The following is a 55,343-nucleotide window of genomic DNA, read 5'->3' on the forward strand; positions in this document are numbered from 1 at the left end:
CCTCGGCTCATCGGCCGCGGTGCGGCGCCTGGGCACGGTGCGGCGGCGGTCGGCGGACAGCGCCTCGCACGCGCGCGTGGGACCGGCCAGCAGGTCGAGCACGTCGATGCCGTAGTGCGCGGCGATCGCGTCGCAGTCGTCCAGACTCCAGGCCGCGGTACCGGACTGACGGCGCGACACCTGTGTCTGGTCGACGCCGAGCACGGCGGCGAGGCTCGCCTGCGTGTCGCCGGTGAGCTGCATCAGCGCGGCCACTGCCGCACGCAGCCGCTCGGTGGAGGACATTCCCATGGCGCCAGCCTATCCAAGGGGGCGGCGACTTCTGCATGCACCACGCGGATTACGCATGTAACCCGGTCAGCACGCATCTTCCAGGAGGGCGGTGCGCCAGACGAAAACCTCCGTGCTCGGGGTGCGTTCGGAGAACCGGCCCGACGCGGACGCCTCCCGCAGCAGTCGCCGCAGGTCCGCCTCGAAGCTGCCGCGGCGGGTCCCGAACAGGTGCGGCGCGGAGCTCGACATCGAGAACACGCCCGCGACCACGTCGTCGACCGAGCGTTCCAAACGCTGCCCGCCCGGGACGACGAGGCGCTGCGGTCCGGCGAATCCGGCACGGGCGAGCACGACCCGCTCGCCGCCGGGGGTGCCTTGCGGCAGCACGCCGCGGCCCGCCCGGCGTACCGGGCCCAGATAGCTTCTGATGAGGTCGCCCACCGCATCGTGGGGCGGCGCCGGATGCGGCAGGTCCTCGTCGGCCTGCGCGTCCCGTTCCGCCTCCTCCGCCTCCGGCTTCAGGTCCGAGACGTGCACCAGCGCCCCGCCGGGACGGAGCATGCTCTTGACCGTCGCCGCCACCAGGTCCTGGTCCATCCAGTGGAAGGACTGGCCGAAGGTGGCGACGGTGAACGTGCCCAGCCCGGCGGGCAGGTCCTCCGCCCGGGCCCGCACCCATCGCGTCCGCTCGGCCACTCCCCGCCCGGCGGCATCGCGCTCCGCTTCGGCGATCATCCCGTCGTCCGGGTCCACGCCCACGACCTCGCTGAACAGCGGGGCCAGAGTCAGCGCGAGAGTCCCCGGTCCGCATCCCACGTCGATGAGGCGCCCGCGCCCGTCCAGGTGCAGGGCCTCGGCCAGTGCGGCAGCCAGCCCGGGCGCGTAGGGAAGCCGTCCGCGCGCGTAGTAGGCGGCAGCCCCTTCGAACAGCGTGTCGTCCCACTCCCAACCGGCCACCATGCCAGCTCGCCGCCTCTCGTACTCCCCCGTCGCTCGGGGTCCGCACCCGGACCGTACTCTTCGCACATCTGGATCTTTGCCCGCAAGAGGAGTTGCATCAGTGGAGTTTCGGCTGCTCGGAGCGGTTTCCGTCGCCACTGAGGTCGGCGTGCTGCCTCTCGGCCCCGCAAAGCGGCGCAGCCTGCTCGCCGCCCTGCTGCTCAGGCCGAACCACCCGGTCCCGGTGGATCAGCTGACGTACGCGCTGTGGGACGACGAACCGCCCCCGCGGGCGCGCGGCGTCATCCAGGGCCACGTGTCGCGACTGCGGGTCCTGCTCAACACTGCGGACGCCGACATGTACGGCGTCGAACTGCTCACCCAGGGCACCGCGTACGTCCTGCGGATGCCGGAGTCCCTGCTCGACGCCCACCGCTTCGAGGAACTGGTGACGCTGGCCCGCAGTCAGCGGACGCCGGACGACGCCGTGGCGATGTACCAGGAGGCGCTGTCTCTCTGGCAGGGTCCCGCGCTGACCGGCGCGTTTCCGAGTCAGCCCTTGCAGGCCGCCGCCCAGGCCCTCGAGGAACTCCGCCTCGCCTCGGTGGAGTCGCTGGCGACGGCCTATTCGCGGATGGGCGAGCACGCCCGGGCCGCCGCGGTGCTGCGCGCGGAGGCGGGCGTCCACCCGCTCCGGGAGTCCTTGTCCGCCGCGCTCGTGCGGGAGCTGCAGCGTGCGGGGCGCCGTTCGGAGGCCCTCGACTGGTTCCACCGCACCCGGCGGCTGCTCGCCGACGAGTTGGGGGTCGATCCGGGCCGGGAGCTGGCCGACGCGTACACGGACGTGCTGCGCGGGGACGACGAGGTGGGTGCGACTTCGGCCCGGCGGCCCGCCGCAGTCTCGACCCCGACCCCGAACCCGACCTCGGCCCCGGTCTCAACCTCAGGCTCGACCACAGCTTCACCCTCACCCTCGACCGTAGCTCCAGCCCCAGCACCAGCCCTCCAGCAGGCGCCCCCGGCGCCGAGCCCGCCCTCGCCCCCGTCCCCCACCGTCGACCTCCTGCCCCGCATGCCGCGCGGCTTCCACGGTCGTGCCGCCGAGCTCACCGCCCTGTCCCGGGCCGCCGCGGGCGAAGCACCCGTCTGTCTGGTCACCGGGCCCGCGGGCGTCGGCAAGACGGCGCTCGTGGCGCACTGGGCGCACCGCAACCGCGAGCAGTTCCCCGGCGGCCTGCTCTACGCCGATCTGCGCGGCTTCAGCGACACGGGTGAGCCCGCCCTCCTCGAAGTGCTGCGGGAGTTCCTGCTCGCGCTGGGTGTCGCGCCGCGGCGGATACCGGAGTCGGCCGGTGGCGCGTCCGCGCTGTTCCGGTCCCTGTGCGCCGACCGCCGACTCCTCGTCGTACTCGACAACGCCCGAGCGTCCGCGCAGGTCAGAGAGCTGCTGCCGGGAGGGGCCGAGTGCGTCACCGTGGTGACGAGCCGGTACCGGCTGCGCGGTCTCATCGCCTCCGACGCGGCCAGGCCCGTCCCCCTCGACGTACTCGAACCGGAGGACAGCACCGCGCTGCTCGCCGCAGTGCTCGGCCAGGAACGGGTGCTCGCGGAAGAGGTGGCCGCCCGGCACCTCGCGGAGCTGTGCGGCGGGCTGCCGCTCGCGCTGCGGGTCGCGGCCGCCAGGCTGGCGGACCAGCCCGACTGGCCGCTGAGCGCGATGAGCGCCGAACTCTCCGACGAGTCGCGGCGGTTGAACCTCCTGGACGTGGAGGACACCGGCGTCCGGGCGGCGTTGCGGCTGACGGTGCGGCGGCTGCCGGATGACGCCGCGCACCACTTCGCCCATCTCGGGCAGCACCCGGGCACGCATGTCGACCGGTACGCGGCCGCGGCTCTCGCGGGGACGGACCCGGACGCGGCGGGCGCCGCACTGGACAAGCTCACGGCCGCGCATCTCGTGATCCGGACCGCGCCGGACCGCTGGACGCTGCACGATCTCGTACGGCTGTACGCGCGCGGTCTGGAGGCAGGGCCCGACGCCCTGGTGCGCGGGCTCGACCACAGTGTGGCCACGGCGCTCGCCGCCGCCGACGCGGCCGAGCCCGGTGACGAGTCGTGCTTCACGCTGCCGACGGACTTCCGTACGCCGCAGGCCACGAGGGAGTTCACCGACCGCGAGCAGGCCATGGCCTGGTACGCGGCCGAGCGCGACGACCTGACGTCGGCGGCGTCGGCCGCGCGGGCGGCGGGGCTGCACGGCAGGACGTGGCGGATCGTCCTCGCGCTGTGGCCGCAGATCGTGTGGCGGGTGCGGGACGACTGGGCTCCCTTGTTGCGCACCGCACTTGAGGCGGCGCGGGCCGACGGGGACGCGCGGGCCGAGTCGCGGGTGCGCGCCCTGCTCGGCTGGGTCCTGACGGAGGAGGGCCGCACCTCCGAGGCGCTGGCCCATCTGGAGGCCGCGCCCGTGCTCGCCGCCCAGGTCGGCGACCGGCGCGGCGAGGCGACCGCGCTGATCAACCTGTCGCTCGCGCAGTCCGAACTCGGCAGCCCCGAGGAGGCCGCCGAGGGGTGCGCACTGGCAGCGGAGCTCGCCCACAGCGTCGGCGACCGGAACACCGAGCGCCTCGCGCTGTACCACCTCGCCCGGCACCGCCTCGACGCCAGGGAGTGGCGGCCCGCCTTCGAGACGGCGGTCGCCGCGCTCGACCTCGACAGCCCCTCGGAGGCGTCGGCGGCGGCACGGGTGCTGCTGCGGACCGTGATCGGGGAGGCGCTGCTCGGTATGGGCGACGAGGCCGAGGGGATCCGGCGGCTGGAGAGCGCGGCCCGCGAGGCGGAGTCGTCCGGCTACGACGACGGCGCGGTCCGCGCGCTCGGGGCGCTGCTGCGGGTGTCGGCGGACGCGGGGCTGCAGGCGCGGTACGACACGGCGATGGTGCGGCTGATGGCTCGGGCGTGACCCTTGCGCGAGGCGGGTGCGGGTGCGCCCGAGGTCACACCCGGTCGGAGCTTCCGTCAGGCCGGGCGACCCCGGCCGTACGCCTCACTCCGTGGCTCTCCCCGGTGCAGGCTCCTCCGCACCGCGGGTCGCGTGCTCGGTGAGCTGCTGGTTCACCTCGCGGGTCTGCTCGGTCAGCTGGCGGGCCCGCGCCTCGGCCTGGTCCGCCCGCGCGTTGATGCGGGCGATGTCGTCCTCGATGACCTTGAGGGCCATCTCCGTCGCGGCATCCGCGTCCTGCGGCGGAAGGTCGCCGGGAAGAGCCTCCAGCGCGCTCTTCACCGCCGGGATGCCGCCGCGTTCGTGAATTTCTTTCCAGAACTCGTAGTCCATTGCGCCATCTTGGCCGATCGGGCGGCGTCGACGCGAACGGCGGCCGGGGCGCCCTCACGGCGCCCGTGCCGCACCGTCGTCCCGTCGTCTCTAGGACGTGGGCGCGGCAGGCGTACGGGCGCGGGCGGGCGTGCTGAAGTCCAACAGGTCCTCGGCCGTCTGCTGGGTCTCCTCCGCGGCCTTGCGGGCCGTGGCGACGACGTCGCCGTGTTCCTGGATGAGCGTGTGGTAGATCGGCGCCTGGGTGGCGTCATTGGCCGGCATGACCTGCGGCTCCTTGTTCGGTGACGGTGTGGCTCGGGTCGGCCGTGGATGGCCGACCCGCGACCTTACGCGAACTCGGTACGTCCGTGGCACCCGACCCCGATCATGAGACGGCCGCTTGTGACCACCTTCACACGCAGGGGCCGCAGGGCCCGAAAGGACCCCGGGCGACCTAGGGTGACTCCGTGCGCGAGAAGAGCCGCGACGGCAGCCGCGAGAAGAGCATCGAGGTGGCGCCCGTCGTACGCCGCCGGGCCGAGCGGCTCGGGCCGGTCGGTGAGAAGTGGCTGGCGGAGCTGCCCGCGCTGATCGCCGACCTCGAACGTCAGTGGTCCGTCGTCGTCGGACCGCCGCTCCGGGCGGGCGCGGGCGGCTACGTGGCCCGGGCCCGCACCGACAGCGGAGCTGCCGTGGTCCTCAAGCTGGCCCTGCCCGAGGCCGGTAGCGCGGGGCAGATCGCGACCCTCCTGCGCGCCGGAGGCCACGGCTACGTGCGGGTGCTGAACCACGACACCGACCGGTTCGCCCTGCTCATGGAGCACCTCGGCGAACCCCTGTCCGAGCTCACCCTCGCGCCCGAACAGCAGATCGCCGCCCTGTGCGCGACGCTGCGCCGGGCCTGGCAAGTTCCGCGCTCGCCCGGGCCCGCGGAGCCTGCCGGAGAGGACAAGGCCACCGCGCTGGCCGTGCTCGTCGAGCAGCTGTGGAAAGAACTGGGGCGCCCCTGCTCCGTGGCCGCGTACGACAGGGCCATGGCGTACGCCGAGCGCCGCGCCGCCGCGCACTGCCCGTCCCGAGCGGTGGTCGTCCACGGCGATCCCCACCCGGACAACCTGCTGCGCGTGCCGACGCCACGTGCGGGGGCGGAGAGCGGATTCGTCTTCGTCGACCCCGACGGCTTCCTCGCCGACCCTTCGTACGATCTCGGCGTGGTGCTGCGCGACTGGTGTACCGAGCTGCTGGCAGGCGATGCGCCACGGCTGGCCCGTCGCTACTGTGCGCTGCTGGCCGAGGAGTGCGGTGCCGATGCCACCGCGGTGTGGGAGTGGGGCTACCTCGAACGCGTCTCGACTGCGCTCTACCTGCTCGCCCACGGGGCGGAGGCAGCGAGCCGCCCGTACTTCGAGACGGCGGAGATCCTCGCGGACAAATCACGTGCCGTGCCGGACTCCGCTCTGTTACGGTCCCCGACATGAACAAGCGCGCTGCGATGACGACGACGCCGGAGAGTGTCCCGGCGCGCTGACCGATGTCTGAGTCCGAAGCCCCGGGGCGAGTGCCCCGGGGCTTCTGCTTGCGGTCACTCGCCTCACGTCCGCGAGGAGACCGCCATGAGCAATGCGACCCACGACCACGACCAGCCCCGCGCTCACGACCACGACCACCGCAAGCTCGGGCGCGAGCTCGGCCTGTTCGGCACCGACCCGCTGTTCGGTGCGGGACTTCCGTACTGGCTGCCGGACGGCGCGGCCGTGCGGCACGCCTTGGAGGAGTACATCCGCGACGCCGAGCGGCGTGCGGGCTACCGGCACGTGTACTCGCCGGTGCTCGGCAAGCGGGAGTTGTACGAGATCTCGGGGCACTGGTCGCACTACAGCGACGACATGTTCCCGCCGATGGACGTGGGCGGCGAGCAGATGGTGCTGCGGCCGAGCCTGTGTCCGCACCACGCGGTGATGTACCGCTCCCGCTCCCACAGCTACCGCGAGCTGCCGCTGCGCATGGCCGAGACCGGCGGCATGTACCGCGCCGAACTCTCCGGCGTACTGGGCGGGTTGAACCGGGTCCGCGCCATCCACCTCAACGACGCGCACATCTTCTGCACCTTGGACCAGGTCGCCGACGAGGCGCGTGCCGCCCTGGAGATGATCCGCTCCGCGTACGACGCGCTCGGCATCCGTCCGGCCCGCTTCCGGCTCTCCCTGCCGGGCCCCGGCGGCAAGTACGTCGCCGACCCCGAGAAGTGGCGCCGGTCCACCGCCCTGCTCACCGAGGTGCTCGACAGCTCCGGACTGCCCTATGAGGCCGCCGAGGGAGAGGCCGCGTTCTACGGGCCGAAGATCGATGTCCAGGTCGTGGACGGGGCGGGTCGCGAGTCCACCCTCTCCACCGTCCAGGTCGACTTCCACCAGCCCGAGCGTTTCGATCTGCACTACATCGGCGCGGACGGTGCCAAGCACCGCCCGGTGATGGTCCACCGCAGCATCATCGGCAGCGTGGAGAGAGCGGTCGCCCATCTCATCGAGCGGCACGGCGGCGCGTTCCCGGCCTGGCTCGCCCCCGTCCAAGTGGCGGTCCTGCCGGTCTCCGAGGCCCAGCTGTCGGGCGCCGAGCGGCTGCTGCAGCGGTGCGCGGAGCTCGGGCTGCGGGCCGAGCTCGCCGGTCCCGAGCTCGGGAGTCTGGGCGCGCGCGTCCGAGCGGCCCGTCTCGTGCCCTACCAGGCCGTGATCGGCGCCAAGGAGGACGCCGACGACCTGGTCGCGCTGCGGCTGCGCGACGGCCGACGCGTCGATCCGCTGCCCGCCGCCGAGACCCTGGCCCGCATCAGCTCCCTGATCGGGGCGCACCGCGCCGAGCTGTGGGACTGAGCGCGGCGAGGCGCGGGGCCGGGGGCAGGGGTCAGAGCGCGCCGATGACCAGCGTCAGGCCCATGACCGTCATCGTCGCGGCGATCAGGAAGTCCAGCGCCCGCCAGGACGCGGGCCGCGCGAAGAAGCCGCTGAGCAGCCGCGCGCCGTAGCCGAGCGCGGCGAACCAGCACACGCTGCCCAGCATCGCGCCCGCCCCGAAGGCCCAGCGCAGCGTGTCGTGACCGGCGGCGACCGAACCGAGGAGGAGGACGGTGTCGAGGTAGACGTGCGGGTTGAGCCAGGTCATGGCGAGGCAGGCGAGCAGGGCGCCGCGCCGTGACCCGGCCGTCGCGCCCGTGGCCGTCATGGCGCTGGGGCGCAGGGCCCGGCGTGCGGCGAGCACGGCGTACGAAAGGAGGAAGCCTCCGCCTATCAGGCCGACGAGGGTCAGCGCGGGCGGCCAGGCCGTGACCACGGTGCCGACTCCGGCCACGCCCGCCGCGATGAGCACCATGTCGGACACGGCGCAGATGGCCACCACGCTGAGCACCGACTGACGTCGGATGCCCTGGCGCAGCACGAAGGCGTTCTGCGAGCCGATGGCGACGATGAGCGAGAGTCCGGTGCCGAATCCGGCAGCCGCGGCGGTAAGTGCTGTTCCCATGGCATCGACGTTAAGGATCATTGATGCCTTAAGTACAGGTAAGGATTCTGATGTAGCTTAAGCAATCGTGATGTCATCTTCTGGAGGCGCGACATTCAAGTCGGGGGCGCTGTCGGAACTGCCGCTGGAGCATGTGCGCACACTTCTCGCCGTCGTCGACGAGGGCACCTTCGACGCCGCCGCTGCCGCCCTGCACGTCACGCCACCGGCGGTCAGTCAGCGCGTGAAGGCGTTGGAGCGCCGGACCGGCCGTGTCCTGCTGATGCGTACGAAGCCGGTGCGGCCCACCGAGTCGGGGCAGGTCGTCGTGCGGTTCGCCCGGCAGCTGGCCCGCCTCGAACGGGACGCGCGCGCCGAGCTCGGGATCAGTGACACGGGCGAGCCCGCCGTGCTGCCGGTCGCGGTGAACGCCGACTCGCTCGCCACGTGGTTCATGTCCGCGCTGGCCCGGATCCCGGACGAGCTGCGGATCTGTTTCGAGCTGCGCCGCGAGGACGAGGACCACACGACGTCGCTGCTGCGCGAGGGTTCGGTGATGGCGGCGGTGACGTCGTCGCCGGACGCGGTGTCGGGCTGTACGGTGCGGCGCCTTGGACGGATGCGGTATCTGCCGGTCGCCTCGCCCGAGTTCGCGGCGCGGCGGCTCGGCGACTGGCCGCGCGTGCCGCTCGGGGAGGTCATCGCGGACGCTCCCGTGATGTTCTTCGACCGCCGCGACTGTCTGCAGGACGACTTCGCACGCAAGGTGACGGGCGGGCGCGGCGCCAGCCCGCTGCGGCACTACGTCCCCTCGTCGCGCGGCTTCGTCGAGGCGATCGAGGCGGGCCTCGGCTGGGGCGTGGTGCCGCAGGCGCAGGCCGAGCCGCTGCTTCGCGCAGGCACGCTGGTCCTGCTCGATGCCGAGCGCGTGGTGGACGTACCCCTGTTCTGGCAGCAGTGGAAGCTCGACTCCCCCGCGCTCGCCGCGATGGCGGACGCGGTGGTCGCCGCGGCCGCGGCCGCACTGGACCGGTGACATGCGACTGGACCGGTGCCACGGGGCGAACAGAACGTGCGGTGCGCGCGAGTCCTGTCTAGCGTCACTGGCATGAACACTGATCCGCAGAGTTACGAGCTGCTGCTGGTGCCCGAGTTCACCGCGGGCGACGGGGCGGGGGCGGGCGGCTCCGCCGGGGCGCTGCGTTCCGCGGTGGTGGTGGCCACCGGGAAGACCGGCGCCTCCGGCTATCCGCGGTACGTGGGGGACGGCATGGAGGCCGACATCGACCCCGAGACCCGGTCGGTCGAGGCCGTACTCGTCGACGGGTCCGAACTGGACTACGGATTGTCGGTGCGGGTCGCCCCTGCGGAGTGACCGGACTGACAAAAAGAATCGGCGTGTCAAGAATTCCGCTGCACTGTTTATACGGATGTATGCAATACGAATCATTCACGCTGGCTTGAACAGATCGCTTTCCGTGGGGCTCACAGGTCGACCGGGTAGGCTTCGGTCCGCCAAAAGACAACATGAGTAAACCTCCTGCCGACCATGTGGGGAGCTGGTCATGCGACCGGGCGAGCGGATCGGGGGCCTCGTTCAGTCCCTCTCGGAACACCTCGTCAACAATGTCGAGGAACGAATGCTGGAGGGCGCGCGCCGCGATTTCCTCCAGAACGGATTCACCAAATTACCCTTCTTGGTGCCCGACCTCGTGAAGTCGTCGGTCGCGGCCGAAATAGAAGATCTCATCGCCGAACACGGCGTGCGTCGCGGAATGAGCTTCAAGGAGACCGGCGACACGCCCCGGCTGATGCGCAATGTCCGCCATCGCGAAATCAGCGAGCACGGGGACGTCATTCCACAGGTGTACGCGGCCACCGACCTGCTCGGCGCCCTGGGAAGGGTCGCCGGAGAGCCGGTGCTCACGTGCCCCTACGAGCCGGAGCGGTATGTGATCACCGAGCTGGAGCAGTCCGGTGACACGCACGGGTGGCACTGGGACGACTACAGCTTCGCGCTCGTCTGGGTCGTCACCTGTCCGCCCGCCGAGCACGGCGGGTTCGTCCAGTGCGTGCCCCGCACGTACTGGAACAAGGAGGACCCGCAGCTGCACCAGCAGTTCATCGCACAGCCCATCCACTCCTTCGAACTGCAGCCGGGCGACCTCTACTTGATGCGCACCGACACCACCCTGCACCGCGTCTACCCGCTCACCCGCGGCCGCCGCCTCATCATCAACATGGGCTACGCGTCCCGTGCCGACCTGCACAAACCGATCAGCCACGAAACCATGGACGCGCTCTGGAACGGCTCACGCAAAGACCAAGCCGGGCAGACCGTATGACCCCAGTGGAGGGGGCCGCGCCGGAAGCGTCCGAGCCCCCTCGGCTGGTCCGCCAGCTGGACACCTCGGGGCTCGTGGCGCACTACGTCACCTCCGTGATGGGCGCGGGCGTGCTGCTGATTCCCGCTCTCGCCTGGGCCGAGGCGGGGCCGCTTTCCCTGGTCGCGTGGGGGGTACTGATCCTCTACAGCTATCCCTTCGCCCTCGTCTTCGCGAAACTGTCCGTACGGCATCCCACGAGCAAGGGCGTCGCCCAGTTCGTGGAAGCGGCATTCGGCGCCCGGGCGGGCCGGATCGCCGCCGTCTTCCTCCTCCTCACGCTGCTCGCGGGCAATCCGGTACTGGGGCTCGCGGCCGGGCGCTATCTGCTCGCGGCTGTCGATCCCGCGGCTTCGAACCGCGCTTCCCTCCTCGCGGGCGCCGCCGTCATCGTGTTCTGCGTCGCGCTCAACCTCTGGGGAATCAAGGTGAGTACGCGCGTCCAGATGACGGTTCTCGGCTGCGTGGTGCTGTTGCTGGCCGTCGTCATCTGCCTGGCTCTCCCCAAGGGGGACTACGGACGTCTCGCGCCGTTCGCCCCGCACGGCTGGAGTTCCCTCGGCAGTACGTTGCTCATCTGCTTCTTCGGGTTCATCGGCTGGGAGAACGCGGCCCCGGTGGCCGAGGAGGTGCGCAATCCCGGACGCACCTTTCCCAAAGGGATTCTCTATGCCGTCAGTTGTGTGGGTCTCCTGTACTTCGCCATGGCGTTCACCGTCTCCGTGGCACTGCCCGAGACGTCCGCGGGCCAGTCCGATCTGACGGCGTTCGTGCGGCTCCTCCAGGTCGCCACGGGGTCGGGTCTTGAGAGCACGGGCTATCTCATCGCGGGAGTCCTGCTGCTGCTCACCACCAACGCCTGGTGCCTGGGCACTTCCCGCGTCGTCTTCGCGCTCGCCAGGGACGGCATCCTGCCGACCGGGCTCAGCCGCCTCTCCCGACAGGGCAAGGTCCCGGCGCGCGCCGTTCTCGCGCTCCTGCCCGGCTACGCCGTACCGGTCCTGCTCCTCCTGGCCACCGACTCCGGCGAGACGACGCTCATCAAGGCGTCGTCGGCCACCTACCTGCTCATCTTCCTCATGGCCTTCCTCTCCGCCGCCCGTCTCCTCCCCCGGGGCCGCACCGCCCGCCTGAACCTCGCACTCATCGCCTCCACCGCCGTCATGCTGCCGTTCCTCGGCGTCAGCGTCGCCGTGGCGCTGGCGATGCTGCTCGTCTCCGTCGTCGCCGAGCACTGGCTGCGGAGGCGCGTCCCTCCTTCCACCGAGACAGGAGTACTCACGTGACCGCGCGACACATCCTGCGCATACAGGACCTCTCCGCCAAGGAAGTGTGCTCCCTGCTCGACCTCGCCGAAGCGATGAAGCGCGGCGACGACTCGCGCGCCCACCTGGCGGGCCGCTGCATCGGCCTGCTCTTCAACGTGCCCTCCACGAGAACCCGGGTCTCCTTCCAGGTCGCCGCTTCCCAACTCGGCGGCGACAGCTACCCGTACGGGGTGGAGGAGCTGCGGCTCGCCAACCGCGAGTCGATCGAGGACACCATCGGCGTACTCAACCGCTATCTCGACGCCCTCGTGGTGCGCTGGTACGACATGAACGAGTACGGCGCGGGACACCGCCGGCTGCGCGCGATGGCCGAGCAGGCCACGATCCCCGTCATCAACGCGCTGGACGACGAGGAGCACCCGTGCCAGGTCCTCGCCGACCTGATGACGCTGCGGGAGCTGTTCGGTGCGCAGGTTCCGGCCAAACGGATCGTGTACGCCTGGTCCTATTCGCCGCGGCAGAAGACCCCCGGCGTCCTGCACTCCTCGATGATGGCCGCGGCCCTGCTCGGGCACCGCATCACCATCGCGCATCCGCCCGGCTTCGCCCCCGAGGAGCGCGTGACCCGAGCCGCCAGGGAGGTCGCCGCCGGTACCGGCGCGAGCGTCGAACTCACTCACGACCTGGAGGCGGCCGTCCGCGGCAGCGCCGCCGTGTACACCCTGAGCTGGAAGTCCCCCACGCTCGTCGGCCAGGAAGAGATCCAGTCGCGGACGCGGCTCGCGGACCGGTGGCGGATCACCGCGCCGCTGATGCAACTGGCCGACGACGAGGCGGTGTTCCTCGACTGCATGCCCACCAACCGGGGCGAGGAGGTCGACGCCGAGGTCAAGGACGGGCCGCGGTCGAAGATCTTCCAGCAGGCGGAGAACCGTCTGCACACCCAGAAGGCCCTGCTCACCCAGCTGTTCGACGGAACGCTCACGGGAGACCGGCGATGAGGGCGGGACGGTCGGGCGCACGGGTGGCGCTGGTCACCGGGGGCGGCGGAGGCATCGGCGGCGCCGTCGCGCGGCGACTCGCGGACGAGGGCGCGGCCGTCGCGGTCGTCGACCGGGACCGCGAGGCGGCGGCCGTGGCAGACCGCATCCGTGCCGACGGCGGGGTCGCCGAGTCGTTCCTGTGCGACGTCTCCGACGAGGACGACGTCCTGGCGCTCGTGAAGGAGGTCGTCGGCAGGCTCGGCGGCATCACGGACGTGTGCTGCGTCGCGGGGAGCATCCGGCGGGGAACGGTGCAGGACCTGTCCCTGGAGGACTGGCACAGGTCGTTCGCGGACAACGTGGACTCGGTCTTCCTGGTGTGCCGGGCGGTGCTTCCGCTCATGGAGCGGGCCGGACGCGGCAGCATCGTCACCGTCGCCTCCGGCTGGGGGCTGCGCGCCGGGGAGAAGGCCGCCGCGTACTGCACGGCCAAGGCGGGTGTGGTGATGCTGACCCAGGCAATGGCGCTGGACCACAGCCCCGCGGGCATCAGGGTCAACTGCGTAGCACCGGGCGACACCCGGACCCCCATGTTGGCCCGTGAAGCGCGCCAACTGGGCCAGTCCGACGCCGAGTTCCTCGCCGAGGCCGCCGAACGGCCGCTGGGCCGGATCGGGACGCCCGAGGACATCGCCGCCGCGGTCGCCTTCCTCGCCGGGCCCGACGCCGACTTCGTCACGGGCAGCGTGCTCACGGTCGACGGCGGAGGCAGCGTCTGAGACACCGCAGCAGGGCGGGCGGGGTCGGCCGGGACAGGCTCAGCCGGGCAGCGGCGAGACGGGGCGTTCGAAGAACGTCTCCAGGGAGACCGTGGCCTGGGTGCCGCTGACCCCTTCGATCGCGTACAACCGGCGCAGCACGTCCTGCAGCTGCACGGTCGTCGCCGTGCGGATCTTCACCAGCACCGAGGCGCTGCCCGCGATGACGTGCGCCTCCTGTATTTCGGCGATCGCCGCGAACGCTTCGGCGGACTCCCCCATCCACGCCGTCGATTCGACCATCACGAAGGCGAGCACCCCGCGGTCGAGCGCCGCGGGGTCCACCTCGACGGTCGTGCGCCGGATGACTCCGCGCTCACGGAGCTTGCGCACCCGCTCGTGGGCGGCGCCCGCGGAGAGACCTGCCCCCTTGCCGAGCGCGGCGTACGAGATGGTCGCGTCCTCCTGGAGGAGAGCGATCAGCCGACGGTCGATGTCATCCACGGTCACCATGGCGCAACCATACAGCGTTCTGACATAGTCATGACCGACCGAACATCATTCAGCTTCAGGCCACCTAGGGGTATCCATGTCCGGCAATGACAGCACCTCCCTGTACGAGATCCTGGACGAGCGGTTCCGTACCGGACGGTGTGCGAACGGGGACGACCGGCTCGAGCGGCTCCACGGGGGCTGCCGGTGGGCCGAAGGGCCGCTCTACCTCCCCGCCTGGCGCCAGGTCGTCTGGAGCGACATCCCGAACGACCGGCTGCTGCGCTGGGACGAGACGACCGGCGCGGTCTCCGTCTTCCGCTCGCCCGCCGGGCACATCAACGGCAACACCCTCGACCGCGAGGGCCGACTCATCAGCTGCGAGCAGGGCAATCGCCGGGTCACCCGCACCGAGCCCGACGGCCGGATCACGGTGCTCGCCGAGCGGTACGAGGGCAAGCGGCTGAACAGCCCGAACGACGCGGTCGTCCGCTCGGACGGATCGGTGTGGTTCTCCGACCCGGACTTCGGCATCACCAGCGACTACGAGGGATACCGCGCCGAGCCCGAGCTCGACGGCCTGAACGTGTACCGGATCGACCCGTCGACGGGCGAGGTGCGCCTGGTCGCGGACGGTTTCGGGGCGCCGAACGGGCTCGTCTTCTCGCCCGACGAACGGCAGTTGTACGTCTCCGACACCCGCGGCGGCTGCATCCGGGTCTTCGACGTGCGCGAGGACGGCACGCTCTCCGACGGCAAGGTGTTCGCCGAGGCCAAGGACGGCGTCAGCCGGTTCGACAACATCCGCTTCGACGACGGCGGCCGCTTGTGGGCCGCCGCCATCGAGGGTGGGGTGCACTGCTACGACCCCGACGGCACCCTCATCGGGCGGCTTCGGGTGCCGGAGCCGGTGTCGAACATCGCGTTCGGCGGCCCGAAGAACAACCGCCTGTTCATCACCGCGACCAGCTCGCTGTACTCACTGGTCATGGCCGTCACCGGGCTGCCGCGCGTGCGTCGCTGAGCGGTACTTCAGAAGCGGACGTCGGAGCAGGCGTAGAAGGCGTTGCCGGTGTCCGCGATGGTCCATACGCCGAGGATGATGTGCTGACCGGTCTTCTGGGGCAGGACACCGTCATGGGTGACCGTGGAGCCGGGCTGACGGCCACCGAAGGGCACCGCGAGGAACGGCTGCAGTTCCAGGTCGGCCCTGGTCAGCGGCTTGGTCGGGTCCCAGCCGTCCTTGGTGATGTAGTAGCGGAAGTCGGTCGTGGCGTGACGGGCGGTGATGCGCCAGAGGAAGGTGTGGTTCTGGCCCGCGGTCAGCTTGGTGGTCGGCCACTTCCCGCCTCGCGGGTCGTCCAGTTCGGAGAAGCGTCCGATGCCGCCCGAGCAGATGTGGCCGTCGCCGGGCCCGCGCGCGGGGAACCCCTTGGGCCCCTCCACGCTCGGCGGCTCCCACTGGATCTGCCCGCAGTTCCGGACGGTGCCGTTGCCGCACAGCTGCTGGCGGCTGACGGGCGAGTCGGTGTAGCCATGGGCCTGGGCACTGCCGCTGGTGGCCAGCATGGCCGAACCGGCGAGGCCGAGGCCCAGGAGTAACGAGGTGAGCTTGTTTCTCACGAGGGGCTCCCGTGGTCCGAGGATGCGGTTGGGACGGACGCACACCTCTGGAACACCACCGGTCGAACCCTGAGGAGCGGGGCGGCGGTGCGGGGACAACCGGAGGGCACACGTCCGACGCGGTCTAGACCAAGTCCGAGAGTAGCCCCATGAGTTGGGCATGTCCATACCAATGAAGATCCCACGGCCAATGGCCGTGGGACTCCATTCACTGGTGCCGCCGCACCGCTCACTCCGTGGCTTCCGCCTCCACCGGCTTGGGGATGAGGAAGGACGTCACGAAGGCCGCCGCGATGAGGGCGACTCCGGCGATCATGCCTGCCGTGTATCCGGCGGGAGAGGTCTTGTCGGCCGGTTCCGCCGCGGTCTGCACGGCGTACAGGACGGCGAAGCTGAGGCCCGCGCCGAGGTTGAAGGCGCCCGCGTTCAGGCCGGGCAGGAAGCCCGGGTTCTCCTTCGGGGAGAGCACGATGCCGAGGCCGTTGAGGACGATGTTGCCCACGCCCGCGTAGGTGACGCCGATGAGGATCGACGCGGCGAGGAGCAGCAGCCGCGAGTCGGCGTGCAGCGTGAACAGCATCAGGGTGACCGTCACGGCCGATCCGATGAGGCCGAAGCGCAGGATGCGCCCGTAGCCGTACGTGGCGGCGAGGCGTCCCGCGATGGGGCCCATGGCGAGGCCCGCGAGGGCATACGGCGTCAGGGTCCACCAGGCGGACTGCTCGGCGCTCATGCCGAACCCTGCCTGGGCGTCCTGGGCGAAGGCCGGGATCATGCCGTTCATGACGGCGAACACGCCGGTCATGGTGAGGACCGTGGTGAGCAGCAGGGCCCAGGTGGAGCGCTGGCGCAGATGGCGGGTGGCGACCAGGGGGTGGCTGCTGCGGTCCTCGACGCGCCAGAACAGAGCGAAGGCGATGGCGGTGACGACGAAGAGGCCGACGACGAGCGGCCAGTTCGCGTTGCCGAGCTTGCCCGCCTCGTTCAGGGCGATCAGGGCCGCGCCGACCGAGATGACCAGGAGGGTGACTCCGGGCCAGTCCATGCGGCTGTCCGCACTGTCGGCGGAGAGGGCCGCCTTCGACTCGGGGGTGAGGGTCGCGACGAGGAGCGTGGCGATCGCGGCGACACCGGCCATGGCCCAGAACACCGACTGGAAGCCGTGGTGGTCGGCGAGGTAGCCGCCGGCCAGGGAGTCGACGCCCGCGATGCCGCCGTTGACGGCGGTGATGACGCCGAGGAGCGTGCCGTACTTCTTCGGCTCGTGGACCTCGTTGCGCAGCATGATGAGGCAGAGCGGCACGGTGGGGCCGGAGACGCCCTGGATGACGCGGCCAGCGAAGAGCATCGGCACGCTCTCGGCGAGGGCGGCGACGACGCAGCCGACGACCATGAGCGCGAGCATTCCGGCGAGCACCTTGCGCCGCCCGACGAGGTCGCCGAGGCGGGGCAGGAAGAGCGAGAAGAGCGCGGCCGAGGTGAAGAACGCGGTCTGGGTCAGCCCGATCTCCGCGGAGGTCGCCCCGAGGGAGTCCTCGATGTTCTTCAGGGCGGGGCTGAGCATGCTCGCGTTGAGCTGGAAGGCGAAGCAGGCCGCGAGGAGCGCGGTGACCAGGACCCCGATGCGCACCGGCCGGGAGCCGCGGGCGCCGCCCGGAGCGGCGGCGGGTTCGGTGAGGGCGTTCATGCGCTGACGTCGCCGATCCGCTCGAGGGCGTCCACGATCAGGTCCCAGAAGCGCTTGTGGTCCAGGTCGACGGCGACCTGGGTGGTGCAGTCGTCGGGGGCGGGCGCGCGGAAGTCCGTCACGGTCATGCCGAGGGTGAGGGTGCCGGTGAGCTCGATGTCCACGGGGGCCTTGCGGACGGTCATGACGCTCGGGTCGATGACGTAGGCGACGGCGCACGGGTCGTGGACCGGCGGGGCGTCGAAGCCCTGGGCCTCCAGGTACATGGCGCCGAAGAAGTCGAGGAGCTCGTTGACGAAGAGGGCGGGCTTGGTGCCGACCTGCGCGATGCGCTCGACGACCTCGGGGGTGGCGAGGGCCTGGTGGGTCAGGTCGAGGCCGACCATGGTGACCGGCCAGCTCTCGTTGAAGACGATGTGCGCGGCCTCGGGGTCGATCTTGATGTTGAACTCGGCAACCGGGCTCCAGTTGCCCACGTGGTAGCCGCCGCCCATCAGGACGACCTCGCGGACGCGCTCGACGATGCGGGGCTCCTTGCGGGCGGCCAGGGCGATGTTGGTGAGGCCCGCGGTGGGGACGATGGTGATCTCGCCGGGCTCGTGGGCCATGACCGTGTCGATGATGAGGTCGACGGCGTGGCGCTCGTCCAGGGCCACGGTCGGCTCGGGCATCACCGGGCCGTCGATGCCGCTCTCGCCGTGGATGTCGGGGGCGGTCTCGACGTCGCGGACGAGGGGGCGGGGGCAGCCCGCGGCGAAGGGGACGCCGGTGATGTTCGCGATGCGGGCCACCGAGAGTGCGTTGCGGGTGACCTTCTCCAGGGTCTGGTTGCCCACGACGGTGGTGACGGCTACCAGGTCGACATCCGGGTTTCCGTGCGCCAGGAGCATGGCGATCGCGTCGTCATGTCCGGGGTCGCAGTCCAGGATGATCTTTCGGGGCATCGCGGAACCTCTTTGTTCGGCTGAGCTGACGCTGCGTGGCGGACGCTGCGCGGCGACGGCTCGGGAAAACGTTCTCCCAAGACTGTGTGCACCGGTGCGAATTATGTCAATGGTCAACGACACACCCCGGCAAACTCGCCCGGAACGGACATGGTTCCAGGGGGCACCAGCGCGTACAGAATTGGTTCAACAGGGAGAATACGCCCGGAAAATCGGGCCTGGTGACGCCGATGACCCGCTGATAACGTTTGCCGAAACGCATCGAAGGGTGGGCGCGGCGTGGCCGACGTAACGCTGAGAGACGTGGCCCGGGCCTCCGGCTGCTCCGTCGCGACGGTCTCCCGGGTCCTTGCGGGCACCCGCCCCGTCGGCGCCGAGACCGCCCGCCGGGTCCGTGAGGCCGCCGAGGCGCTCGGCTACCGGCCGAACCACGCGGCCCGCGCCCTGCGCAGCCGCACCACGGGCACGGTCGGGCTCGTCCTGCCGCAGATCACGAACCCCTTCTACCCCACGCTGGTACGGGAGTTGACGCACGCCCTGCACGCCGAGGGGCGTGCCGTGCTGCTCGCCGACTGCGACGACGACCCGGTGGCGGAGGCGGAGTACGTCGCCGACCTGCTGGGTCGGCAGGTCGACGCGCTCCTGGTGATCCCGGCGCACGAGGAGCGCAGCAGGGCGGCGGTGACCGCGGCGGCCGCCCGGGTGCCGCTCGTCCTGATGGACCGGGGCTGCGGGCCCGCCGTCGCCGACTCCGTGGCGGTGGACAACACCGCGGGCATGGCTCTCGTACTCGATCATCTGGCCGCCACGGGCCGCCGCCGCGTCTGCTTCCTCGGCGCGGCGGGCACGGCCTCGACCGCCGCGGAGCGACGCGGTGCCTACGCGGCAGGTGCCGCCGCGCTCGACCCCGGGGCGCCGGACCGGGTGGCCCTCGGCGACTTCTCCGTGGAGTGGGGCCGGGCCGCGGTCGACGAGGTGTGGCCCGCCCGGCCCGACGCCCTCGTCTGTGCGAACGACCTGATCGCCGTCGGCGCGCTGCAGCGCCTGCAGCAGCTCGGCGTCGACGTACCCGGCGAGGTCGCCGTCACCGGCTTCGACGACATCCCGATGGCGGCGCTCTCCGCACCCGGCATCACCACGGTCCGCCAGCCGGTGGCCGAGCTGGCCGCGGAGGCGGCCCGCCTGCTGGCCCGGCGCCTCGCCGGGGGCGAGGAGGGCCCGCGTCAGGCGATACGGCTGGCGCCCGAGCTGGTGGTGCGCGAGTCGAGCGCACCGATCCGTGATCGCGCTGAGCCCTACACCGCGTAACTGCGCACCCAAGGCTGTTACTTGCGTCATACCGGCTTGAACCTGCTTAGCCAGCGAGTCGTCGCACCACGCGATGGCCGAGGTGGACGATTGCCGACTGTCTTTCCGCCCCGGCTACCCTGACCCAGCCGGTGTGCCGGGAAAGTTCTCCCGCCTTGAGAGAGGGCCGAGCGTGACGGAAGAGCGGTCGTACCCACGCGTCACGAAGGGCTGGCGCAATGCACCGGTCGCGTGTGCGGACGACGAGTGGGTCTCCCAGCGGGAGGCGGCCCGGCTGCTCGGGGTGTCCACGGCACGGGTGGTCTGGCGCCTCATGAGCGAGCATCTCGTACCGGCCCACGACAGCAGGCGCAGACCCGGAGTGACCCGTGCCAGCGTCGAACGTGACCTTCAGTGGCTCGCGCAAGCCTCGCGGCCCGCAAAGGCACTGCGCATCGTGAAGGGTCTGGTGCGCTGGATCTGACGGAGGATGCCCGGTGGCCGTCCGAGGCCGTCTCACCGCCGGGCGGCGAGACGGCCGTGGCCGAGCCTCAGCGCCTCACCCGCCAGCTGAGCGAGTCCGTGAGGAGGGACCGCAGTTCGGGCGCGCGGACCGCGTCCGTCGGGTCGGTGGCGCGGACCGACAGCGTGTGGGTACGGCCGTCGGCCGGGACCCCGAGGGAGCGGGGCGTCACGGTGGTGTCGCCCCTGGCGCGGCGGACCTCGCGGCCGTCGACGCTCCAGCGCAGCCGGATGCCGTCCGCGACGCGCACGCCCACCTTGTCGTCGCGACGCACCGCACGGTCCGTGGACGTCTCGGCGGTGACGACGGACGCGTGCCGGTGGAAGCCCGCGATCATCGCCTCGCGTCCGGGCAGGTTGAACTCACGGCCGAGCGTGCGCATGATCGAGTCCGCGGTGGGGCGGTAGAGGCCGCGCGGGTAGTAGCCGCCGCCCTCGTACGCGCCGACGGTGCCGCCGTCGGGCGAGGTCTGCCCGATCCACCGGTACCACTTCTTCTTCTGCGCGGTGAGCTGGGCGGCCGTCAGCTTGCTGGTGTTGCTCTCCCAGGGCTCGGCGCCCGTGTAGGTGCCGTAGTCGTCGTACCAGTACTCGTCCGCCAGTTTGCCCAGCGAGTGGCCGGTCTCGTGGACGACGACCTGGTCGGACTGGGCGTTGTCCGAGGAGGCCGTGGCGATGCCGTCGTAGCCGGACGGCGAGGTGATGTCGTTGTAGCCCGCGCCGCCGTACTTGGTGGAGTTGGCGAGGACGATGACGAGGTCGGGGTCGGCGGCCTTCTTCGCGTACGTCTCGACCTTGTTCGTGTCGACGCACAGCAGACGCTCGATGCCGTCGCAGAAGAAGGCCGAGCCGAGCGCGGTGTCCTTCACGGTGCCGTTCGCCGGGTCGTTGGAGACGCCGGACTGCCGGGACACCGCGTCGACCGCCCAGACGTTGAAGAGGCCCTTGTACGAGGCGTAGGGCTCGACGGCGGAGACCTTCGCCCACTTGGCGCGCACGTCAGCGTGGAAGTCCTCCTGCTGGGAGGCGGTGTAGCCGTCGCCGATGAAGACGACGTCGAGCTTGGCGTCGGTCGGCCCCGCCTTCACGATCGGGACGACGTCGCCGTCGCCCTTGATCTTGCCGCGCTCCTTCGCGGAGAGCGTCGGGGAGGCGGGGACGTCGGTGTGCCGGGGGTGGGCGTCGGGGCCGGTGAAGTACTCGACGCGCTGGTGCTGCGTGCTGGCCGACTCGGCGACCGCAGCCGGGTCCGCCGCGGCGGCCGTGCCCGCGGTGCCGGTGGCGGCGGCCGCGGCCGCGAGGGCGATGCCCGTGGCGAGGGCGAGGCGCAGAGGGGTGCGTCTGGCACGAACGGGTATTCGTTGCGTGGGGGGCATGGGCGTCCTTCCGAAGTCCGCGATATAAATGGCGGGTTAAGCAGAGTTAAGGCGCGGCTCAACGTAGAGGCTCCCGGGGCTCCAGGCAATGGGCGGGCGTCAAGTCGCAGGTGGGGCAGCTCAGTTCACGCCGCCCCTGAGCGGATGCGCGCGGCGGTGCGTACCGAGTGACTGACGGGCGTACGAAGAGGCAGGCGTCCGGCAGGACGGTGGAGAGGCAGCGGTGACGCAGAAGAGTTCCGAGGGCGTGCGATCCGACGACCCCGCCGAGATCGGGCGGCGCGTCCTGCGCCTGCGCGGCGAACGAGGCCTCACCCAGAGACAGTTGGCCGAGCCCGCCTACACCGCCGCGTACGTCTCCACCCTGGAGTCCGGCAAGGTGCGCCCCTCCGAGGCCGCCCTGCGACACCTCGCCGAGCGTCTCGGCGTCAGCTACGAAGAGCTGGCCACCGGCCGCCCCGCCCACCTCGCCGCGGAGCTGCGCCTGCGGCTCACCGACGCCCGGCGCGCGCTGGCCACCGGCGCGCCCGACGACGCGGCCGAGCTCTTTCGCGCCGCCCACGAGGAGGCCGTCGCACACGCCCTGACCGAGGAGCAGGCCGATGCGCTCCTCGGCCTCGGCGACTGCCTGCTGGAGGCCGGTGAACTCAGCGGCGCCCGCGACCGTTTCGCCGCCGCCGAACGGCTCCTCGCCGACCAGCCGCTGCCGCGCCGCGTACCGGCCGTCCGGGGACGCGCCACCGTCCACCTGCTCACCGGTGAACTGCGCTACGCCTGCTACCTCCTGGAGAGCACCCTCGACGAGCTCGACGCCGCGGGCCTGCACGACCCCGACGCCCTCCTTCTCCTGTACACGGCGTCGATCGCGCCCTACATGGACATGGGCGCGCACGCCCGGGCCGCGCACGCCGCCGAGCTGGCACTCGCCCTCGCCCCGCGCGTCGACGACCCGGCGCTCGTGGCGGGGATGCACCGCGGGGTGGCCCGTACGCTCATCGCGGAGGGGCGCATCGCCGAGGCCGACGCGTCCCTCGCCAAGGCGCAGGAGCTCTACCGCCAGCTGCACATCCGCACCGAACTGGCGCACTGCCACTGGATGCGCGGCTACGTACACGCCCAGGACGGTGACCTGGAGCAGGCAGAAAGCGAGCTGCGCACGGCCCGCGACATCCTCGCCTCCAAGCGGGCCGCGCTCTTCACCGAGCAGGTCGAGGTCGAGCTGGCGGACGTGCTGCGGCGGCGCGGCAAGACCGGCGAGGCGGAGGCACTGCTGCGCCCGCTGCTCACCACGGGCGACGAGGGCTCCGCCGGATCAGAGGGCACCGCCGGGCCGCTCGGGGCCGGGCGCGGCGCGGTGCACGCGGGCGGCGCGCACCGGCTGCTCGGGCTCATCGCCGAGGAGCGGGGCGACACCGAGGCGGCCGAGGAGCACTACTGCGCCGCGCTCTCCCTGCTCGAACGCTCCAGCGCGGTGGGCGATCTGGCCGACCTCTGCCGTCTCCTCGGCGATCTGCTGCGCCGCGCCGGGCGGGTGGAGGCCGCGATGGACGCGTACCGCACGGGCCTCGGCCACCGCGCCGCCCCCGGCACCACCACGCTGGGCCCCGCGCCCGCCACTCCCCCCATGTGATCCGTCCCGCAAGCATCACCTCCACACGTCCACACCTCCACCGGTCACCACCGCTGCATCGAAAGATGTACGGCCATCTCGTCCACGGCTACGACTCTCATGATCGCGGGGGCGCCGAGGATGGGACGTACCCCCTTGCCGCGGCGACATCGAGCAGCGGCGACCGGTATCGAGGAGAGACAGTGACGACCGGCATCCAGACGGGACGCACGACAGGCAACCGGCCCTGCCCACCCGCCCCTTCGCTCGTCGGAGCCCTGGGTCGGGCGCTGGGCGGCGGCCTCGTCATGGCCGTGGCACTGGGCGCGGGCACGGCGATCGGCCCCGAGCTCGCCGACGCCCTCGGGCTGACCGGGTTCCTGGCCAGGCTCGTCCCCGCCGCGCTGGTCAGCGCGGTGGCGGTGCCGCTCGTCGTGCTCGCGCTGCGCCGCCGCGGCAACTCCCTGCGGGACATCGGCTTCGGCGGTGGTCCGGGAACAAACCTGCGAGCCCTGCTCGTCGGCGCGGGGGTGACGGCCGGTGCCGCGGCGCTCGTGCTGGGCGCGGGGACGGCCGCCGGGCTGCTGAGCTGGTCCCGCCCCGACCTGCCCCAGCTGGCCGGATTCTTGGTGACGAACGGCGTGGTCGCGCTGCTCCTTGAGGCGCTGCCCGAGGAGACGACGCTGCGCGGACACACGTGGACCGCGCTGCGCGGTCGGTTCGGCGGCGCGGTCGCCGCGCTCGGCACGACGGCCGTGTTCCTGGTGGTGCCGGGCCTGTCGACGGTGGTGGAGGCCGGGATCGCGCCCCTCGTCGGCGGGGACGCCGGTCCTGTCGGCCTCGCGCCGGGCGGCCAGAACCCCGTCGACTACCTGATCCTGCTGACGGTGTTCGGCCTGATGCTCGTCAGCGCCCGCACCGCGGTCCGACACGCCCCGCTGTGCACGAGCATCGGGGCGCATCTGGCCTTTCTGACCGTCAACCGGGTCGTGTTCGAGGGAGACGAGCGCGACGCGGGCTGGTCCGTGCACCTGTCGTCCCCGGACGTGGAACTCCTCGTACCCGTGTATCTGCTGGTCGCCATCGCCGGGTTCGCGGTGTGGCGGCGGGTGGGGAGTCGGTCGCCGGGGCAGGACTCGCCCCGAGCGAAGGCGCAGTAGGCGTTCGGAGCCCCCACGGCCCCACGCACACGCCTCATGGACGCCACCAGGCAGCGTGCTGCACCATGGCGGGCAGACAGCTGTTCCGCGTTCCCCGTCACGCCATGACAGCCCAGGCCGTTGCCTGGAAGGGAGCGGCCTCTTGGCCTCCTCAGCGTCGCTGCCCACGTCGTCCCTGTCCGCCCACCGTGCCGTGCCTGCCGCCGCCGAAGTCGTGATCGTCGGCGGCGGGGTGATGGGTGCGAGCATCGCGTTCCACCTCGCCGAAGCGGGCGTACGTGACATCGTCGTCGTCGAGCGTGGTGAGCTGGCAGGCGGGAGCTCGGGGAAGCCGATCGGGGGCGTGCGGGCGCAGTTCTCCGATCCGCTCAACATCGAGCTGGGCCACCGCAGCCTGCGCGCCTTCCGGGACTTCCCGCACCGGCCCGGCGCGGACATCGGGCTCGACACCGTCGGCTACCTCTTTCTGCTGACCGATCCGGTGCAGGCGGCCGACTTCGAGGTCACGGTGCGGACGCAGAACGCCCTCGGCGTGCCCAGCCGCATGATCGGGCCGCTGGAGGCGCGGGCGCTCTGTCCCTACCTCAGTACCGACGGTCTGGTGGCGGCCGCCCACTCCCCCGCCGACGGGCACGCGCGGCCCGCGCTCGTCGTCCGTGGGTACGCGCGTGCCGCGGCGCGGGTCGGCACCGTGTTCGCGAACCGTACCGCGGTCACGGGCATGGATGTGGTGGGCGACCGCGTGACGGCCGTCCACACCGATCGCGGCCGGGTGTCCTGCTCCACGGTCGTCTGCGCCGCCGGGGCCTGGTCCGCGCGGATCGGTGCCATGGCCGGTGTCGACCTGCCGGTGCGGCCCCTGCGTCGCCAACTCGCCTTCACCACGCCGCTGGTGCCCGCCGCGCCGCGCATCCCCTTCACGATCGACTTCGCGTCGTCGGCGTACTTCCACAACAGTGACGACGGGCTGCTCCTCGGCCTCGCCGACCCCGGCCAGGCCGAAGGCTTCGACACCACGTGGACGCCCGGCTGGCTTGAGCTCTTCCGCGACGTGGTGCGGCAACGGGCGCCCGCCCTCGCGGAGATGGAGACGTCGGGCGGCTGGGCTGGCCTTTACGAGGTCACGCCCGACCACAACGCGCTGATCGGCCGGTCCGGCGCACCGGTCAACTTCCTTTACGCCACCGGGTTCTCCGGCCACGGCTTCCTGCAGGCCCCCGCGGTGGGCGAGATCGTCCGCGACCTGTATCTGGAGCGGCGGCCGTGCGTCGACGTCGGGCCGCTCGGTGCGGAACGTTTCCGTGCGGGGGCCGCGAGCCGCCCGGAAGCCCATGTCGTATGACGCCGAAAGGACGACAGGCCGATGATGGAGCAGTGGCGGCTGCGCGCCGCGTTCGCCGAGCGGCTCTCGCGGATGTACGGGCGGGAGGTGCCCGCGTACACGACGCTGGTGGACGTCTCCCGTGAGGTCAACGAGGACGTGCTGCGTACGCGCGGTCCCGATGCCGAGCGTCTCGGGTCCATCGGCCGCGTCACCGCCGAGCGGCACGGCGCCATCCGGGTCGGCACGCCGGAGGAACTGCGGCAGGTCGCGCGCGTGTTCGGCGCACTCGGCATGCACCCGGTCGGCTTCTACGACCTGCGCGACACCGCCGCGAGCGCGCTGCCCATCGTGTCGACGGCGTTCCGGCCGGTGGACGAGGACGAGCTGGCCCGCAACCCCTTCCGGGTCTTCACGTCCATGCTCACCGTCTCCGATCCCCGCTTCTTCGACGACGACCTGCGCTCGCGCCTCGCCGAGTTCCTCGCGGGGCGCGAACTGTTCCCGCCTGAGCTGCTCGCGCTGGCCGACCGGTGCGAGGCGGAGCGGGAGCTGTCCGACGCGGACGCCGGGCGGTTCCTCGAACTCGCCGTGCGGGCCTTCGAGCTGTCCGCCGAACCCATCGACGAGGACTGGTACGCGGCCCTGGAGCGCGTCTCCGCCGTCGCCGCGGACATCGGCGGCGTGCGCAGCACCCACATCAACCATCTCACCCCGCGCGTCCTGGACATCGACGAGCTCTACCGGCGCATGACCGAGCGCGGCATCGAGATGATCGACGCCGTTCAGGGGCCGCCGCGCTGGGCGGGACCGGACGTGCTGCTGCGCCAGACCTCCTTCCGCGCGCTCGCCGAACCGCGCGCGCTGCGGGCGGCGGACGGCAGCGTGCGACGCGGCGCGCTGCGGGTGCGGTTCGGCGAGGTCGAGGCCCGTGGCATCGCACTGACCCGCGACGGCCGCGTCCTGTACGACCGGCTCCTCGGCCTCGTCGACAAGCGGGCCGCGAACCTCCCGGCCGCCGGGCGGGACGCCGTGGCCCGTGCCGTGTGGGCCGAGCACCTGCCCCCGACCGAGCACGAACTGGCCGCGCGGGGGCTCGGGTTCTTCACCTACCACGCCGTCCCCGACCGGCCCGCGGACGGCGGCCACCCGTCCTCCGACCTCGGCGGGCTCCTGGACGGGGGCTGGCTGCGGTCCGAGCCGATCGTGTACGAGGACTTCCTGCCCCGGTCCGCCGCGGGCATCTTCCAGTCCAACCTCAGTGACACGGGGTCGAGGAACAGCGGCCGGGAAGGCAGTGCGTACGACTCCGACACGCTCGCCGAAGCCATGGGCCGGGACGTCCTCGACCCGTTCGCGCTGTACGAGCGGCAGCGGGACCGCTCCCTCGCCCTGGTTCCCCGCGCACTGCGTCCCACCCGCGCACCACTGTCCAAGGGAGCGTCATGACCGGCATCGCCCTGCCCGCCACCGACGAGCTGCGCGCCCGCGCCCGCGCCGCGCTCGACCGCGTCGGCGTCACCGTCCCCGAAGGACCCGGTCTGCGGGCCCGCACCCCCGTCACCGGCGAGGACCTCTTCGGCCTGGCCGCGACGGGCCAGGCCGGGACCGAGGAAGCGCTCGCCGCGGCCTCCGCTGCCTTCCTGGAGTGGCGCACCACCCCCGCCCCGCGCCGGGGCGAACTGGTCCGGCGCCTCGGCGAACTGCTGCGCGACCACAAGGAGGACCTGGCGGACCTGATCACCATCGAGGCGGGGAAGATCCGCACCGAGGCGCTCGGCGAGGTCCAGGAGATGATCGACATCTGCGACTTCGCCGTCGGCCTGTCCCGGCAGCTCTACGGACGCACCATCGCCTCCGAGCGTCCGGGGCACCGCCTGGCGGAGACATGGCATCCGCTCGGTGTCGTCGGCGTCATCTCCGCGTTCAACTTCCCGGCGGCCGTGTGGTCGTGGAACACCGCCGTCGCCCTGGCCTGCGGCGACACCGTGGTGTGGAAGCCCTCCGAACTGACCCCGCTGATCTCCCTGGCCTGCGACCGGCTGCTCGCCAGGGCCGCCGACGACGTGGGCGCGCCCCGCGACGTGCACCGGCTGCTGCTCGGCGACCACGCCGTCGGCGAGCGGCTCGTGGACGATCCCCGGGTCGCGCTGGTCAGCGCCACCGGATCGACCCGCATGGGCCGCGAGGTCGGCCCGCGCGTCGCCGCCCGCTTCGGCCGCTCCCTGCTCGAACTCGGCGGCAACAACGCGGCGGTCGTCGCGCCGTCGGCCGACCTCGACCTCGCCGTGCAGGGCATCGTGTTCGCGGCGGTCGGCACCGCGGGGCAGCGCTGCACGACGCTGCGGCGCCTCATCGTGCACCACGACATCGCGGACACGCTCGTCGGGCGCCTCACAGCCGCGTACCAGAAGCTCCCCGTAGGCGACCCCTTCGACCCGGCGACGCTGGTCGGCCCGCTGATCTCCGCCCGGGCGCTGGAGGACATGCACGGCGCGCTGGAACGGGTGCGCGGCGAGGGCGGCGAGGTACTCGCGGGCGGCGCCCGCCGCCCTGCCCCGTCCGCGCCGCACGCCGCGTACGTGGAACCGGCGGTGGTCCGCGTCGGCCGACAGACGGACGTCGTCCGCGAGGAGACGTTCGCGCCGCTCCTGTACGTCATGACGTACGACACCTTCGACGAGGCGATCGCCCTGCACAACGACGTGCCGCAGGGGCTCTCGTCGAGCATCTTCACCCGCGACCAGCAGGAGGCCGAGCGGTTCGTGTCCGCGGAGGGCTCCGACTGCGGCATCGCCAACGTGAACATCGGGACGTCCGGGGCGGAGATCGGCGGCGCGTTCGGCGGCGAGAAGGAGACCGGCGGCGGCCGCGAGTCGGGCTCCGACGCGTGGCGCGCCTACATGAGGTCGGCCACGAACACGATCAACTACTCGAGTCGGCTCTCCCTCGCCCAGAACGTCAGCTTCCTCTGAACCTGGCGCCTCAGGAGTTCTCGCGAGCCAGGAATGGTGCGGGGACGCCAGTCAGCTCACAGCTCGCGTCCCACAACCGCGCCGCCACGGAGGCGTCGGCGAGGTGGTCCCACACCGGCTCGTTCCGCGGCTCGCCCCGCAGACCAAAGACGCGCGGCCCCCACAGCTGGCCGCCCCGCACGGCCGGGTCGAGCACCGCCCGGACCGCTGGCCACGCGCCCGCGTCCTTGCCCTGGACGAGGAGGGCCGCGGGTGCCGCGCTCAGCCGTGCGCCGGTCGTCCGCACGTGGACCGGCGGCCGTGAAGGGGTGAGGGAGTCCAGGGCGCCGCCGGGATGGGCCACCACGCTCGCCACCGTGCTGTCGGCGGCACGCAGGCGGCGGTCCAGTTCCATGCCGAAGTACATCTGGGCCAACTTGGAGCGTCCGTAGGTGCGCTTGGGCCGGTAGTCCTTCTGGGACTGCAGGTCGTCCAGCTCGAGCCGCTCGGACTTCGCCGCGAAGCTGCCCATGGTCACGACGCGGGCCGCGGGCGCCGCCGAGAGGAGCGGCATCAGCCACCGGGTCAGCGCGAAGTGCCCGAGGTGGTTCGTGCCGAACATGATCTCGTGACCGTCCGCGGTCTCCTCGCGGGGCGGATCGTCGAGCGCGACGCCCGCGTTGTGCACCACCGCGTCGAGCCGTGCCAACTCCAGGGACTCCACGGCCGACGGCAGCGACGCGAGGTCGGCGAGGTCCAGCCGCACGGCCCGCACCCGTGCGCCGTCGACCCGAGCGCGGATCGACGCCATGGCGGCCTCGGCCTTCGCCGGGCTCCGGCTGCCGAGCACGACGGTCGCTCCGGTGGCCGCCAGCTGCTCCGCGACGAAGTACCCGATACCGGCGTTGCCGCCGGTGACCAGGAAGACGCTGCCATCGGCACGCGGCAGCCGGTGGACGTCCCAGGACGAGGTGGAGGATGCGGAGGACATGAAGGTGGAGCTCCCTTGGTGGAACGGACGGCTGCGGCTGCCGACGGGCGATTCGACACCCACGGTGTCAGCGGCCACCGACATATCGCCGACAGACCGGCGTCGGGCGCGCCGGACGACCGATATCCCGCCGACACGGTGAACGTTTCCCGGTCCCGCTCCGTCTCAGGAGCAGTCGCGTCACAGGAGCGGTCGCGACAGCTTCGTCCGGGAGGTCACATGCTCGTCAGGGCGTCACGCCCCGTCCGCCCCGCCCGTCTGCTCTCAGGGGTCGGTCTGTCCGGTGCCCTCCTGGCGGCCGCTGCCGGTTGCGGCAAGCAGGCGGCGGCGCCCGCCGACGGCACGGACGCGCTCGCGGACCGTGCCCGGCAGGTCGCCGAGGCGTGGGACGGTTCCGCCGCGGCGGCCGAGTGGCGCACCGGCTACCACCCCACCGGGAAGACGGTGCAGCTGCCGCGGGGCGGGCTGCGCGACAAAGCCGACGAGCAGGCGTTCGAGGACGGTCGCTTGGTCCTGCGCGGCGAGTTGCCTGGTCCCAAGCCCAGGGACGGTCGGGTGACGTGGCCAGGAGGGGCGACGCTCACAAGGCCGCTGGTGGGTGCGGACGAGTCGTACGGGAGACTGGTCGGCTCCCGGGTCGCGGGGAAGCCGCATCTCACGGTGACCGGCGTGGAGCGGGGCGAGATGCGGATGGCCACCAGTCGCGGACCCGCGACGGTCCCGGCCTGGCTCTACACCCTGGACGGCTATGCCTCGCCCCTCAAACAGGCCGCGGTGCTCCCCTCGAAGCCCCCGCGGCCCCCGATCGGCCGCGCCCGCGACCTCCCCGGTCTCCCGCTCGACCGGCTCGTCAGGACCGCCGCGGACGGGCGGTCGGTGACCGTGATCGCCCTCCACGGCGCCTGCGACGACGGAGCCGCCGTGGACGTGCTCGAAACGACCGGCAGCGTCGTACTGGCCTCCTCCATCAAAGGGGAGGACGACGGGATATGCACCATGCAGGCGAAGATGCAGCGGGTGACGGTGGAACTGGACCGGCCGGTCGGCGACCGCGTCCTGCTGGACGCGCGAACCGGCCGACCGGTCCCCTGACAAGCGACGGCTACGGCGCCATCTCGTACGTCCCGGCCAGCGCCTCGACCCGCTCCCAGACCCGCGCCGAGCGGGCCTCGTCGACGACCGGACGCCGAACGGCGCCCAGGGCCCAGGCCTGCTGGTCCGCGGTGGCGGAGTCCTTGCCGTGCAGCTCGACGGCGTGCGCGGAGAAGTCGCGTACGAGGACGGCGAAGAGCTCGTCGAGCACGTCCTCGTCCAGGCCGGTCAGGCGCGCCTGCTCCAGGATCAGCTGGCCGTGCACGACCAGCGCGAAGAGCTGGCCGACGGCGAGGAGCAGGTCGAGGTCGCGGCTCTGCTTCTCGTCGGGGGCCGCGGTGGTGACGAACTCGCAGAGGGCGTCGGCCTGTTCGCGGAGGCGGCCGACGTTGGGCAGCTCGGCGTACGCGTCGAAGGCGGTGCGCCAGTCGTGGAAGCGGATGGCGCCGAGGCCGCGGGCCGGGCCCTGCTGGAAGAGGAAGGTGTCGTCGGCCGCGTCGAGACGGCTGGGCACGGGAGCGTACTCGGCCGGGTTCAGGAGGTGGTTGCCCATGAACTTGAGGATCAGCGCGAGGTTGACGTGGACCGTGCCCTCCAGCTTGGGCAGACCGCGGATCTCGACGGCCGCCTGCGCGAAGTAGTTGTCCTTCTCGAAGCCCTTGGCCGCGATGACGTCCCACATCAGGTCGATGACCTTCTCGCCCTCCGTGGTCACCTTCATCTTCGTCATGGGGTTGAAGAGGAGGTAGCGGCGGTCGTCGGGGCCCGCCGAGCGGAAGTAGTCCACGGCGCGGTCGCTGAACAGCTTCATCCCGACGAGGCGGACGTAGGCGTCGGTCAGCTCGCGGCGTACGTGCGGGAAGGCGGTGACGGGGCGGCCGTAGAGGATGCGCCCGGTGGCGTGGGTGACGGCCTCGTACATCGCGTGCTCGCAAATGCCGATCGAGGCGGTGCAGAGGTTGAACTTGCCGACGTTGACGGTGTTGAGGGCGGCGTCGAAGGCGGCGCGGCCGGTGTGCAGCACGTCGTCGGGACCGACAGGGTAGTCCTCCAGGCGGAACTCGCTCACGTACTTCGACGAGTCGACGACGTTCTTCACCAGGCGGTACGCGTCGTGGCGGCTGTCGGCGGCGAAGAAGACGTAGCCGTCGGGGCCCTCGACGTCGGTGCGGCGGCCGAAGACGGAGACGAGCCCGGCCGCGTTGCCGTTGCCGATGTAGTACTTGGAGCCGGTGGCCCGGAAACCGCCGTCACCGGTGGGCTTCAGGAGCATGTCGGTGGAGTAGATGTCGGCGCCGTGGGTCTTCTCGGAGAGACCGAAGGCGAACACCTCGCCCTGGGAGAGGAGTTCGGCCGCGCGCGTGCGGGCGGCGGCGTTGTCGCTCTGCCAGACCGGGCCGAGGCCGAGGATGGTGACCTGCCACGCGTACCAGTAGTCGAGGCCGTAGAAGCCGAAGATCTCGTTGAGGGCGGCGATGCGGGCCGTGTCCCAGCGCTTGTCGCCCTCCTCCTCCCCCGCGGCGGAGGCCGGGGTGAGGAAGGTCGCGAACAGCCCTTCCTGGGCGGAGAACTCCAGGAAGTCGGCGAGCCAGGCGCGGGTGCGGTAGTCCTCGATCAGCTTGCGCTTGCCGCGCGCCTCGAACCAGTCGACGGTCGCGCGCAGCAGCCTGCGGGTCTCGGGGTCGAAGTGGTTCGGGTCGTAGGTGTTCGGGTTGAACAGCAGCGGGTCGGCCATGGCGGTTCGCCTTTCCGGCTCGGGGAGGGTTGGACAGGGGGAAGAAGTGCGTGGTCAGTGCTCGGCTGCGAGGCGGTGGAGGGTGGCGAGCACGTCATCGAGCCAGGCGAGCGTCATCCGCTCGTACGCGATGCCGCCGCGCAGCACGACGTGCTGGAGCTCCTGTCCGGCGTCGGGTGCTTTGCGGGCCGGGGCGTCGGGCCCGGTGAAGTCGCGCCGCTCGCCCGCGAGATAGTGCGCGAGGCGGTCGGCGTGCGCCTGGTGGTGCCGCTCGACCTCGTGGATCAGTGCGACCGGGTCGTCGAAGGCCGCGCCTCGGATCTTCACGGCGAGCTCGTGCCGGACGCTCTCGGGTTCGATCGGCTCGTGCAGCCACCGGGAGAGCGCGGCCCGGCCGAGGGCGGCGACGGAGTACTCCTTCTTGTCCGGCCGGTCCTGCTGCACCACCTCGCGGACGTCGATCCAGCCGTCGCCCTCCATGCGCTTCAGGACGCGGTAGATCTGCTGGTGGGTGGCGGCCCAGAAGTAGCCGATGGACCGGTCGAACCGCCGGGCCAGTTCGTAACCGGAACCCGGCTTTTCCAGCAGGGAGACGAGGATCGCGTGCTCGAGCGCCATGCCCGAATCCTTCTATGCAACTCGTTGCATAGACAAGCGGCACCGGCCAGGTGAGACACGGCTCACCTGCATGATCAGTGGCCCACGTGCACGATCAGCGGCCCGCCGCCGAGGGCTCGGCCCCCGCGGGGATCTCCTGGATCTTTCCGTCGACCCCCGCCCGGTAGAGCCTGCCCGACGAGAATCCGTGGTCGCCGCGTCCGTAGGTGACCTGGGTGGAGAGGTGCAGGCCCGACTCGACGGCGCACAGGCGGCCGTCCTCGACCCGCCAGATCTGTCCGGCGGCGTGGGTGGCGATCAGCGGCCGTCCCGCGCTGTCGAGGGTGATTCCGTCGGGGAGGGAGAGGACATCGGACGCGGCTGCGGAGATCCATCGCCGCGGGTGCGCCGGATCGTCGACCGGGATCCGGTACAGCCCGGGGGCGACGGTCGTCTGGACGACGTAGACGTACCTGCCGTCCGGGGAGACGGCGACTCCGTTGGGCTGCGGCACCTCGGCCCAGGCGGGGTCGACCCGGCCGTCCGGGGTGACGCGGCCGATGTTCCTGCCGCCCAGGGTCGTGGTGTACACGGTGCCGTCGGGCGCGAGGGCGACGCCGTCGATGCCGCCGAGGCCCGTGGCGTACGTGGAGACCTTGCCGGAGTCCGGGTCCACGAGCAGGAGTTCCGATGTCGGCAGGAGATCGCCGGTGAGCGAGTGCGCGAGGTCGTTGCCGGTGCCGACGAGGAGGCGGCCGTCCTCGCGGACGACGATCCCGCCGTTGGCGCCCACGTTGCCGGTGAGGGGTACGGGGGTGCGGCCGGGTGCGTCGATGCGGTAGACGCGGCCGGTGAAGTACGCGGTGGCGAACATCCGGCCCCGCGCGTCGACGGCGATCGACTCGGCCCAGTCCGGAATCTGCGCCACATGAGCCGGTGGCGCCGCCGCGGGGGCGGTGCAGGCCGGTGCCGCCTGTGCGGGGGCGGGCGCGAGCAACCCCGCGGCCAGCGCCATGGCCGCTGCCGCCACCGCCGGGAACGCTGCCGGTATGCCGCCTCGCCCGCGCAACGCGGCGCGGCACCTCCCCCTCGACCTCAACCGCATCGGTCCCCCTTCGTCGTCGCGTCGGCCTCCCGGCGGAGTATCGGTCCCGCGGGCCCCGTACGTAACCCCACCCCCTCCTTCTCCCCCTCGCCACCCCTCGTCTCTCAGCCGTCGGAGCCGTTCGCCGAGTTGAGCCACGCGCCGATGCGGGGCAGCGCCTCGGGTCCGCTGTCCTGCCGCACCGATCCGACCAGGTCGGCGATGGCGACACCCTGCAGCGACGCGCGCCAGGCGGCGTCGGCGGCCGCCATCGCGCGGGAGATGGGGCACGGTTTCGTGCAGTCCTCGGGAGGGGTTCCGAACGGGCCGCGCTGCCGGATCTCCGTACAGGTGAAGGCCGGGCTCGCCCCGTCGACCGCCTGCACGACGTCGAGGACCGTGATGTCGGCGGCGGCCCTGGTCAGGACGTATCCGCCCGTCTTGCCCTGGACGGACTTCACGAGCCCCGCCCGGGAAAGGGCCTGCATCTGTTTCGCGAGGTAACTGGGTGAGACGTCGTGCAACTCGGCCAGCCGGGCGGCGGGGACCGGCTCGGTCGCCGCGGTCAGCACCACACAGCAGTGCAGCGCCCACTCGACGCCGCCGGACAGTTTCATACGCCCTCCCGATTGACTCGGACACAGACTATCCGAGTATCATCTCGGACATCAGATATCCGAGTTTGCACGCCCGTGGCACCAGGCCCACGGCAGCGGCACTCGGTCGGGACTGAAGGGCTCGATCATGAAGATCACGGTCATCGGCGGCACCGGACTGATCGGTTCGCAGCTCGTCTCCAGGCTCCGCGAGGCGGGCCACGAGGTGGTCGCCTCGTCCCTGTCGACCGGCGTCGACCTGCTCACCGGCGCGGGGCTCGACCAGGCGCTCGACGGCGCGGACACGGTCGTCAACGTGACGAACTCCCCCACGTTCGACGAAGCCTCACCGGAGTTCTTCCGGACGACCTCCGGGCACCTGCTGGCCGCGGGAGAGCGCGCGGGCGTGCGCCACCAGGTCATCCTCTCCATCGTCGGCGTCGACCAGGTGCCGCAACTGGACTACTACCGCGCCAAGACGCTCCAGGAGGACCTGCTGCGCCAGGGCCCCACCCCGTACTCGATCGTGCGCGCCACGCAGTTCTACGAGTTCATGGACGCGGTCATGTCGTGGACGTCCGACGACAGCACCGTCCGGCTGCCCGCCACGCACATCCAGCCCATGGCGACGGCCGATGTGGTCGCGGCGCTCGCCGACGTCGCCACCGGCGCGCCGCTGAACGGCACGCTGGACGTCGCGGGGCCCGAGGTCTTCCGTCTGGACGAGCTGGGCCGCTTGACGCTGTCGGCCCGGCAGGACGGGCGCGGCGTCGTCACCGACGAGAGGGCGGGCATGTTCGCCGCCGTCGAGGGCGACGTACTCATCGGCGGGCCGGACGCGCGCCTCGCGCCCACCCACTACAAGGACTGGCTCGACGCCTCGCGGTGACTCAGCCCGCCGCCAGGCGGCGGACGGCCGCCAGCGCGCGGTCGGCGTGTGCGCTCATCCGCAGTTCGCTGCGGACCACCTCGGCGACGGTGCGGTCCTTGCCGATGACGAACGTGACCCGCTTGGTGGGCGCGAGCGAGAAGCCGCGCGCCACACCGAACCTGCCGCGCACCACGCCCTCGGGATCCGCGAGCAGCGGGAACCCGAGGGTGTGGCGCTCGGTGAACTCCCGCTGCCGCTCGACCCCGTCGCCGCTGATCCCCACGGGCCGCGCGCCCGCCGCGTCGAACTCGGCGGCGAGGTCGCGGAAGTGGCAGGCCTCGGCCGTGCAGGCGGGTGTCAGAGCCGCCGGGTAGAAGAACAGCACCACCGGGCCGTCCTTGAGGAGTTCGGAGAGCTTGCGTTCGGTGCCGGTCTCGTCAGGCAGCGTGAAGTCCTCGACGGTGTCACCCACCGCCACGCGCGCCGTCATGCCCGGCTCCTGTGCGACGTGCGGTCCAGCGGCGACACGGTGCCTCCTCGAGTGCGGGAGCGAAACCCTACTCGACGCTCGGCAACTCCCCGTCGCCAGCCCGCCCCACCGGCCTTGACCTCCCGAAACGACCTCGTGCGATGCTGGGGCACGCCGGGAGGCACCGAGAGAGCGACGGGGAGTACGGGCATCACGATGGCAGCGGTACGACGGACAGCGAAGGGCATCTGGGACCGTTTCTCGGCGTCCGACCCCGGGCTCCTGCGGCTCATGGCGGGACTGCGCACGGTCGGGGCGATCCTCCTCGCGCTCGCCGTGCTCGCGCCGCTCGGGACGTCGGTGACCCATCTCGTCGCGGGCGCGATGACGGCGATGGTCTCCACGTTCGCGATCCAGGAGAAGGAGGTGCGGGGCCAGGCGATCACTCTGGCGCTCGGCCTGCCGGTCGCCCTTGCGGCCATGTCGCTGGGGGCGCTGCTCAACTCCCGCGTGGTGGGCGGGGACGTCTTCTTCATCCTCCTGATCTTCGGGGCCGTGTACTGCCGCAGGTTCGGCGACCGCGGCACCGCGCTCGGACTCATCGGCTTCCAGGTCTACTTCGTCTCGCTCTTCGTCGGCGCGTCCGCGTCGGCGCTGCCCAAGCTCTGTCTGACCCTGACCGTCGCCTTCGCGTGCAGCGCGGTCGTGCGGTTCGCCGTGGTACCGGAGACGCCCGAGCGCACCCTGGCGCGGCTGCGCGAGGCGTTCCGCGCCCGGCTCGCCCAGCTCATCGCCCACCAGATCGAACTCCTCGACACGGACACCGGATCCGCCGAAGCCCCGGAGAAGGTCCTGGACGACCTGCGGCGCAGCACCGCCCGGCTGCACGAGGCCGCGCTGATGATCCAGGGCCGCCTCGAGGAGGGCACCCGCGACGCGGCAGCGGCGGCGCTGCTGCAACGCAGGGTGGCCGACGCGGAGATCGCCGCGGAGCGCCTCGGCGTCCTGCTCCTCAACGCCCGCAGCGCGGAGCGCGTGGAGACGCTCACCCTGCACCTGCCGAGCGCCCCCGTCGCGCTCTCGCGGCGCGGCCGGATCGGGCAGGACGCGGGCACCGCCCTGCGCAGGGATCTGCGGGCCCTGCACCTGCTCGTGGTGCGCCTGGTGCCCGACGACCGGGGCACGGCACTCCCGTACGTACGCAACAGGCTGCTCGGCTACCGCGAGGAGCAGGGCCTGCCGCAGGGCTCCCCGGCGGTCCAGGACTGCTTCCGCGCGATCGGCGAGGCGGCGCGCGCCATTCTGGGCCTGCGTCTTGCGGTCGACGGGGCGCGGGACGAGGAGTACGACAGCCCGGAAGCCATGCGGTCCCGTGAGGAGTTCGAGGCGGAGGAGATCTCGATCTCCGGCGAGGCCGCGGAGGCGGAGGAGGAGCAGACCGGGCTGCGGCGGCCCACCACCCGGGCGGCCGTGCAGGTCTCGGTCGGCTCGGCGCTGGCCATCGTCGGCGGCGAGTTCCTGTCCACGCAGCGGTGGTACTGGGCGGTGCTGACCTGCTGGGTGGTGTTCCTCAACACCGCGTCCACGGGCGAGATCATGGTCAAGGGCTACCGCCGTCTACTCGGCACGGTGCTCGGCGTGGTGGCCGGGGTGGCGCTGGCCGGGGCCGTGGGCAACCACACCTGGGCCGCGTTCGCCCTCGTCGTGCTCTGCGTCTTCGGCATGTTCTTCACCGCGCCCCTCTCGTACGCGATGATGTCGTTCTTCGTCACGGCGATGCTGGGCCTGCTCTACACCCTGCTCAACACCTACAGCCTCGACGTCCTGGTGCTGCGGATCGAGGAGACGGCGCTCGGCGCGGCCTGCGGGATCATCGCGGCGGTCCTGGTGCTTCCGGTGCGGACCTCGCACCGGACCGACGAGGAGCTCGGCACGGTCCTCGCACGGCTGCGGGACGTCGTGTCGGCCGCGGTGTCCCAGCTGAGTGGCGGCCCCGCGGTCGACCTCGTGGACCTGGCGCGCGACTTGGACACCGCGCTCGACGATCTGCGCAGCTCCACGAAGCCGTTGACCCACCCGATCGCCCCGCTGCGGGCCCGCAGGCAGACGGCCCGCTACATCGTGGCGCTCCTGGAGACCTGCGCCTATCACGCGCGTTCCCTGGCGGCGACGGCCGAGTTGGTGCCCTCCAGCAAGAGCGTCGCGGCCGACGCGCGCCTCGCGCTCGCCGGGCGGCGGATCACGCACAACATCGACCTGATCGCGGCGCAGGTGCGCGACGAGGAGCCCGACGGGGTCATCGAGTCCGGATCCAGCATCGCCTCGATGCTGGACAGCGGCCGCCACGAAGTGCTGCGGACCGGCTCGGTGGCGTTCCGCGTGCTGCGGCACCTGCAGCGGCTCGACGAGGGGATCGTCGGCCTGGCCCGGCCCCTCGGGGTACCGCTCGCGGCGCCCGACGAGGGCGGCTCCGCGTCAGCCTCGCAACGCCGACACTCCGCCAATGGGTGAATAAGTTTCGGATTCCGGGCATTGCCGGATGTACTGGGCCCTGCCCTTTCTGGCAACTGACGTTCCGTACTGGAGTGACATGCGTACCCGTAATCTCCCCCTCGCCCTGAGCCTCGCCGCCGCCGCACTGGCCGGCAGCGCCGGAGCGGCCGCCGCCATCGGCGACGACACCGGCACCACCTCGCTCAGCGGCAACGGCGCCGACCAGGCGTTCGGCAACAGCTCCACCCACGGGGACCTCAGCCCGCAGGCGCGTCTGGTCGACGGCTCGCTGAACAAGCTCTGCGCCGGCATTCCCGTGAAGGCGAACGTGGGCTCCCTGGTCGGGGTCGTGCCGATCGCGGTCCAGGACATCCCGGTCCTCTCGGCGCCGCAGAACCAGCAGTGTGTCGAGAACTCGACGCAGGCCAAGGGCGACGAGCCGCTGTCGCACCTCGTCAGCGACATCCCTGCCCTGTCGGGCAACGGCGTGAACAACCACTGACTCTTCCGAGTCATCGCGCGATGCGGGCCGGGTGCCACCCGGCCCGCATCGCGTTTTCCGCCTCGTTCGGGGCGCGGGCGCCGGGCCGCCGCTGCCGCGTCACTCCCCGCGCAACTCCTCGACCACCTCGCGCAGCACCGGTTCCGGGACCTCCGGCAGCACCATCGCGAAGGCAAGCACGAACTTGCCCAGCAGGAACGTGGTGTCCGGCGTTCTGCGCACGATCTCCTGGACGGCCGTGACGTCCTGCGCCGCGATGGCCTCCAGCAGCCGTCCCGCGTCAGGACCCGCGCCCTCCTCGGTGAGCACGGACCGGTCGCCCGGGTCGGCCCGGCGCGCCATGTGCCGCAGCACCCGGTCCCCCGCCTCGGGCAGATACGCCTTGCGCACGCCTTCGTTGGCGATCCAGCACAGCGCCGAGATCAGATCGGTGGTCGGCTCGTCGGCGCAGAACTCCTCGACCAGGGTGTCGTACGCGAGTTGGTTCCCGTGCCGGAACGCCAGCAGCAGACGCGCCGCCCTCTCCTTGGCATCGGCCACCTGCCCCTCGGACACCCCGGCCTGAACGCCCGATTCCTGCTTGTTTACGCCCATCTGATAAATGGTAACGATCAACGCGCAGGACTCTTCAGGACCCCACACCCCAGGGCATGGGGGTCGATGGACCCAGGCGCCGGACGATCGCGTCGGCGGTCTCGTCGGATGTCAGCCCTGCGTTGTCCAACCACCATCCCGCGTCGCCCAGTTCGTCCAGCATGGCGCGGCGCAGCGGACCGAAGTCGATGCCGACGCGCTGCCGCGCCGCGCGCTCGGCGTCACGCCGGTGGCACACGTCTAGCGGCGGCACCAGGACCACGAAGAGGACCGGCAGCGGGCTCAGCTCGGCCAGTATGAAGTCCAGCGCCGCCCGGTCGGCGACGACGGTGTCGACGACCGGGACGAACCCCTCGTCCGCGAAGTTGCGCGCGAGGGCGCAGATGTTGCGGGCGCAGAGCCGCGCCTGCCGGTCCGCCTCCGGTCCGGGGCTGCTCACCGGGCGACTTGCCTGCCGCCGGTACGCCGGTGATGATCACGCACCCCGGCGTCTCCGCCCGGGAATTCGCACCGTCCACGTCGCCCCCTTTCGGCGGCCCGGCGGGCATTGTGCAGCGGACCGGACTCGCGGCGCATCCGGTTTTCCCGTCAGAGGGTCAGCCCGCGAACCTCAGCGTCGTCTCCCGCGAGGCGTTCCCCTGCGCGTCCACCGCACGCACCTTCGCCACGTAGCGTGCGCCCTTCTTCAGGGCGGGCAGTGGGATGTCCAGGGAGTTGGGGCGCGGCATGAAGTAGTACTCGGAAAGGACCTTCGACGAGAGCAGCTTCGCGCCGGTCGCCGTGTTCTCGACGTCGACGCGGTAGTGGTGCACCATCTGGTCGTCGCGCGCCTGCTGGACACGCAGGGCCCGGCCGCGTTCGACGACGGCGAGCGGGCGGCGGTCCGTGAACCTGGGCGCGGTCGTGTTGCGTCGGGCGTCGGTGTAGGTGAAGGCGTCCTTGATCTGCTGCGGGCTGTTCCCCTTGAGGCGTACGGTCCACGCCGGTCCGCTGAGCGTGCCCGCGCTGGCGTACGGGGGCTGCCAGTCGGCGGACCACTTTCCGCCGGTGTAGATGTCGTGCTTGTCGGCAGCCATGTTGATGCGCGCGATCTCCGTGCGGTCGCGGTACACCTCGACGAACAGGGCCTGCGCGGTCGGCGCCTCGAAGCGGTCCGCCAGGCCCGTCTCCGTGATCGCCTGATAGCCGTGGTCCATCTCGACGTACGACATCGAGCCGTCGTTGACTGCGGTGAAGTCCCGCTGGTGGACGGAGCGCTCGTCGTTGATGTTCAGGTGGGAGTGGCCGGAGAAGTAGATCACCTGCGGGTGGGCGCCGAGGTCCTTGGTGAGCTGGGGGTTCGAGGCCTGCTGGCCGTCCATCGCGGTGCCGGGGGCGGGGCGGTGGCCCTGCACGAGGATCGGCGTGCGGGTGTTCGCCGGGGCCGCGGTGATCTCGGCGAGCCGCTTCTTGAGCCAGGCGCGCTGTGCGGGGTCCGAGTCGTACGTCTCCGTGTTCACGGTGAACAGGTGCAGGCCCCGCACCGTCGACTCGTAGTAGCCGCCGCCCGAGTCGGGGAACCAGGCGCGCGGGTAGTGGGCGCGGATGTCGGCGAGGCTCGCGTCGTGGTTGCCGTTGGAGAGCAGGACCTGTGTGTCGTCCATGCCCTTGCGCTTGAGGTTGGCGCGGAAGATCTCGGAGACGATGCGGTGGTCGGCGCCGCGGCCGTCGCCGTTGTCGTTGATCATGTCGCCGTTGGAGAGGATCGCGTCGGGCTCGGGGAAGACCGACCCGATGGTGTCGAAGAAGCTCTCGTACTTCTTGTCGTTCTTCTCGTGGTCCCCGATGTGCACGTCGGACATGACGACGAGCCGCGCGAGGGGCTTCTCCCTGCTCTTGACGAGGTACCCGGCCGACACCGGGATGCTCGCCCGGCCGCCACGGAACGCGACGGCGGTGACGTTGGTGTCCTTCGTGAGGCGCAGCGGACGGCCCGGCACGAAGGCGCGGTCCGCGCGCGTGGGTGTGGTGCCGTCCAGGGTGTAGCGGACCGTGGTGCCGCGTGCGGCCCGCAGGGTCAGGGAGACGGGGCGTTCGTAGCGGCCGCCGGGGCTGCTGAGGGTGGGCGGTGCGGGGGTGGCGTGTGCCGGGGTGGCCTGGGCGGGGCGGGCCGCCGCCCCGGCCGTCGGGGCGGTCGCGTGGGCGGCGGCCGGGAGCAGCAGCGCCAGGGACGCCGCGGTGATCACGAAGGGGGTACGTCTCACGGGGTTCCGGATCCTTGCCTATGGCCGGGCCTACGGTGCGTGCCGCCCGGCATCAACTCCCGTGACGCTAGATGCCCTTGGTGAGGTAACGAGGCCAGACCAGTTACCGTCCGGTGACTCACCAGTGAACCGCTGCCTCCGCGGCGGGTGCGGCGGCGTTCGCGCACGTCAGACGGGCCGGGCCCGCTGCCAGACGTGCCCCGACAGCCCCTCCCCCGCCAGCCACTCCGGCAGCTCCGCGACGTCGTCCCGGTCGAGGAGCCCGGGGTCGACGGTCGTCCGCAGCTGGTGCGCGACATCTGACTCCCGCAGGAGACGGAGGCTGCGCAGGGTGGTGATGTCGTGGGCGTCGTGCGTGAAGTTCCGGATCATCTCGTTGATCCCGTTCACGCCGATCGTCGAGAAGTGGTTGCGCAGGGTTTCGAGGTAGCGCTTGGTGTACGGGTAGAGGCCGCTCTCGTCGTCGGCGTGCAGGTGGCCGAGCCGGGCGCAGTTGAGGGTGACGACGCCCAGCGAGCCGGTCTGCTCGGTGCTGGTGACTTTGGACCCGCCCCGCCCCTAGAGGCGGCAGCTGATCTCCATCCCGTCCTCCACGGGGAACGTGACGCTCTGGTAGCCGTTCCCGGAGTCGCGGACATAGTCGAGGTAGGGCGCGAGGTCCTCCAGGTCGACGTCGTCGGCGACGACGAGGGTGCCCGGCGCGAGGCGTGGTTCGAGGAGTCGCAGGACGGGCAGGCACAGCTCCTTCCAGCCGTCGAGGAGGACGAAGTCCGCGGAGCCGTCGACTGCGGCGAGGGTCTCGCGGGCGTCACCTTCGAGGACGGTGATCAGGTCGTCGAGGCCCGTCTCGGTGAACGTCCGGCGGGCGGCCGCGGCCTTGGCGGCGCTCAGTTCCGTACTGATCACCCGCCCCGTCCCGTTGTCGCGCACCGCGGCGGCGAGATGGAGCGTGGAGATGCCGAAGGACGTGCCGAACTCGACGACGGTGGCGGGGCGCGTGGCCCGGATCAGGTTGTAGAGGAGGCGGCCGCCCTGGGCGGAAATCGGCATGTACACCTCCGCCTTGGCGTCGGCCTGCTCCTGCAGGCCGAGGGGCGCGGAACCCTGGGGCCACGCCGCCCGGATCCGCCTGCTGGTCTCCTCGTCCCGCTCGGCGTTCCGGAACATCCGGTCGAGGGCGGAGACGACGCGGGGATCTTCAAGGGTGTTGGTGGTTGTCATGGGCCTAGGCTAGACGCACCGTTGCGTAGCGTCTAGAGGTTCTGGCCTACTCTGGCCCCAGGAGGCAGACATGGGACGAGGAAGTACGGCCGCCGCGGCGGCCGGGCCGGAACCGGCGGCACGCCACCACGGCAACAGGCACGGCCGCAGCGAACAGGCCCGGCAGGCAGTCCTTGAGGCGGCCGACGACCTCTTGGTCGAGAAGGGCTTCACTGGCGTCACCATCGAGGGCATCGCGGCCCGGGCGGGTGTCGCCAAGCAGACCGTCTACCGCTGGTGGAAGACCAAGACCGACGTCCTCCTGGACGCCTTCCTCCAGGACGCGGCCGAGGCCCTGACCCCGCCGGACCACGGCGATCTGGCCCCGGACCTCCGCGCCCACCTGCGCCAACTGGCCCTGTTCCTCACCCGGTCCGACGCGGGCGCCGTCTTCAAGGCCCTCATCGGGCACGCCCAGCACGATCCCGCGTTCGCCGCCGCCCTGCGCTCCGGGTACCTCGACGAACAGCGCCGACGCGACCGGCTCCCGCTGGAACGCGCGGTGGCACGCGGCCAGCTCGCCGCCGGACTCGACATGGCAGCGGAGATCGACCAACTCGTGGGACCGATTTACCACCGCGTCCTGGTGACGGCGGAACCCGTCGACGAGGCTTTCACCGACCGCCTCGTCGAGGCGTTCCTGCACCGCGCGGACGCAGGGGAGATGAGGAGCCGATGACTCTGAAGGAAGGCCAGCGGGTGGTCCTTGCGGAGGACACCCGGCTAAGCGATTCGGCCGAGGTGGCAGGCGTCGTCGTCGGGTTCCTGTCCCTGGCGGCGGGCACCGGCGGGACCGTCGAGCAGGTGGTCGGCCACCAGGACGAGAGCGACGACGTGCGCGAGTACGAGCGGCTCAAGTCGCTGCTCGACTCCTTCGGGCGCGAGATGCCCACGGAGAGCAGGAGGCAGCTCGAAGAGAAGGTCGGCTCTCTGGAACCCGCGTGGACCGCCTTCCAGGAACGGGGGCCGCGCGTGAGCGTGCGGGTCCGCTTCGACAACGGGTTCATCCTCGACGGGGCCCACGAGGACGTCTTCGTCCCTGCCTGAGGGCGCGTCCCGGGACAGGCCTTCCGCAGGGGGCAGGTCAGCGCCAGGCCTCACGCTCCTGGCCGCGCGGGTCGTCGATCTGGGTCCACTCCGCGTCGATGCGCATCGTGGCCCTGCGCTCGGTGTCGTACGGATCCCAGCCGGGGTCGCCGGTGGTGGCGAACCGGATCCAGGTCTGGTGCATGCGGTCCGCGAGATCCGCCGGGGGCTCGTCCGGGCCGAGCAGGGCGGCGGGGCCGTGCAGTTGCGGCAGGTGCGTGAGATCGAAGACGAAGGGCAGCTCGACCGCGTGTGTGGCGCCTAGTTCTCCGTCCAGGGCGTGCGAGCGCCAGGCGAACTCGTAGGCGAAGGTCGCGGAGCCGGGGTGAGCGGAGTGGGCGGCGGCCAGGGCGCGGGTGCCCGCGCCGAACAGCGCGTCGCCCATGACGGCGGAGCGCAGTTCGCCGTACGACGCCTCGGGACGTGTCCTGCGGTACGTCTCGACGAGCCGCCCCGGGTCCGGGTGCGAGCGCGCCGCCATGTCGTCCAGGTCCTTGGCCGTGGAGTGGGCGTATTTGTTCACGGGAACCAGGTAGAGGAGGCCCTCTTCGGTGTTGGTGCCGATGAGCAGGTCGACGTCGGAGCCGTGTCCGGTGGCGACGGCTTCGGCAGGCTGGGTGTCCAGGACCAGGCTGAAGGAGCTGAGGCCGATCAGCGGGTCGGGGTGGGTGGCGGTCCGCAGGTCGATGCCCGCGAGCTTGGAGGCCGCCGCCACCAGACGTTCGTCGGAGATGTCGGAGAAGGCGTCCACGTGGGGTCTGACGCCCAAGACCTCGGCGGCCACAGAAGTGACGCGGGCAGCCTGCTCGGAGCTGAACGCGCCCAGGCCGCTGCCGCTCTGCACGATCGCCCTGCGGAACAGTCCGGCGGCCTCGGGGGCGGCGAGTACGCCGCCGACGATGGTGGCACCGGCCGACTGACCGAAGAGCGTGACGTTGTCCGGGTCACCGCCGAAGCCTGCGATGTTCTCCTGGACCCAGCGCAGCGCGCCGACCACGTCGAGCAGGCCGCGGTTGGCGGGGGCCCCGGGCAGATCGAGAAAACCGGCGATGCCGAGCCGGTAGTTGAGCGTGACGAGGACGACGCCGTCACGGGCGAAGGCCGACCCGTCGTACATCGCGGACCGCGTCGAACCGGCGACGAACCCGCCGCCGTGGACGAACACCATGACCGGCAGGTCGCTCCGCGCGGCGGCGGGCGTCCGGACGTCGACGGTGAGGTAGTCCTCGCCGCGGCTCCAGCCGGTGCCGAAGTAGGGGGCCATGTCGATGCTGCCGAGTCTGCGCTCGGACTGCGGCGCGTTGGGTCCGGGTGCTGTGGCGTCGCGTACGCCCGCCCAGGGCTCGTGCGGCCGGGGCGGGGCGAACCGGTCGGCTCCGCGGGGCGGGGCGGCGTAGGGGATGTTCAGGAAGGCGGCGGTGCCGTCCTGTCGGCGCAGGCCGCGGACGGCTCCCTGCGCGGTGGCAACGACGGGTTCGGGGTGGTGGTTCATTTCTCGTGCCTTTCCGCGGGCTTCAGCGCTGTTCGGCGTACGGGGCGAAGGGCGCCCAGCCCTTGATGGCGAAGGTGCTGCCGTCGCGTACGACTTCGGTGGCGCCGTGGCCGCCCAGGTGGGCCGGGATCACGAGGGCGCTGTTGTCGGCGGCCCAGCCCAACACCTTGCGGCGGGTGGCGCGGGCCTCGGCGGGGTTCTCGCAGAAGCAGCTGTTGGCGTCCGGCTCCAGGATCTGGACCGGGCTGTGCAGCATGTCGCCGACGAACACCGCGCGGTCCGTGCCGGAGGTGAGGGTCAGCACGGCGGAGCCGGGGGTGTGCCCGGGAGCCGTGTCCAGGCGCAGGTTCGCGTCGATCCGGTGGCTGTGCTCCCACAAGCGGGTCAGGCCTGCCCGGTGGACGGGGGCCACACTGTCCTCGAAGACGTTCTGGTTGCCGCGGCCGAGGAGCGGCTGATGGCCGTTCTCGGGGTTCCAGAAGTCGAAGTCGTCCTTGGGCATCAGGTAGGTGGCGTTGGGGAAAGTGGGGACCCACTGTCGGCCGTCCAGGCGGGTGTTCCAGCCCACGTGGTCGACGTGGAGATGCGTGTTGATCACGATGTCCACGTCCTCGGGCCGGACTCCGGCCCGGGCGAGATCGGCCAGGAACCCCGTTTCGAGGTGGCTCCAGACCGGGGCGTAGGGACGCTCCTTGTGGTTGCCCACGCCGGTGTCGACGAGGATCGTCCTGCCCTCGCTGCGCAGCAGCCAGGTCTGGATCGCGGAGTTCACGGTGTTGGTCGCGGGATCCAGGAAATGCGGGGCCAGCCATGCGGCACCGGCTTCCCAGACTTCCTTCGAGCTTTCCGGGAAGAAGGTTTCGGGCGTCATGTCGACGGAGCCGAAGTACTCCCGTACTCGGGTGATGGACACATCGCCGAGGGTGATCTCGTTGTCAGGGATGGCAGTCGTGGCCGTGTTGGCAGTGGTCAAGGCGGTCTCCTGAGTGAGCGCGGCGTACCGGGTTCGGTGCCTCCGACTTCATCGGGGACGCGGGCGCGGAACCAGCCCCGCGCTTGCCTATCCACAGCTGGGTCAGGCTCCGTGCCGCGAGGCGGCCCATACTCCGGACCATGGACGGAAAGACGCAGCTCGGAGACTTCCTGCAGACGCGGCGCTCCCAACTGCGCCCGGCGGACATCGGGGTACCCACCTACGGGGAGCGCCGACGTGTGCCGGGGCTTCGGCGCGAGGAACTGGCACTGCTGGCGGGGGTGAGCACCTCCTACTACACGCGGCTTGAGCAGGGGCAGTCGCTGAGCGCGTCACCCGAAGTGCTCGACGCGATCGCCGGAGCGCTGCGACTGGACGATTCCGAGCGGCGGTACCTGCACGACGTGGCCCGGGTCGACCGGCGGCGCACCCGGGGCCGCCGTCCGGCGCCGGAACGGGTGCCGGAGGCGACACGGCAGTTCCTGGACGTGCTCGGCGACGCTCCCGCGATCGTGCTCGGGCGGCGCACCGACGTACTGGCGTGGAACCGGACGGGCCATGCCCTGTTCGCCGGACATCTGGACTTCGACGCCCCCGACCTTCCGGCACAACGTCCCAACATGGCCCGGCTGGTGTTCCTCGACGGCCATGTCCGTGACCTGTACGCGGACTGGCCGAGCAAGGCCAGGGCCGTGGTCGGCAATCTGCGCGTGGTGGCGGCCCAGCACCCGGAGGACGCGTCGCTCCATGCGCTCTTGGGCGAGCTGTCCGCGAAGAGCACCGAGTTCGCCTCGATGTGGGCCGACCACCGGGTCAAGGCCTGTACCGGCGCCGACTACGAGATGCGGCATCCGCTGGTCGGGCCGCTGACCGTCATCCAGCAGAGCATGAGCAGCGGGCGGGGCCCGATCGTCGTGGTCGCCACCACGGAGGCGGGCTCGCCGTCGCGGGCCGCTCTCGCCCTGCTCGCCCAGGCCACCGGCGACGGGGCCGCGCAGGCCGACGCCCGCCCGCTGCCCGCACCCAATTCGGTTGCTCCGGACCCGCGCCGCTGAGAAGGTCACGGCCATGCACACCTTCACTGCTCCCGACGGAACCGAGCTCGCCTATCACCTCATCGGGGACGGAGGAGAGGGCGACGCGAGCAGCCTCGACGTGCCTCCGGTGGTGTGTCTGCCGGGCGGCCCGATGCAGGCCTCCGCATACCTCGGCGACCTCGGGGGGCTTGCCACGCGGCGGCCGCTGCTCATGCTGGATCTCCGCGGCACCGGTGACTCCGCGGTGCCGGAGGACCGCTCCTCGTACCGCTGCGACCGGCTCGTGGACGACGTGGAGGCCCTGCGCGTGCACCTGGGTCTTGAGGTGCTCGATCTGCTGGCGCACTCCGGCGGCACCAACCTCGCGGTGCTCTACGCGGCCCGCCACCCGGAGCGCGTCGGCAGGCTGGCGCTGATCACGCCGAGCGTCATGGCCCTCGGCATCTCGGTCGACGGCTCCGCACGACGGGAGGCGGCGCTCCTGCGCCAGGACGAGCCGTGGTTCCCCACCGCCTTCGCCGCCTTGGAGGCGATCGTGGACGGCCGGGCCACCGCCGAGGCCTTCCAGGCCATCGCGCCCTTCGCGTACGGCCGCTGGGACGAGGAGGCACAGGCCCACCGGGCCGCCGAGGACGGGCAGCGCAACGACGAGGCGGCCGCCGCCTTCGGTGCCGAAGGTGCCTACGACCCGGAGGCCACGCGTGCCGCGCTCGCGAAGCTCGGGGCGCCCGTCCTGGTGCTCGCAGGGCAGGCCGACCTGAACTCTCCGCCGCCCGCGATGACCGAGCTCGCCGGGCTGTTCCCGGACGTCGAGCTCGTGGTGCAGCCCGGCGCCGGGCACTTCCCCTGGCTGCACGACCCGGCCGCGTTCGCGGCGTCCACCGGGGCGTTCCTCACCTGACGGGCCGGATGACGGGCACGGCCCCGGCGCCGCGGGAGGAACGTCCCCCGCGGCGCCGCGCGCGCGTCACCAGATGCGGACGCGCTCCGACCGGTCGAGCCACAGCCCGTCGCCCTCCACCGTGCCGAACGCCTCGTGGAACTCGTCCAGGTTGCGGACGATGTTGGCGCGGAACTCCGGCGGCGAGTGCGGGTCGATCGTGAGGTACTGCTGCTCCTGCTCCTTGCGGCGCTTGGCCCGCCAGCAGTACGCCCAGTTCATGAAGAGCCGCTGCGAACCGGTCGTGCCGTCGCTCTCGGGCATCGCCGCCCCGTCGAGGGCGATGAGGTAGGCGGTGTGCCCGATGGTCAGGCCGCCCAGGTCGCCGATGTTCTCGCCGACGGTGAGCGAGCCGTTGACGAACTCGCCGGGGAGGTTGCGCGGCGAGAAGGCGTCGTACTGCTTGACGAGCGCCTTCGACTTCCCCTCGAACGCCGTCTTGTCGGCGGCGGTCCACCAGTCGTTGAGGTTGCCCGCGCCGTCGTACTGCGCGCCCTGGTCGTCGAAGCCGTGGCCGATCTCGTGGCCGATGACCGCGCCGATGCCGCCGTAGTTCTCCGCCGGGTCGGCGTCGGGCGAGAAGAACGGCTTCTGCAGGATTCCCGCGGGGAAGCAGATCTCGTTGGTGCCCGGGTTGTAGTACGCGTTGACCGTCTGCGGCAGCATGAACCACTCGTCGCGGTCGACCGGCGCGCCGATCTTCGCCAGCTCACGGGCGGACTCGAAGGCGGACGCCGCCTGGGCGTTGCCGAGGAGGTCGTCGGCCGAGACCTGGAGGGCGGAGTAGTCGCGGAAGGTGTCGGGGTAGCCGATCTTGGGGCGGAAGGTGGCGAGCTTCTCGTACGCCCGTTCCTTCGTCTCGTCGGTCATCCAGTCGAGGCGCGCGATCGACTGGCGGTAGGCCTCGAGGAGGTTGGCGACGAGGTCGTCCATCTTCGCCTTGGACGCCGGCGGGAAGTGCCGCGCGACGTACTGCTTGCCGACGGCCTCACCGATGGAGCCCTCGACGAACGCGACCGCGCGCTTCCAGCGGGCACGCATCTCCGGGGTGCCGTTGAGGGTGCGGCCGTAGAACTCGAAGTTGTTCCGCACGAACTCGTCCGGCAGGTACGGCGCGCAGGAGCGCAGCACGCGCGTCAGCAGCCAGTCGCGCCACTGCTCGATCGGCACCTCGGCGAGGACCGTGGAGAGGTGGGCGAGGTAGGACGGCTGGCGGACGCAGGTCTCCGCGATGGTGGCGTCCGAGCCGCCGAGCGCGGCGGCGTAGCCACGCCAGTCGAACTCGGGCGCAAGCGCGGTGAGTTCGTCCAGGGTGGTGAGGTTGTAGGTCTTCAGTACGTCGCGGGTCTCGGCCCGCTCCCAGTGGCCCTCGGCGAGCTTCGTCTCCAGTGCGAGGACGGTCCGGGCGGCGGCCGCCGGGTCCGCGTGCTTGCCGAGGGTGAGGAGCTCGGTGAGGTAGGTGACGTACTTCTCGCGGATCTCCGCGAACTTCTCCTCGCGGTAGTACGACTCGTCGGGCAGGCCGAGACCGCCCTGGAGGATGTTGAAGAGGTAGCGGTCCGAGTCGCGGTCGTCGGAGTCGACGTACGCGCCGAAGAGGCCGGAGCCGCCGATCCGCTCGAAGCGGCCGATGAAGGCGGCGAGCTCCCGGGTGTCCCGCAAGCCCGCGACCTCGTCGATCAGGGGCTGGGCTGGGGCCAGGCCGCGGGCGGCGATGGTCTCCTCGTCCATGAAGGAGGCGTACAGCGCGGCGATCTTCCGGGCATCCTCGGAGACGGCGCCCGGGTCGGCCGACACCTCCGCGGCCAGCTCCTGGATGATCGTCTTGACCTGCTCTTCCGCGGTGTCGGCCAGCTGTACGAAGGGCCCCCAGCTGGAGCGGTCCTCAGGGATCTTCTCGGTGTCCAGCCAGACTCCGTTGACATGACCGAAGAGGTCGTCCTGCGGGCGGATCTCGGGGTTCATGCCCGGGCGGGCGTCATCCAGAATGCTCATCCAGGCAGCCTATCGAGGGGTCGGCCCGGTACGACGGGCCGCGGGGGCCGTTCGGCGAGGAGCGAACAACGGACTGCTTCCGGGCGGCCGACCGGCACGCCAACTCGCGCGCAAAACATCTCAATAGGAGCGATAAAGTATCGCGTCAACGTTCTTATGCCTGTGACACCCAGGAGCACATCTGTGACCGTAGCCATCGTCCCGCCCCAGGAAGACGCCGCGTCCCAGGAGACCGCCTCCCCCGAGGGTACTTCTCACGAGGACACGTCCCCCGCGGCCGCGGCCGCCCCGACCGCCGACGCGGCCGCGCTGGTGGCCGAGGACGCCCGCGACTTCGGGGCCTACGCGCGCACCGGCGGCTGGGCCTTCGGCCTCAAGGTGGCCCGCAGCGTGCGGCCCGGCGGGCAGAGCGCCGGTGAGACGCCGAAGATCTCCGCCAAGGAGTTCGCGGAGCTGGCCGGCTGCTCGGCCGACCGCGTCATGCGCTACTACAAGGCCTGGGACAAGGCCGCCGACGACGGGATGGTGCCCCACTTCGAGGCGCTCTCCCCCGGCATGGACGTCGAACTCCCGGACGCCGACATCTGGTTGTCGTACTACTCCGCCCGCTCCAGCGCCCTCAGCCAGCGTGGCGAGGCGATCTCCGAGGCGGCCGAGGCCGAGGGCATCCGCCCCACCAAGGCCCTGGAGGTCGCGGAGAACCCCACCGCGCTGCGCGCCGCGATCCTGGCCGACCCCGGCACCGCGGAGGCGGCACGCAAGGCCCTGATGGACCGCCTGGACGAGGACCCGGCGCTGCGCACCGAACTGGTCCGCGACATCGTCCGCACCGACGACCTCAAGAAGGCCGTGGCGGCCGAGGCCAAGGCGGGCGACCGCGTCGAGTACGTCCGCCAGATCGTGGAGAAGGGCCAGGTCAAGACGCCCGCGGGGCAGATGATCGACGCGTCCGCCGAGCTGCGCGAGGAGGCCGAGCGCCATCTGTCCCTGATCGACGAGCTGGACGACGGCGAGGAGTCGGGCGAGTGGGCGCGGGAGGCGTACGACACCGTGCGCGACCTGGTGGCGCAGACCGTCCAGAGCGACCCCGAGCTGCGGGTGCAGGAGCGGCGCGCGAAGTTCTACAGCAGCCTGCAGAAGGCCACGAAGGTCTTCGAGGAGCTGACGTTCGACGACGTCGACGACATCGACGACATCTACGAGGACGACATGGTGAAGCGCCTCGAAGACCTCCAGCAGGCCATCGGCGCGTGCATCACTGCGCTCCAGACGGCGACCGTACGTCCCGAGGCTGATCACGACCCCCTGTCGTAGCACTCGAGTCGTACGCAATGACCAGTACCGGGAGGGATTCGCCGACCGGGGCCCGGCTCGTAGCTTCTTGATCACGTCAGTTTGCCGACCGATCGAGAGGCCTCGGATCCATGTACGTCAAGGCATTCGCCCCGGAGTACCAGGGTGAGCTGGGCTCGGAGCTGAGCGTGAACTCCTCGTACGAGGATGTGCGCGCGTCGGCAGGACGGGCGCTCTCCCGGGCGGACGGCCCGGGAGAGCGGGCGCGGGCCGCGCTGGCGCTCGCGGAGGCGAGCAGGCGGCTCGGCCGGGTCGACGACGCGGGCGCCGCCTGGCGGCAGAGCTACCGCAGCGCCCGCGTCGCGCGGGACGAGGGGGCCATGGCCTGGGCGCTGTGGAGCGGCGGCACCCTCGCGCGGCAGTGCGGGTCGCTGCCGCTCGCCCGGCGGCTGCTCGCCCACTCCGTGGAGCTGGCCGCGGGCAGCGGTGACCACCTCGCGCACGGGTACGCGCTCGCGGGCCTCGCCGAGACCGGGCGCATCCAGGGGGACTACGCGGCCGTCGCCGCGCTCCACGAGGAGCTGCTGGAGCAGGGGCGGGCGCGCGGCGAGGCCCGGCACATGGTGTGGGCGATGACCGGGATAGCGCAGATGCACCGCAACCGCGGCGATCACGCCAAGGCCCTGGAGCTGTTCGAGGAGTCGGTCGGGATCGCCACCGAGGCGGACGACGCGCGGGGCCGCGCCTGGTCGCTGCGGGGCGTGGCGGACGTGGTGTCCCTGCGGGGCGATCCGGACCGGGCCCTCGGCCTGCTCTCCGAGGCCGAGGACGTGTGCCGGGCCATGGACCTGGCGAGTGCGCTGGCCTACAACCACAAGATGCGCGGCAACGTCCTGTACCGCGCCGGGCGTTACGCGGCGGCGCGGGAGACGTACGCGATCGCCCTCGACGAGTTCACCGCGATGCGCGAGCCGCGCGGCACCGCGCTCTCCCGGCTCGGCCTGGCCAAGTGCCGGGCGCGGCTCGGGCGCGCCCGGGAGGCGACGCTCGCCGAACTGGCCGTGCTGGAGGAGGACTTCGACCGCATGGGGCTGCGGCACGCCCGCGACATGGTCGTCGCCTTCCGCGCCGAGTCGGCGCCCGCCGTCAGGGCGTGAGCGTGATGCGGACCCCGACCGTGCCCTTGAGGCCACGGCGGAGCCTGCTGCCGAACAGCGTGAGGAAGCCGAGCACCCCGTACTTGTGCAGGATCAGGGTGCGGTAGCGGGCGGTGACTTCGGGCGAGCAGACCTCGGCGGTGGCGGGCACCTGCTCGCCGGTCGGCTTGCCGCGGCGGTCGCACGGACCGACCATGACGTCCGCACGCCTGCGGATCCGCTTCACCTTCCACGATTCGCCGGGCGTCCAGATGCCGAGGGCGCCGTCGTCCTCGACGACCCATACGGGGGTCGGCACCAGGGTGCCGTCTTTTCTATAGCTGCTGACCAGCAGGTACTTTCCGGAGCTGAGCTGCGTCAGCAGGGTGTCGACCATGCCGAGAGTCTAGGGCGCCCCCGCACGCACACCTCGTAACTCCTTATATTGGTTACATGGAACAGTCCCAGCCATCCCTGCCCTCCGGGACCTCCGGCATCGTGCTGCGCTCCTACAGCGGGTCCGCCTTCCGCTTCGACCCCGGCGCGCTCTGCCTGGAGCTGCTCCCCACCGGTGGCCCCGGCGAGTTCCGGCGGTACGAGGTGCTGCACGCGCCCGGCGACCTGACCGCCTGGGCCGAGCGGTCACGGCTGACGCCGACCCCGGTCCTGGAGGTGTCCGACGCCGAGGTGGCGGACGCTCGGCGGCTGCGCGACGCGCTGTTCCGCGTGACGACCGCGCGGGCGCACGACGAGCCCGCCGACCCGGCCGACATCGACACCGTCAACGCAGCGGCCGCCCACGCTCCGCTGGTCCCCGCCGTCGGACCGGGCGGCGAGCGCGCCTGGGCGGGGACCGCGGACGGCACCCGGCTGCTCGCCACCGTGGCGCGCGACGCCGTGGAACTGCTGACCGGACCGTTCGCGCACCGCATCCGCACGTGCTCGGCAGAGGACTGCGCCCTGATCTACGTCGACACCTCGCGCCCCGGCCGCCGTCGCTGGTGCTCGATGGAGCACTGCGGCAACCGCCACAAGGTACGGACGCTGAGGGCGCGCCGTTCCGAGGAGGGCTGAGGCGGCTGGGGAACGTGTCCGAATGGCATGACTCCAGACCCCGGGGTACCCATGGAGGGTCGAGTACACCTCCGACCGGAATCGGGTGATCGCTGTGCCCAGGGCGCAGATCAAGGACGAAAAGACCTACCAGGCGCTGCGCCGCGAAGGCGCGAGCAAGGAGAAGGCGGCGCGCATCGCCAATGACTCCGGTGGCTCCCGCACAGCCACCGGCCGCAAGGGCGGCAAGGCAGGGACGTATGAGGACCGCTCCAAGGAGGATCTGTACCGCGAGGCCAAGAAGGTCGGCATCGACGGCCGCTCCACGATGAACAAGTCCCAGCTGATCGACGCGCTGCGCCACCACTGACTGTTCAGCGGGTCTGCGGAACGGCCGCACGTTCCTTGAGGTGGTGGATCAGGGCGATGACGAAGGGGACGTCCTGCCGCTCCATCTCCTCGATGGCCCGGAAGCTGGAGGCCAGTCGGCGCGTGTCGACAAGGACGACCGCGCCGAGGGCCCCCCTTGAACAGTCCGTTCCACAGGAACCCGAACCGTTCCTGTCCCGGGGTGCCAACCTCCTCCAGGAGCGCGACGTCCGGCCCGTGGCCGGACGGGGAAGCAGCCGGGATGGGGTCGCGGGTCTCCACCCGGCCCGCGTCCAGCAGGTCGGTCACCAGCACCGCGAGGATGTGGAACGGCAGTCCGAGATGGGCGCAGAGCTCGGCGACGGACAGCGGATCGCGGCACCGGCGCACGATCTCCTCGTGCTCGTGCTGCGGGCCCTCGCCGGGCGCCGTGCGGACGGCACCGCTGACGACGAGAGTGGCCACGTCGAGCCCCGCGGCCGCCCGGCCCGGTCCGCTGCGAGCCGCAACTGACCCTGTACTTGGGGAACTGTGCGGCGACGGGCTGGGCGAGCGCCTGCAGTCCCGCGACGACGGCGGCGAACCGGTCCACGTCGTCGGGGTCCTCGGCCCCGAACGACGTGATGGCCTTGCCGTCGCTGGAGGCCACCAGCGCGAAGCGGATCTCCGGGATGGACTCGGTCAGGCCCCGGAGCGCCCAGCTCATATCGGTCTCGTGCTGTGTCATCGCTGGTCGCCCTCTTCGGTGCGGGGCTCTTCGGTCTCTCGTCCGGCGGTGGCGAAGGCGGCCAGGCCGGTGAAGGACGCGTCCGGCGGCACGACGGACGGAGCCGGGGCTGCCGCGGGTGCCGCCTTACCGGCCGCTTCGTACGCGTCGGCGCGCGGTCTGCCGCTCCGGCGGCGCTTCGGCAGGCCGCCCGCCGTGGTCTCCGCCTCGGGCTCGGCTGCGGTCGGCGCAGGGGCGGAGGCGGCAGTCGTGGCATCGGGAGTCGCAGGCGGTGGCGGCGCCGTCTGCGTCCTGGCGTGGGCGGCCGGGGCCGGGGGCTGCGCG

55 protein-coding genes and 3 pseudogenes (2 of these 58 cut by a window edge) are annotated in these 55,343 nt (G+C 71.7%); 29 read left to right on the forward strand and 29 right to left on the reverse strand.

Annotation, left to right across the window (positions count from 1 at the left end; translation table 11 throughout):
* Both AC068B_RS21875 and AC068B_RS21880 read right to left on the reverse strand, forming a co-directional pair.
* Positions 1-291, reverse strand: partial view of a helix-turn-helix domain-containing protein gene (locus tag AC068B_RS21875; RefSeq protein WP_478673345.1) — the 5' portion only. The gene continues 15 nt to the left of window position 1, outside the view; only the first 291 of its 306 coding nucleotides appear in the window; the start codon lies at positions 289-291; its stop codon lies beyond the left edge, outside the window.
* Positions 292-357: 66 nt separating this feature from the next.
* Complete coding sequence (locus AC068B_RS21880; RefSeq protein ID WP_478673346.1) at positions 358-1,233, reverse strand: class I SAM-dependent methyltransferase; 876 nt, start codon at positions 1,231-1,233, stop codon at positions 358-360.
* Between the two features lie 100 nt (positions 1,234-1,333).
* Between AC068B_RS21880 and AC068B_RS21885 the strand changes: the two genes are divergently transcribed.
* Positions 1,334-4,174 carry an AfsR/SARP family transcriptional regulator gene (locus AC068B_RS21885; protein ID WP_478673347.1) on the forward strand — a complete coding sequence of 947 codons (2,841 nt, stop codon included), beginning with the start codon at positions 1,334-1,336 and terminating at the stop codon, positions 4,172-4,174.
* 84 nt (positions 4,175-4,258) lie between these two features.
* Here AC068B_RS21885 and AC068B_RS21890 read toward each other — a convergent pair whose 3' ends face one another.
* Positions 4,259-4,546, reverse strand: coding sequence for a hypothetical protein (locus AC068B_RS21890; RefSeq protein WP_468568495.1), 288 nt, complete (start codon positions 4,544-4,546; stop codon positions 4,259-4,261).
* Between the two features lie 90 nt (positions 4,547-4,636).
* On the reverse strand, positions 4,637-4,810 hold the full coding sequence (locus tag AC068B_RS21895) for a hypothetical protein (protein ID WP_356255831.1): 174 nt from the start codon (positions 4,808-4,810) through the stop codon (positions 4,637-4,639).
* A gap of 185 nt (positions 4,811-4,995) precedes the next feature.
* Between AC068B_RS21895 and AC068B_RS21900 the strand changes: the two genes are divergently transcribed.
* The gene (locus AC068B_RS21900; protein ID WP_478673348.1) at positions 4,996-6,006 is read left to right on the forward strand and encodes an aminoglycoside phosphotransferase family protein; all 1,011 of its coding nucleotides are present in this window, start codon (positions 4,996-4,998) and stop codon (positions 6,004-6,006) included.
* A gap of 135 nt (positions 6,007-6,141) precedes the next feature.
* Positions 6,142-7,398 (forward strand): threonine--tRNA ligase, encoded by a 1,257-nt coding sequence (thrS, locus tag AC068B_RS21905; RefSeq protein ID WP_478673349.1) that lies wholly within the window; start codon positions 6,142-6,144, stop codon positions 7,396-7,398.
* A 31-nt stretch (positions 7,399-7,429) separates the two neighbouring features.
* Here thrS and AC068B_RS21910 read toward each other — a convergent pair whose 3' ends face one another.
* Entirely contained in the window at positions 7,430-8,044 is a 615-nt protein-coding gene (locus AC068B_RS21910; RefSeq protein WP_478673350.1) for a LysE/ArgO family amino acid transporter, read from the reverse strand.
* Between the two features lie 70 nt (positions 8,045-8,114).
* Here AC068B_RS21910 and AC068B_RS21915 point away from each other — a divergent pair, with 70 nt between their 5' ends.
* The 6 genes from AC068B_RS21915 (at position 8,115) to AC068B_RS21940 (ending at position 13,437) form a co-directional block, all read left to right on the forward strand.
* Complete coding sequence (locus AC068B_RS21915; RefSeq protein WP_478673351.1) at positions 8,115-9,059, forward strand: LysR family transcriptional regulator ArgP; 945 nt, start codon at positions 8,115-8,117, stop codon at positions 9,057-9,059.
* 72 nt (positions 9,060-9,131) lie between these two features.
* Positions 9,132-9,398 carry a hypothetical protein gene (locus AC068B_RS21920; protein ID WP_356255816.1) on the forward strand — a complete coding sequence of 89 codons (267 nt, stop codon included), beginning with the start codon at positions 9,132-9,134 and terminating at the stop codon, positions 9,396-9,398.
* Positions 9,399-9,588: 190 nt separating this feature from the next.
* The gene (locus AC068B_RS21925; protein WP_478673352.1) at positions 9,589-10,368 is read left to right on the forward strand and encodes a HalD/BesD family halogenase; all 780 of its coding nucleotides are present in this window, start codon (positions 9,589-9,591) and stop codon (positions 10,366-10,368) included.
* Positions 10,365-11,693 (forward strand): APC family permease, encoded by a 1,329-nt coding sequence (locus tag AC068B_RS21930; RefSeq protein WP_478673353.1) that lies wholly within the window; start codon positions 10,365-10,367, stop codon positions 11,691-11,693. The genes AC068B_RS21925 and AC068B_RS21930 overlap by 4 nt, the downstream gene beginning before the upstream one ends.
* Positions 11,690-12,676, forward strand: a complete 987-nt coding sequence (locus AC068B_RS21935; protein ID WP_478673354.1) for an ornithine carbamoyltransferase — start codon at positions 11,690-11,692, stop codon at positions 12,674-12,676. The genes AC068B_RS21930 and AC068B_RS21935 overlap by 4 nt, the downstream gene beginning before the upstream one ends.
* Entirely contained in the window at positions 12,673-13,437 is a 765-nt protein-coding gene (locus AC068B_RS21940) for an SDR family NAD(P)-dependent oxidoreductase (protein ID WP_356255805.1), read from the forward strand. The genes AC068B_RS21935 and AC068B_RS21940 overlap by 4 nt, the downstream gene beginning before the upstream one ends.
* 39 nt (positions 13,438-13,476) lie before the next feature.
* Here the strand turns inward: AC068B_RS21940 and AC068B_RS21945 are convergent, their stop codons facing one another.
* Positions 13,477-13,920 carry an Lrp/AsnC family transcriptional regulator gene (locus AC068B_RS21945; protein WP_468568597.1) on the reverse strand — a complete coding sequence of 148 codons (444 nt, stop codon included), beginning with the start codon at positions 13,918-13,920 and terminating at the stop codon, positions 13,477-13,479.
* Between the two features lie 85 nt (positions 13,921-14,005).
* Between AC068B_RS21945 and AC068B_RS21950 the strand changes: the two genes are divergently transcribed.
* Positions 14,006-14,932: an SMP-30/gluconolactonase/LRE family protein gene (locus AC068B_RS21950; protein ID WP_478673355.1), complete on the forward strand. Its 927-nt coding sequence runs from the start codon at positions 14,006-14,008 to the stop codon at positions 14,930-14,932.
* An 8-nt stretch (positions 14,933-14,940) separates the two neighbouring features.
* On the opposite strand, the gene AC068B_RS21955 is transcribed toward AC068B_RS21950, so the two are convergent.
* From AC068B_RS21955 to uriH, 3 genes are all read right to left on the reverse strand, one after another.
* On the reverse strand, positions 14,941-15,531 hold the full coding sequence (locus tag AC068B_RS21955; protein WP_468568473.1) for a lytic polysaccharide monooxygenase auxiliary activity family 9 protein: 591 nt from the start codon (positions 15,529-15,531) through the stop codon (positions 14,941-14,943).
* 229 nt (positions 15,532-15,760) lie between these two features.
* On the reverse strand, positions 15,761-17,218 hold the full coding sequence (gene uriT, locus AC068B_RS21960; protein WP_478673356.1) for a uridine transporter UriT: 1,458 nt from the start codon (positions 17,216-17,218) through the stop codon (positions 15,761-15,763).
* A complete protein-coding gene (uriH, locus tag AC068B_RS21965) occupies positions 17,215-18,162 on the reverse strand; it encodes a uridine-preferring nucleoside hydrolase UriH (RefSeq protein ID WP_478673357.1) in 948 nt (315 codons plus the stop codon). The genes uriT and uriH overlap by 4 nt, the downstream gene beginning before the upstream one ends.
* Before the next feature lie 279 nt (positions 18,163-18,441).
* Here uriH and AC068B_RS21970 point away from each other — a divergent pair, with 279 nt between their 5' ends.
* Positions 18,442-19,470 carry a LacI family DNA-binding transcriptional regulator gene (locus tag AC068B_RS21970; RefSeq protein ID WP_478673358.1) on the forward strand — a complete coding sequence of 343 codons (1,029 nt, stop codon included), beginning with the start codon at positions 18,442-18,444 and terminating at the stop codon, positions 19,468-19,470.
* A 172-nt stretch (positions 19,471-19,642) separates the two neighbouring features.
* Complete coding sequence (locus tag AC068B_RS21975; protein ID WP_478673359.1) at positions 19,643-19,933, forward strand: hypothetical protein; 291 nt, start codon at positions 19,643-19,645, stop codon at positions 19,931-19,933.
* Positions 19,934-20,000: 67 nt separating this feature from the next.
* On the opposite strand, the gene AC068B_RS21980 is transcribed toward AC068B_RS21975, so the two are convergent.
* Complete coding sequence (locus AC068B_RS21980) at positions 20,001-21,347, reverse strand: M64 family metallopeptidase (RefSeq protein WP_478673360.1); 1,347 nt, start codon at positions 21,345-21,347, stop codon at positions 20,001-20,003.
* A 223-nt stretch (positions 21,348-21,570) separates the two neighbouring features.
* Here AC068B_RS21980 and AC068B_RS21985 point away from each other — a divergent pair, with 223 nt between their 5' ends.
* The 5 genes from AC068B_RS21985 (at position 21,571) to amaB (ending at position 28,412) form a co-directional block, all read left to right on the forward strand.
* The gene (locus AC068B_RS21985) at positions 21,571-22,977 is read left to right on the forward strand and encodes a helix-turn-helix domain-containing protein (protein WP_478673361.1); all 1,407 of its coding nucleotides are present in this window, start codon (positions 21,571-21,573) and stop codon (positions 22,975-22,977) included.
* Positions 22,978-23,159: 182 nt separating this feature from the next.
* Positions 23,160-24,116 carry a type II CAAX prenyl endopeptidase Rce1 family protein gene (locus tag AC068B_RS21990; protein ID WP_478673362.1) on the forward strand — a complete coding sequence of 319 codons (957 nt, stop codon included), beginning with the start codon at positions 23,160-23,162 and terminating at the stop codon, positions 24,114-24,116.
* A gap of 142 nt (positions 24,117-24,258) precedes the next feature.
* Positions 24,259-25,458, forward strand: coding sequence for an NAD(P)/FAD-dependent oxidoreductase (locus AC068B_RS21995; RefSeq protein ID WP_478673363.1), 1,200 nt, complete (start codon positions 24,259-24,261; stop codon positions 25,456-25,458).
* A gap of 21 nt (positions 25,459-25,479) precedes the next feature.
* Complete coding sequence (gene hglS, locus AC068B_RS22000) at positions 25,480-26,886, forward strand: 2-oxoadipate dioxygenase/decarboxylase (protein WP_478673364.1); 1,407 nt, start codon at positions 25,480-25,482, stop codon at positions 26,884-26,886.
* The gene (amaB, locus tag AC068B_RS22005; RefSeq protein WP_478673365.1) at positions 26,883-28,412 is read left to right on the forward strand and encodes an L-piperidine-6-carboxylate dehydrogenase; all 1,530 of its coding nucleotides are present in this window, start codon (positions 26,883-26,885) and stop codon (positions 28,410-28,412) included. The genes hglS and amaB overlap by 4 nt, the downstream gene beginning before the upstream one ends.
* 10 nt (positions 28,413-28,422) lie before the next feature.
* Here the strand turns inward: amaB and AC068B_RS22010 are convergent, their stop codons facing one another.
* Positions 28,423-29,382, reverse strand: a complete 960-nt coding sequence (locus AC068B_RS22010) for an SDR family NAD(P)-dependent oxidoreductase (protein WP_478673366.1) — start codon at positions 29,380-29,382, stop codon at positions 28,423-28,425.
* Positions 29,383-29,601: 219 nt separating this feature from the next.
* Between AC068B_RS22010 and AC068B_RS22015 the strand changes: the two genes are divergently transcribed.
* Entirely contained in the window at positions 29,602-30,474 is an 873-nt protein-coding gene (locus tag AC068B_RS22015) for a hypothetical protein (protein ID WP_478673367.1), read from the forward strand.
* Positions 30,475-30,484: 10 nt separating this feature from the next.
* Here the strand turns inward: AC068B_RS22015 and AC068B_RS22020 are convergent, their stop codons facing one another.
* From AC068B_RS22020 to AC068B_RS22035, 4 genes are all read right to left on the reverse strand, one after another.
* Positions 30,485-32,209: an acyl-CoA dehydrogenase family protein gene (locus tag AC068B_RS22020; RefSeq protein WP_478673368.1), complete on the reverse strand. Its 1,725-nt coding sequence runs from the start codon at positions 32,207-32,209 to the stop codon at positions 30,485-30,487.
* Between the two features lie 54 nt (positions 32,210-32,263).
* Positions 32,264-32,827, reverse strand: coding sequence for a PadR family transcriptional regulator (locus AC068B_RS22025; protein ID WP_478673369.1), 564 nt, complete (start codon positions 32,825-32,827; stop codon positions 32,264-32,266).
* A gap of 94 nt (positions 32,828-32,921) precedes the next feature.
* Positions 32,922-33,836 carry an SMP-30/gluconolactonase/LRE family protein gene (locus AC068B_RS22030; protein ID WP_478673370.1) on the reverse strand — a complete coding sequence of 305 codons (915 nt, stop codon included), beginning with the start codon at positions 33,834-33,836 and terminating at the stop codon, positions 32,922-32,924.
* Between the two features lie 179 nt (positions 33,837-34,015).
* On the reverse strand, positions 34,016-34,507 hold the full coding sequence (locus AC068B_RS22035; protein ID WP_478673371.1) for an RrF2 family transcriptional regulator: 492 nt from the start codon (positions 34,505-34,507) through the stop codon (positions 34,016-34,018).
* Positions 34,508-34,634: 127 nt separating this feature from the next.
* Here AC068B_RS22035 and AC068B_RS22040 point away from each other — a divergent pair, with 127 nt between their 5' ends.
* Complete coding sequence (locus AC068B_RS22040) at positions 34,635-35,375, forward strand: SDR family oxidoreductase (RefSeq protein ID WP_478673372.1); 741 nt, start codon at positions 34,635-34,637, stop codon at positions 35,373-35,375.
* Between the two features lies 1 nt (position 35,376).
* Here the strand turns inward: AC068B_RS22040 and AC068B_RS22045 are convergent, their stop codons facing one another.
* Positions 35,377-35,847, reverse strand: a complete 471-nt coding sequence (locus tag AC068B_RS22045) for a peroxiredoxin (RefSeq protein WP_478673373.1) — start codon at positions 35,845-35,847, stop codon at positions 35,377-35,379.
* 195 nt (positions 35,848-36,042) lie between these two features.
* Here AC068B_RS22045 and AC068B_RS22050 point away from each other — a divergent pair, with 195 nt between their 5' ends.
* Entirely contained in the window at positions 36,043-38,337 is a 2,295-nt protein-coding gene (locus tag AC068B_RS22050) for an FUSC family protein (RefSeq protein ID WP_478673374.1), read from the forward strand.
* Positions 38,338-38,416: 79 nt separating this feature from the next.
* The gene (locus tag AC068B_RS22055; protein ID WP_359357967.1) at positions 38,417-38,821 is read left to right on the forward strand and encodes a rodlin; all 405 of its coding nucleotides are present in this window, start codon (positions 38,417-38,419) and stop codon (positions 38,819-38,821) included.
* A 99-nt stretch (positions 38,822-38,920) separates the two neighbouring features.
* Here the strand turns inward: AC068B_RS22055 and AC068B_RS22060 are convergent, their stop codons facing one another.
* The 5 genes from AC068B_RS22060 to AC068B_RS22080 form a co-directional block, all read right to left on the reverse strand.
* Positions 38,921-39,415, reverse strand: coding sequence for a hypothetical protein (locus AC068B_RS22060; RefSeq protein WP_478673375.1), 495 nt, complete (start codon positions 39,413-39,415; stop codon positions 38,921-38,923).
* A gap of 34 nt (positions 39,416-39,449) precedes the next feature.
* Positions 39,450-39,854: a P-loop NTPase family protein gene (locus AC068B_RS22065; RefSeq protein ID WP_478673376.1), complete on the reverse strand. Its 405-nt coding sequence runs from the start codon at positions 39,852-39,854 to the stop codon at positions 39,450-39,452.
* A gap of 157 nt (positions 39,855-40,011) precedes the next feature.
* Positions 40,012-41,658 carry a metallophosphoesterase gene (locus AC068B_RS22070; RefSeq protein WP_478673377.1) on the reverse strand — a complete coding sequence of 549 codons (1,647 nt, stop codon included), beginning with the start codon at positions 41,656-41,658 and terminating at the stop codon, positions 40,012-40,014.
* Positions 41,659-41,826: 168 nt separating this feature from the next.
* Complete coding sequence (locus tag AC068B_RS22075; protein WP_478673378.1) at positions 41,827-42,048, reverse strand: hypothetical protein; 222 nt, start codon at positions 42,046-42,048, stop codon at positions 41,827-41,829.
* A 168-nt stretch (positions 42,049-42,216) separates the two neighbouring features.
* Positions 42,217-42,879: an O-methyltransferase gene (locus AC068B_RS22080; protein ID WP_478673379.1), complete on the reverse strand. Its 663-nt coding sequence runs from the start codon at positions 42,877-42,879 to the stop codon at positions 42,217-42,219.
* 70 nt (positions 42,880-42,949) lie between these two features.
* Here AC068B_RS22080 and AC068B_RS22085 point away from each other — a divergent pair, with 70 nt between their 5' ends.
* Positions 42,950-43,597 (forward strand): TetR/AcrR family transcriptional regulator, encoded by a 648-nt coding sequence (locus AC068B_RS22085; protein ID WP_478673380.1) that lies wholly within the window; start codon positions 42,950-42,952, stop codon positions 43,595-43,597.
* Positions 43,594-43,965 (forward strand): hypothetical protein, encoded by a 372-nt coding sequence (locus tag AC068B_RS22090; protein ID WP_356255714.1) that lies wholly within the window; start codon positions 43,594-43,596, stop codon positions 43,963-43,965. The genes AC068B_RS22085 and AC068B_RS22090 overlap by 4 nt, the downstream gene beginning before the upstream one ends.
* A gap of 37 nt (positions 43,966-44,002) precedes the next feature.
* Here AC068B_RS22090 and AC068B_RS22095 read toward each other — a convergent pair whose 3' ends face one another.
* Positions 44,003-45,496 (reverse strand): carboxylesterase/lipase family protein, encoded by a 1,494-nt coding sequence (locus tag AC068B_RS22095; RefSeq protein WP_478673381.1) that lies wholly within the window; start codon positions 45,494-45,496, stop codon positions 44,003-44,005.
* 22 nt (positions 45,497-45,518) lie between these two features.
* Complete coding sequence (locus AC068B_RS22100) at positions 45,519-46,469, reverse strand: MBL fold metallo-hydrolase (protein ID WP_478673382.1); 951 nt, start codon at positions 46,467-46,469, stop codon at positions 45,519-45,521.
* 140 nt (positions 46,470-46,609) lie between these two features.
* Here AC068B_RS22100 and AC068B_RS22105 point away from each other — a divergent pair, with 140 nt between their 5' ends.
* Together AC068B_RS22105 and AC068B_RS22110 are read left to right on the forward strand one after the other, a co-directional pair.
* Positions 46,610-47,524 carry a helix-turn-helix domain-containing protein gene (locus tag AC068B_RS22105; RefSeq protein WP_478673383.1) on the forward strand — a complete coding sequence of 305 codons (915 nt, stop codon included), beginning with the start codon at positions 46,610-46,612 and terminating at the stop codon, positions 47,522-47,524.
* Positions 47,525-47,537: 13 nt separating this feature from the next.
* Positions 47,538-48,407: an alpha/beta fold hydrolase gene (locus AC068B_RS22110; protein WP_478673384.1), complete on the forward strand. Its 870-nt coding sequence runs from the start codon at positions 47,538-47,540 to the stop codon at positions 48,405-48,407.
* 66 nt (positions 48,408-48,473) lie between these two features.
* Here AC068B_RS22110 and AC068B_RS22115 read toward each other — a convergent pair whose 3' ends face one another.
* Positions 48,474-50,441 (reverse strand): M13 family metallopeptidase, encoded by a 1,968-nt coding sequence (locus tag AC068B_RS22115; protein WP_478673385.1) that lies wholly within the window; start codon positions 50,439-50,441, stop codon positions 48,474-48,476.
* 183 nt (positions 50,442-50,624) lie between these two features.
* Here AC068B_RS22115 and AC068B_RS22120 point away from each other — a divergent pair, with 183 nt between their 5' ends.
* The gene (locus AC068B_RS22120) at positions 50,625-51,755 is read left to right on the forward strand and encodes a hypothetical protein (RefSeq protein ID WP_478673386.1); all 1,131 of its coding nucleotides are present in this window, start codon (positions 50,625-50,627) and stop codon (positions 51,753-51,755) included.
* A 110-nt stretch (positions 51,756-51,865) separates the two neighbouring features.
* The gene (locus AC068B_RS22125) at positions 51,866-52,891 is read left to right on the forward strand and encodes a tetratricopeptide repeat protein (protein WP_478673387.1); all 1,026 of its coding nucleotides are present in this window, start codon (positions 51,866-51,868) and stop codon (positions 52,889-52,891) included.
* Here AC068B_RS22125 and AC068B_RS22130 read toward each other — a convergent pair.
* Positions 52,881-53,267, reverse strand: coding sequence for a PPOX class F420-dependent oxidoreductase (locus AC068B_RS22130; protein WP_478673388.1), 387 nt, complete (start codon positions 53,265-53,267; stop codon positions 52,881-52,883). The genes AC068B_RS22125 and AC068B_RS22130 overlap by 11 nt on opposite strands.
* A gap of 56 nt (positions 53,268-53,323) precedes the next feature.
* Between AC068B_RS22130 and AC068B_RS22135 the strand changes: the two genes are divergently transcribed.
* Both AC068B_RS22135 and AC068B_RS22140 read left to right on the forward strand, forming a co-directional pair.
* The gene (locus tag AC068B_RS22135; RefSeq protein ID WP_478673389.1) at positions 53,324-53,944 is read left to right on the forward strand and encodes a CGNR zinc finger domain-containing protein; all 621 of its coding nucleotides are present in this window, start codon (positions 53,324-53,326) and stop codon (positions 53,942-53,944) included.
* Between the two features lie 94 nt (positions 53,945-54,038).
* Positions 54,039-54,293 carry a DUF7218 family protein gene (locus AC068B_RS22140; protein ID WP_478673390.1) on the forward strand — a complete coding sequence of 85 codons (255 nt, stop codon included), beginning with the start codon at positions 54,039-54,041 and terminating at the stop codon, positions 54,291-54,293.
* A gap of 49 nt (positions 54,294-54,342) precedes the next feature.
* Here AC068B_RS22140 and AC068B_RS22145 read toward each other — a convergent pair.
* The 4 genes and pseudogenes from AC068B_RS22145 to AC068B_RS22160 all read right to left on the reverse strand — a co-directional run.
* Positions 54,343-54,499: pseudogene (locus tag AC068B_RS22145) on the reverse strand (ATP/GTP-binding protein); the annotation flags it as partial.
* 60 nt (positions 54,500-54,559) lie between these two features.
* Positions 54,560-54,757: pseudogene (locus AC068B_RS22150) on the reverse strand (DUF742 domain-containing protein); the annotation flags it as partial.
* Between the two features lie 32 nt (positions 54,758-54,789).
* A pseudogene (locus AC068B_RS22155) lies at positions 54,790-55,019 on the reverse strand (roadblock/LC7 domain-containing protein); the annotation flags it as partial.
* Positions 55,016-55,343: the final stretch of an ATP-binding protein gene (locus AC068B_RS22160; protein WP_478673391.1), read on the reverse strand. It continues 1,262 nt past the right edge of the window; the window shows 328 of its 1,590 coding nt (coding positions 1,263-1,590); its start codon lies off the right edge, out of view — the gene reads right to left on this strand; the stop codon is at positions 55,016-55,018. The pseudogene AC068B_RS22155 and the gene AC068B_RS22160, both read right to left, overlap by 4 nt.

The sequence above is a fragment of the Streptomyces sp. NPDC042371 genome (assembly GCF_056437465.1).

Excerpts from the sequence above, each read along its gene's own strand:
- AC068B_RS21880 (WP_478673346.1), bottom strand. The coding sequence starts at position 1,233 with ATGGTGGCCGGTTGGGAGTGGGACGACACGCTGTTCGAAGGGGCTGCC.
- AC068B_RS21890 (WP_468568495.1), bottom strand. The coding sequence starts at position 4,546 with ATGGACTACGAGTTCTGGAAAGAAATTCACGAACGCGGCGGCATCCCG.
- AC068B_RS21895 (WP_356255831.1), bottom strand. The coding sequence starts at position 4,810 with ATGCCGGCCAATGACGCCACCCAGGCGCCGATCTACCACACGCTCATC.
- thrS (WP_478673349.1), top strand. The coding sequence starts at position 6,142 with ATGAGCAATGCGACCCACGACCACGACCAGCCCCGCGCTCACGACCAC.
- AC068B_RS21910 (WP_478673350.1), bottom strand. The coding sequence starts at position 8,044 with ATGGGAACAGCACTTACCGCCGCGGCTGCCGGATTCGGCACCGGACTC.
- AC068B_RS21915 (WP_478673351.1), top strand. The coding sequence starts at position 8,115 with ATGTCATCTTCTGGAGGCGCGACATTCAAGTCGGGGGCGCTGTCGGAA.
- AC068B_RS21920 (WP_356255816.1), top strand. The coding sequence starts at position 9,132 with ATGAACACTGATCCGCAGAGTTACGAGCTGCTGCTGGTGCCCGAGTTC.
- AC068B_RS21925 (WP_478673352.1), top strand. The coding sequence starts at position 9,589 with ATGCGACCGGGCGAGCGGATCGGGGGCCTCGTTCAGTCCCTCTCGGAA.
- AC068B_RS21930 (WP_478673353.1), top strand. The coding sequence starts at position 10,365 with ATGACCCCAGTGGAGGGGGCCGCGCCGGAAGCGTCCGAGCCCCCTCGG.
- AC068B_RS21940 (WP_356255805.1), top strand. The coding sequence starts at position 12,673 with ATGAGGGCGGGACGGTCGGGCGCACGGGTGGCGCTGGTCACCGGGGGC.
- AC068B_RS21950 (WP_478673355.1), top strand. The coding sequence starts at position 14,006 with ATGTCCGGCAATGACAGCACCTCCCTGTACGAGATCCTGGACGAGCGG.
- uriT (WP_478673356.1), bottom strand. The coding sequence starts at position 17,218 with ATGAACGCCCTCACCGAACCCGCCGCCGCTCCGGGCGGCGCCCGCGGC.
- uriH (WP_478673357.1), bottom strand. The coding sequence starts at position 18,162 with ATGCCCCGAAAGATCATCCTGGACTGCGACCCCGGACATGACGACGCG.
- AC068B_RS21980 (WP_478673360.1), bottom strand. The coding sequence starts at position 21,347 with ATGCCCCCCACGCAACGAATACCCGTTCGTGCCAGACGCACCCCTCTG.
- hglS (WP_478673364.1), top strand. The coding sequence starts at position 25,480 with ATGATGGAGCAGTGGCGGCTGCGCGCCGCGTTCGCCGAGCGGCTCTCG.
- amaB (WP_478673365.1), top strand. The coding sequence starts at position 26,883 with ATGACCGGCATCGCCCTGCCCGCCACCGACGAGCTGCGCGCCCGCGCC.
- AC068B_RS22010 (WP_478673366.1), bottom strand. The coding sequence starts at position 29,382 with ATGTCCTCCGCATCCTCCACCTCGTCCTGGGACGTCCACCGGCTGCCG.
- AC068B_RS22015 (WP_478673367.1), top strand. The coding sequence starts at position 29,602 with ATGCTCGTCAGGGCGTCACGCCCCGTCCGCCCCGCCCGTCTGCTCTCA.
- AC068B_RS22020 (WP_478673368.1), bottom strand. The coding sequence starts at position 32,209 with ATGGCCGACCCGCTGCTGTTCAACCCGAACACCTACGACCCGAACCAC.
- AC068B_RS22025 (WP_478673369.1), bottom strand. The coding sequence starts at position 32,827 with ATGGCGCTCGAGCACGCGATCCTCGTCTCCCTGCTGGAAAAGCCGGGT.
- AC068B_RS22035 (WP_478673371.1), bottom strand. The coding sequence starts at position 34,507 with ATGAAACTGTCCGGCGGCGTCGAGTGGGCGCTGCACTGCTGTGTGGTG.
- AC068B_RS22040 (WP_478673372.1), top strand. The coding sequence starts at position 34,635 with ATGAAGATCACGGTCATCGGCGGCACCGGACTGATCGGTTCGCAGCTC.
- AC068B_RS22045 (WP_478673373.1), bottom strand. The coding sequence starts at position 35,847 with ATGACGGCGCGCGTGGCGGTGGGTGACACCGTCGAGGACTTCACGCTG.
- AC068B_RS22050 (WP_478673374.1), top strand. The coding sequence starts at position 36,043 with ATGGCAGCGGTACGACGGACAGCGAAGGGCATCTGGGACCGTTTCTCG.
- AC068B_RS22055 (WP_359357967.1), top strand. The coding sequence starts at position 38,417 with ATGCGTACCCGTAATCTCCCCCTCGCCCTGAGCCTCGCCGCCGCCGCA.
- AC068B_RS22060 (WP_478673375.1), bottom strand. The coding sequence starts at position 39,415 with ATGGGCGTAAACAAGCAGGAATCGGGCGTTCAGGCCGGGGTGTCCGAG.
- AC068B_RS22080 (WP_478673379.1), bottom strand. The coding sequence starts at position 42,879 with ATGACAACCACCAACACCCTTGAAGATCCCCGCGTCGTCTCCGCCCTC.
- AC068B_RS22085 (WP_478673380.1), top strand. The coding sequence starts at position 42,950 with ATGGGACGAGGAAGTACGGCCGCCGCGGCGGCCGGGCCGGAACCGGCG.
- AC068B_RS22090 (WP_356255714.1), top strand. The coding sequence starts at position 43,594 with ATGACTCTGAAGGAAGGCCAGCGGGTGGTCCTTGCGGAGGACACCCGG.
- AC068B_RS22095 (WP_478673381.1), bottom strand. The coding sequence starts at position 45,496 with ATGAACCACCACCCCGAACCCGTCGTTGCCACCGCGCAGGGAGCCGTC.
- AC068B_RS22105 (WP_478673383.1), top strand. The coding sequence starts at position 46,610 with ATGGACGGAAAGACGCAGCTCGGAGACTTCCTGCAGACGCGGCGCTCC.
- AC068B_RS22110 (WP_478673384.1), top strand. The coding sequence starts at position 47,538 with ATGCACACCTTCACTGCTCCCGACGGAACCGAGCTCGCCTATCACCTC.
- AC068B_RS22115 (WP_478673385.1), bottom strand. The coding sequence starts at position 50,441 with ATGAGCATTCTGGATGACGCCCGCCCGGGCATGAACCCCGAGATCCGC.
- AC068B_RS22125 (WP_478673387.1), top strand. The coding sequence starts at position 51,866 with ATGTACGTCAAGGCATTCGCCCCGGAGTACCAGGGTGAGCTGGGCTCG.
- AC068B_RS22130 (WP_478673388.1), bottom strand. The coding sequence starts at position 53,267 with ATGGTCGACACCCTGCTGACGCAGCTCAGCTCCGGAAAGTACCTGCTG.
- AC068B_RS22135 (WP_478673389.1), top strand. The coding sequence starts at position 53,324 with ATGGAACAGTCCCAGCCATCCCTGCCCTCCGGGACCTCCGGCATCGTG.